Below are 57,671 nucleotides of genomic sequence, written 5' to 3' on the forward strand. Positions count from 1 at the left end.
GGCCATTACCTGCAGCAGGGAAGCGGAATCGCGGGCAATCTGCCAGAAATCGTTGGTTACAATGCGCCGCTTTTCTTTCGGAGCTGTAGCGGCAGGCGGCACAGTAGCAACAGGAGGAACTGCAGCTACTTCAGAAACTACAGCAGCAGTATCAGGTACCACAGCAGCGGGATTGCTTTCTTCTTTCGGTGGCAAGGGAGGTGCTTCTGCCCACACATCGGTGGTATCGGGCAAAACAACTGCTGCACTGTCAGCCATTCCTCCTAACGGAAGCGAAGCCGCCGCTGCCCATGCATCCGTCGTGTCGGGGCTGACAACTGTTATGCTGTCCTCCTCTTCCCGCCAGGAAAAGTCAGACAAATCGGCCCAGGCATCAGCAGACACCGTATCGGCGGGTTGCGCAGGAAGCAGCGGGGCCGAATCCGGAGAATAAGCCGCATTACCAGGAGCAGGCACTGTAACTGCTGCCGTGTCCGGAGCGGCATCCTCCAAGGAAGAAGGAGAAGCCTGAGTCCAGGCAGCAGCCGCATTCGAATCGGCAGGTTCAGCGGAAACCCCAGGCATGTTTGGCGTATTGAGACTGCCGGCACCGGAGCTGCTGGTATCCTCTATACAGGAGCATCCTGTAGAGGAAACAATTTCGGTACGAACAAAGGCTGCAATACTGTCGGCAGGTTCCTGTTGCTTGCTTTGCCACTGCGTTTTACTGCTCAGCGTTACTTCGTCGTATAGTTCCTTACCAGCGGTAGTAGTAAAATAAGAACGCAGTACAATTACGCAGGCAGAGTCGGGGGTCCCATTTATTTTTATTTCGTAAGCGCCACTTGCATCACTATCCGGACTTACATCAAATTTAATCAGCACAGGGCCACAAGCAGTCATTCCTGTTTCCTGCCAGTCGGTCCATTGACCAGGTATAAGCGAATATATGCAAACTAATAGCTGAAGTAGTAAAAGTTTCATATAGAAAAAGAGTATTTATAGGCTACATAAGATTAACTGAATTAGCTACTTATAAATACTGGCTTCCATGGGCAGGGTTAGTGGATTTTATATAAATATTATTCCTATATTAGGGTTTCGATATTTATTATAAAATTACAATTTTAATTACCCGGCAAGCAACTCCTTCCGCACAAAAAACACAACAAGAAAGACAACAGAATGCACCACAGCAGACCTGGCTAGAACCGACAGAAAAGGCAAAAACAGCCACTCAAATTCCCCTATAAAAAAATTACCAATTTGCGCCACATCAATCATACAAGACTAAATAAATATTGTACAATAACATCAAGCCAAATCAACCTCCCGTTCCGGGCTAAGGTTGTTATATCAAATCGTAAAAAAGGACCTTCCATTACATGACCTCCAATAGCTAGCTTGACTGCAGTTTGGGGTAGGGGCCCTATTCAAAGCCCAAAAGATCCCCACAGGGATGACAAAGGAGGAAAAGTTTTGTGGCACTGAGTAAATACTATTTGGTATTACTTTCCGTCTGCATAATCCTGCAGGTAGGCAAACCGCTCGGTCAGCTTCCCGTCTTTGGCGATGGTGCCCCTGGCCAGCACCCCCTCCGCATCGCCGTTAAACAGGTGCGGGAACACGTGGTCGATGAGTTGGCGGCCAAAATCGCGGGAAGCGTTGCGCGGCAGCTCGCAGGGCAGGTTATCCACGGCCATTACCGTGATGTTACCGGGTTTGGCAAAAGGCCCCTCCAGCGCTCCTGATTCCGGATTGTAATCGTAGGCAGGATCATCGATGGTGGCAGATCGTTTGGTGCAGGGAATGGAGCCGTTTACATCGCAGGTAATATCGGCGATCGTGTTTATCCGGAAGTCGGGCTGGCGGGTGTCTTCTTCGGTAAATAACTTAGGCGCCTGCGGGTCCCAGTAGGCGCAGGCCAGCAGCAGATCGGTTACTTTGGTAAATTTCCGGAAGGTGGACTGGTACCGCTCGGGGTGCTGGTAAAAGTCCTGCGAATCCCAGACTTCCACATCGGGGCGGGTGTTGTAGTCGCCGGAGTGGAGCTGGGCGTACACGGGCTCCTTGAACTGCTTGTACAGGTAATCGAACACGCTCACTTTCCGGATGCCCATTTTATCCAGCACCTCCATCGCACCGCCTGCTACCCTCCCGCCGCCAGTTACCGCTATTTTTATGGGCGGAAGCTTCACTTTAAAAAACTCCTCCTGCATGTCCTCCATCTCCTGGCACAGGTGCGCCGGCTTCAGGTCGAAGAGCTTCCACTTTTTACCGTACAGCAAAATGCCGTTGTAAGCACCCACAATACCAGCATAACGCCCAAAGGCCACCAGCCGCTTTCCCTTCGCATCGGTTAAAGTCTCGTAATCTATCAGGGTAATGTTTTTGTCGAGGATGGCACGGAGCAGTCTGGCATTCCGGGGCTGCTTTTTAATGGTGTGCGAAAAGAAAAAGTAGGTTTTGTTGGGAATCAGCTGCTCTACCGGCACCTCCTTCACGCCCATCAGGATATCGCAATCCGAGAGGTCGTGCTGCAGCGGGATGCCCAGTTCCACATACTCGGCATCCGAGAAACTGCGGACCGGGCTGGGCTGCACCACCACATGGGCATGCGGGAAGGCCTGCATGGCTTCGACACACTTTTTAGGCGTAAGCGGCACCCGTTTATCTACCGGCACCTTGCCCTCTTTTATTATTCCGATTTTTAAGGACCGTATCTGCATTTATTCTTGAATTGTTCTTTGGATTTGTGTGTTAACTAGTTTGAATGGAGCAGGAGAGACAGGTGCAACTACTATAGCCGGCTTTATGTCTGGCCAGGTGAGCACATGTACAGGATATTTCGCTTTCCGGCTTCCATTTCGTAAGCAATTACTTATTACTTTTGCAGAAGAATTCCTGCACAGGTTTTGCGCCAGGTTTTTTCTTCATAAAACACGATTACACCCAATCAATACTTACTATTATGATTTTCAGAACAAAACCTGCCGATGTTTTTAAGGAGCGCCACAACGGCCCCGATAAAGAGCAAATGCAGGATATGCTTCGCACCATAGGCGCCAACTCGCTGGACCACCTGATCGAACAAACGGTGCCGGCTGCCATCCGCCTGAAAAAGCCGCTTAACCTGCCACCACACGGCCTTTCGGAGAAAGACTTCCTGAACAAGTTCAGCGGCATGGTGAAGCAAAACAAAGTATTCAAGTCGTACATTGGTTTAGGATATAACGATACCCTGATGCCTCCGGTTATCCTGCGGAACATACTGGAGAACCCGGGCTGGTATACGGCTTATACGCCTTACCAGGCCGAGATTGCACAGGGCCGCCTGGAGGCGCTGATCAATTACCAGACGATGGTGATGGAGCTGACCGGCATGGACATTGCCAATGCCTCGTTGCTGGACGAAGGCACTGCGGCTGCCGAGGCCATGACCATGTTCCACTCGCAGCGCAAAGGTACGCGCAAAAATGCCCACCGTTTCTTTGTATCGGAGCTGTGCCTGCCCCAGACCATCGACATCCTGAAAATACGCGCCACTCCGCTGGGAATTACGCTTGAGATCGGTGACCACCGGGAGGCGAACCTGGAGGACGAGACATTATTTGGCGCCATTGTGCAGTACCCGGCAGCCGACGGTGCTGTTTTTGATTATTCTGACTTTATAAGAAAGGCGCACGAGCAGGAAATGATGGTAGCTGTTGCGGCCGATATCCTTTCGCTTACCTTGCTTACCGCTCCGGGCGAGATGGGCGCTGATGCCGTAGTGGGTACTACCCAGCGCTTTGGCGTGCCGATGGGCTATGGTGGTCCGCACGCAGGTTATTTTGCTACCCGCGATGCCTTCAAGCGTGTGATCCCGGGCCGTATTATCGGGGCTTCGATCGACGCGCAGGGCAACAAGGCCTATCGCATGGCCCTGCAAACGCGCGAGCAGCACATCCGTCGCGAAAAAGCAACTTCCAATATCTGTACGGCACAGGTGCTATTGGCAGTAATCGCCGGTATGTATGCTGTGTATCATGGACCACGTAGGCTGAAGTACATTGGCCTGAATACCTATGCGCTTACCCAGCAACTGGAGAAGGGACTGAAAGCATTAGGCTTTGAGCAGCTGAACGAGTACTATTTCGACACCCTGAAAATAGCCGTGGAAATTGCCGACATGCAAACTGCCATCCGTCAGGAAGCAGAAGCGGCAGGCATCAACTTCCGCTACTTCGGCGATAATTTTGTAGGTATTTCCCTGCACCAGAACACGGACCTGCAGGATGTGAAAGCGATTTTGGCCGTATTTGCCAAAGTAGCCGGCAAAGCCAACGACGTGCTGACACTGGACGAGCTGCCTGGCGAAACGGACGTTACCTGGCCCGACAGCCTTATCCGTAAAAGCGCTTACCTGAAGCAGGAGATATTTAACATACACCACTCCGAGTCCGAAATCCTGCGCTACATGAAGCATCTGGAGAACAAGGACCTGTCGCTGACGCACTCCATGATTCCGCTGGGCTCCTGCACCATGAAGCTGAATGCCACTGCCGAGATGATTCCGGTAACCTGGCCCGAAATCAGCAGCCTGCATCCGTTTGCCCCGGCGTATCAAACGCAGGGTTACAAGCAGTTGTTTGATGAGTTGGAAAGCTGGCTTTGCGAGATTACCGGATTCGATGCGATGTCGTTGCAGCCCAACTCGGGTGCCCAGGGCGAGTACGCTGGCCTGATGGTGATTCGTGCTTACCACGAATCGCGTGGCGAGGCGCACCGCAATGTGTCGCTTATTCCGTCGTCGGCACATGGCACCAACCCTGCCTCTGCCGTAATGGCGGGCATGAAAGTGGTGATTGTGAAGTGCGATGAAAAAGGAAATATTGATGTAGCAGACCTGCGCGCCAAAGCGGAGCAGCACAAAGACAACCTCTCCTGCCTCATGGTTACCTATCCGTCTACGCACGGGGTGTACGAAGAGAGCATTATTGAAGTCTGCCAGATTATCCACGACAACGGCGGACGTGTGTATATGGATGGCGCCAACATGAATGCGCAGGTAGGCCTTACTTCGCCTGCCACCATTGGCGCTGATGTTTGTCACCTGAACCTGCACAAGACTTTCTGCATTCCGCATGGTGGTGGCGGTCCGGGCATGGGTCCTATCGGGGTGGTAAAAGACCTGGCGCCGTTCCTGCCGGGCCACGCGGTGGTTAAAATTGGCGGCGACGAAGCCATTCATGCTGTATCTGCTGCGCCCTGGGGTTCTGCCAGCATCCTGCCTATCTCCTATGCCTACATCTCGATGATGGGTGGTGAGGGCCTGACAGAAGCAACGAAAGTGGCTATCCTGAATGCGAACTACATCAAAGCGCGACTGGAGCAGCACTACCCGGTGCTGTACACCGGCACCAACGGCCGCTGCGCCCACGAAATGATCCTGGACTGCCGCGGCTTTAAAAAGGCAGGTATCGAGGTAGAGGATATCGCCAAGCGCCTGATGGACTACGGCTTCCATGCGCCAACCGTGTCGTTCCCGGTAGCAGGCACGCTGATGGTGGAGCCAACGGAGTCGGAAGCACAGGAAGAGCTGGACCGTTTCTGCGAAGCGATGATTGCGATCCGGGAGGAGATACGCGAGGTAGAGGAAGGCAAAGCCGATGCGAAAAACAACGTCCTCAAGCATGCGCCGCACACGGCACAGGTGGCCTTAGCAGACAACTGGGACAGGCCCTACAGCCGCGAAAAAGCCGTTTACCCCTATGCCTACTCGCGTAATTACAAGTTCTGGCCAAGCGTCAGCCGCATCGACAGCGCTTACGGCGACCGTAACCTGATTTGCTCCTGCGCCCCGGTAGAAGCGTATAACGAAGAGAATAAAGAAATGACTACTGTTTAACGCAGTTTGTCTGTAACAACAGAAGCGCCTGGTTCCTCAAAGCCAGGCGCTTTTTTTTTCGGATCCGGACTAAATTCCTTTCCGAAAGGCGGTGGCTGTGGCTGTGGTGGCAGGTGCTGCAGCATAAAACCCTATGCTACAACACCTTTATTGAACAATAAAGACACAAAACATAAAAATATTTATCAGTATTATTGTTTGATATATAGATAACTTCCTTACATTTGCTACAACCTTTGTTATTTACCGTTTTTGGTTATGAAAAAATCGCTAAAGCTGGCAGCCTTAGCGTTTCTATTTACGTTGCCTGCCCTTTCCGTTTCTGCCCAGTCCGCTACTCCCGGAGATCCCACTCCTCGGCCGGCTACTGCTGTGGCTGCTGTACCTGCCGATAACCTGCTTGCGCTTTTATCTGAAGAGGAAGCTTCTGCAGTAAGCACCTCCAACACTGCTGCTGCTGCTGCTGCAGTTACCGACAAAGAGCCTGCAACTGCCAAAAGCATGTCTGAAGAGCTGAGTGCCTGGGTCGAAAACAAACTGGCTGTTGTAAACTCGGTGAAAGGCTTAAAACGCCTGAAATAACAGCTGCTGCTGTACTCTCTGCTGTTTGCCGGTTCTAAATTTAGCCCTGCTGCTTTTTGTAGCCGTATAAGGGGAAATTCAGAACTACATCCGCAGCAACATGAAGTGTACGCCTCCCGCATCTCCTGAAACAGCCCTGTTTACCCTATTTCTTTTTGCCGTGCTGTTGCTGTGCAGGTGCACCGCCCTCACCCCCATCATCCAAAACGACTACAACCGTACGGCCAATTTCGAACACTACCGCACCTACGCCTGGCATCCGGTAGAGGGCGCCGTGGCCAGCATCGCCTACACCCCGGCCTTCAGTTCCATGATCGACCTGCGCGTGAAAGCTGCCATCGAAAGCGAGCTACTGAAGAAAGGACTGACACCCGCTACCACCCGTGCGCCCGATCTGCTTTTAGCTTATGATATTTCTGTAAACCCGACCGCAGAACTTCCGGACACGTCAGCGTTTGTCCCCGGCTTTGGGTTTGGCTATGGGTATTGGTATGGCTACCGGTATAACTACAACTACGAAGGAATACCCACTTTCCGGAATGTGCGGGACTACGCACCCGGCACCCTCATCATCGATTTCATTGATCCTTCTTCGAATGAGCTGGTGTGGCGCGGCTGGACGGAAAGCAACCTCAACGTAACCACGTTGCAGGAGTCGAAGATCAGCAGGGCTGTGGCGCGGATTATTGCCCAGTACCCACCGCGGGGGCCGCTGCGGTAGCAGGAGTTGAGGAGCAGTGACTGTGGTGGCTGGAGCTGCAGCAATCAAAGCCTTTTTTGGTGCCTAAAAGTCGTGGGTAGCAGTGCTTATGGTGCTGAAAAAGCTTTCTGCAGCTGCCACCACAGCCTCTGTTCCTGCCCTGGTGTTTCCTTACCTCTTCTTTAGTTATCTTTTCCCAGGCTGTACTTTAGCGAAATGCCGCCATAGTAGTTGCGCGGCGGAGCGGGCTGGAAATAGCGGGCGCCAAAGGCGTTGAGGTCGTTGCCGAGGCTGTACTTTTGGTCGGTGGCGTTGTCGATGCCGGCAAACAGGTCCAGCGACAGGTGCCGGCCCAGCGGCCGCCTGATGCCTGCACGGGCTCCGGCTACCAGGTAAGCTTCTGAAAAAACGGTGTTCTCGTCAGTCAGCGGGATGCGGTCGGAGTAGTTGGTGGTCAGATTTAAATAGAAGCCGGGGCGGGTCCGGAGGTCGAGGCCGGTGGTGGCAGCATGTGGCGCTACGCCAGTCAGTTTGTTGCCCGAGAGGTCGGTGTTGTTTTGCTGGTACGCTTTGAAGCGGAAGTGGCTGTAGGTGTAGCTCGTCCAGAGCTGCAGAAAGCTCAGGAATTGTTCGGCATTGTCGGTGAAGGTATAGGCCAGTGCGGTTTCCACGCCATTCTGCCGTGTGGAGCCCACGTTGCGGGAAACCGCCACGCTCGATACATCCTGCCGGCTCACGATGGTTTCGCGCAACCGGAAAGCAAAAGCCACTACATCAAAACTGAGGTGGTTATTCAGCAACGTACCGCGTATGCCTGTCTCGTAGCTGATGCCTTTCTCCGCCTCCAGGTCCTGGTTCAGCACGCCATCAGAGGTCAGAAAATCCTCATCGGTGGGCGGCGAGTAGCCGGAACTGACGCTGGCATGCACCGATATTTTTTCGTTCAGCCGTTTGAGTGCAGCAATACGTGGTGATGCTACCGCTTTAAAGTCGCGGACAAACCTGGAATCTGCTCCTGCGGCGGCTAGCTTTAACCGGGTGATGTCGTAGCGGGTATCATTGTAGCTGAGGGCGGCGGTTAAGAACCAACCGGCGGGCAGGGCCACTTCTGCCTGTGTAAACAGCAGCCCTGTTTTGGCCAGCACTTCATCGTCGGTGCGCATGTTGCCCAGTTTGCCGCGGTTGTTGTCGTAGGTGCGGGCCAGCAGCAGGCCCCGCTGGTATTCGCCGCCTGCTGTAACGGTAGCGGTGGCGGCACCTAAACGGGTGGTATAGACAAAGCGGCTGCGAGCGCCGTATTCCTGCATGCCGTTTCGCTCGTAATCGGTGTTGAAGGGGTGGTCCTGGAAACGGAACAGCCCGAAGACAGAAGTAATGTTGCGCCAGTTGTCGCTGAACCGGTACTCGTGCGTGATGCCGGTGTTCACGCCATCGGTGTTCATGGAAGCATTCTGTACCACACTTCCCTGTGCGCCGCCACGCGCCTGCCGCGGGTTTTCGTCGTACTGCGCCTGCGTGAGCGCCCCCGGCAGCTGGTAAAACAGGTCGGAGTAGATCAGGTAAGTAGAAATGGTTTGTTTGGTGGTAGGATAAAACTGTGCCGACAGCAAAAACACATCCCGCTCCATCGCCGACTGCTCCCGGAAGCCATCGTAGGCCTGCCGCGTGTACTGCACCAGCGCATTGGCCTTGGCTCCTCCTGTCGAGAGCGTGGTTGTGTAGCGCCTGAGACCGAAGGAGCCGGCGGTGGCGCCGACCTGCAACTGATGCTCGCCTGCCTTGGCGCGTTTTGGCTCCAGCAGCAGCGTACCGCCTGTACCGGCACCATAAATACTCCCGGTAGGACCTTTCAGAATTTCGATGCGGCCTATGTTTCCGGCATCCAGCAGGTTGAGTGCCGTGGTACCGTTTGCCTCTGTTAAAGGAACGTCGCCAAAATATACCTTCACATTCCGGACACCGTACGGGGCCCGCAGGCTGCTGCCCCTGATGGAGATGCGGTAACTGGCAGGCGCCCGCTCTTCCATGCGCACGCCCGGCACGGTATTTACCGCCCGCACCAGCGAACTCTCGTCGAAGCGCTGTATTACCTCCGGCTCTATCACACTGAGCGCGCCTGCTGTTTCGAGCAAAGGCCGGTTTGTTTCGTAACCGGTTACCTCAACCTCCGATAAATTGGTAGCGGTCGGCTGTAGCAGCACCAGCAGCTCATCTTCAGAAAGCAAAGGGGCTTTAACTGTCCTGGCGGTATAGCCCGGAAGCTCGAAATGAAGTGACACGAATTTATCATGCAGCGACGTGACTGCCTCATACGCCGGTACCTGGAAATTCCCCTGCGAATCGCTTACATTTTGACTGCCTGTACCCACCACGGTTACTGTTACGCCTCCCAGGGGTTGCCGGCTCCGGGCATCGAGCACCTGTCCGTTCAGTGCTTGCTGTGCCAGCAGGGTACAAGGTAGCAGGAAGGTCAGCAGAAAAAGCAGCGGAATTTTATAGGTTTTCATGAATTGGCAGTGAATCTAAACGGATGTGCAGGTAAGTTCAGGACAATGATACTAAAAAAATGTGCTTTCCTGTGTAAATTTCTTTTGGGTGATGCGCAGCGGGTGTGGTGGCTGCTGTAGCAAACTTTTGCAGCACGTAAAACCGGCATCAGAAGCAAAAATAGCCCCACAGAAACTGCGGAGCTATCCTGAGCTATGAGGTGAAACTATCTTGAGTTTCTTGCTGACGTTACACAATTTGCTGTAGCAGGAAAAGTCCCCCTTTGAAGCTAATCTTGTAGGGAAAAAAAGGTACTATTAATCGATTTCTGCCGCAAGTTTGAGCGCAGCGGTAACTTGTGGTACTAAATAGGGCCAGTTTGTAACTGGCGTGTGCACAAAAGCACAAATATTCAGCCACGCCAGTTACAAACTGGCACCATAAATAACCACAAGTTACCGCTGCGCTCAAACTTGCGGTATATAAAGATAAAAAAGCCAATAGGCATTTAAAATAGTACAAAATTTTCCCTACAAGATTAGCTTTGAAGGGGGTAAGGGGGATGATGAATGTGCTGTGAATAAATTCAGTTCCTCCAGCAAGTACAACAATAGTTTGTTCGCAAATGTAAATCATCCCCCTACCCCCTTCAAAGGGGGACAAAAATTTCTTGCATAGCATCCGTTACTTAATCATAAACTCGGTGCGCCTGTTTAGCTGATGCTCTTCTTCTGAACATTCCACGCCGTCGGCGCAGTGGTTGATGAGGCGGGTTTTGCCGTAGCCTTTGGCGGTGAGCCTGCTCCTGCTAATCCCCCGCGACACAAGGTAATCGACAGCGGCCTGCGCCCTGCGTTCAGAGAGCTGCTGGTTGTATTGCTGGCTTTCGCGGCTGTCGGTGTGGGAGCTCAGTTCTATTTTGATGCCGGGGTTGGTCTTCAGCACCTTCACCAGCTTATCCAGCTCCCGGGCAGCATCCGGGCGGATGTCCCATTTATCGAGGTCGTAGTAAATATTTTCCAGCACGATGGCGCGGTTGATTTCGCTCTTGTAAAACAGCAACGTGACCTGCACCGTATCCGGCGCTGTTTTCGGCACCTGCACTTGCTCCGATTGCGATAAGTAGCCGGTTTTGGAACCCAGGAAGGTGTAGGTGTAGCCTTTGCGGGCGTCCAGAAAGTATTTACCTGCCGCATTTGTCGTTACTACCGTAGAGTCGGTAACAGATTCCTGCTTTACCGCCACCCGAACATTCGGCAGTGGTACCCGCTCAGTCCGCTTTTGCTTGTTCTGAATACGTTCTACAGTCGAGATAGCCAGTACCATTGGTTCGTTCAGGATGGTGAAGCGGTAGATATCGTCGGTGCCGTTTGCTGCATCACGGTTCGAGGACAGCAGCCCTGTTACGCCCACACTGTCGAACATAATACCAAAATCGTTTTTAGAGGAGTTGACAGGATAGCCCATGTTCCGGACACCGCTCCAGGCGGCGTGCTGGCCTTCGGCCCTGAAAATATCTAGTCCGCCCATGCCGGTGTGGCCTTCGGAGGAGAAGAACAGGCGGCCGTCGGCATCTACATACGGAAAGCTTTCGCGCCAGGGCGTGTTGATGGTGCTGCCAGCATTTACCGGTTGTCCCCAGCTGCCATCGGCTTGCCGCACCGAGTAGTAAATATCTGTTCCGCCGCTGCCTCCGGGCATATCCGATACAAAGTACAGCAGCTGTCCATCAGGCGACAATGCAGGATGGGCCACGGAATATTCTTCTACCTTGTTATAGGCAAAAGGCTGCACTTCGCTCCAGGCATCGCCTGCTTTGCGCGCCACATAAATCTCCAGCCGGTTTACATACTCCTCCGCTTCCGATTTGCCGCTCACCCAGCTGGTGGGGTCTGGATTTTCAGCGCCATCTTTCCTGACAAGCTTTGTCTTGGTGAAGTAAAGTTCATTTCCATCTGCCGGAGCTGATGCTGTTGCATTATGGTAGGTGGTGTTTACTGCTGCCGGTAAGGCAACAGGTGCACCCCAGTTTCCTTCCGCATCTTTCTGCGCCGTGTACAGCTTCAGGTACGGGCGACCGGTCCAGCCAAACGTTTCTTCTTCTGTGTTGGCAGCGCCGCCTCTGTCCGATGAAAAGATGATGTCGTTTCCGTAGGGCACCGGACTGAAATCAGAAGCGCCTTCGGCGTTTAACCCCTGCACACGTGTTACTTCGGCTAGGGGTAACTTGTTCATCCATTTCCTGGCCTGGTCTGTGGCCTGCATCAGTTCCTGGGCGCGGTCGGCCTGCTGCGGCATCTCTTCTGTCCAGCGCATGTACTGCTCCTTGGCATGTTCGTAGTTGCCGTTGCTGCGAAGTGCTTCTGCATAATAATACAGGTTCATAGGATCGCGGCCTGGCATGGCAACTACCTTGGCATACCAGTTCTCGGCTTCCTGACTGCGTTGCGTAAGACGGTAGGCATCGGCGATGCGCTGGGCCGTGGGCAGGTCGGGGGTGCGTTTGGCGGCGGCCAGTTCGTATTGGGCAAGCGCCAGGGCAAAATCGTTGTGCTCGAAGTATTTGTTGCCTTTCCGCAAGGCCGACTGCGCCTGTCCCTGAGGTGCAGAGGCAATGGTGGCTGCAGCAAAAAGGAAAAAAGGTAGTAAATATCTATAGTTCATGTGGCTAAGGGCTAAAGATTAAAAATATTGCGGCGTGAGCATACGGGTATCCTGCTTGCGGAAGAAGTAATATCCCACAGAAACCTCGTGCGTGTGCAGTCCCCGCAGGTCGTTCAGCATCTTATCGTAGGAGTAGCCCAGCCGGAACGCTTTGTTGACCTGGATCTCAGCGATCAGGGCCAGGGCTGTGCGTTTCATCCGGGCAGGATCTTCGGGTATTTGCTCAAAAATGCCCAGGCTGGTGCGGTAGGAGGTTCCCAGCCACAGCATCTCTTTCAGCAGCACAAAAGCGTTCAAATCCACGTTGGCGGGTGCATTGAAATCTTCTTTTACCAGGATGCTTGGCTTGAATTTGAAGTTACTGCCCATGTCAAACACATAACCGGTGGTGAAGTAGTACTGCTTTTCAGGCTCCAGTTGCTGCATGTCGTCGAACTGCAACAGGTCCGACACGGAGAGGCCGGCGTAGAAGCGGTCGGTGTGGTAATAGAGCCCCAGTTTCAGGTCGGGCCTTATCCATACCTGGTTTCCGGAAGGAATGGACGGGTCGTCGGTGATGCCCAGCTCCAGCCCATCGAGCTTGTGCTGCACAATACCAGCGGCCAATCCCAGGCTCAGCACACCTTTCTCGCTTACAGCCAGCTTTGCAGCCACATTGCCATAAGCCGACAACACCGACTGCTCTCCCAGTTTATCCCGCGTCAGGCTGAGCCCAAGCCCGAGCCTGTCGGAGGCGGTCAGCCCGTCGGCGTTCAAAGATTGTGTGGTGGGCGCTCCTTCCATGCCCGTCCACTGGGAGCGGTGGAAAGCATTCAGGTTAAGCACTTTTTTGCTGCCTGTGTAGGCCGGGTTGATGGCCATGCTGTTAAAAATGTACTGCGAGTAATGCGGCACCTGCTGCGCCTGGGCCGTGAGGCAGAGCAGCAGGAACAGCAATGTATAGCGTATTTTCATATTCATTTCTTTTCTGATAATGTTGTTTGTGCTTAGCGGTAGATGCTCACATAGCCGGTGAAGTCTTTACTGGAGCCATCGCACTGCCGCACCCTTGCCTTATAAAAGTAAGTTCCCTGCTCCAGCCCGGTTCCTGCCCAGTCGTTCTGGTAGTTGCTTTTCCGGAACACCTCTGTTCCCAGGCGGTTAAAGATGATGATGTCGTTGTCGGTATAGCGGGAGAGGTTTGTGATGCGCCAGGTATCGTTGGTGCCGTCGCCGTTCGGGCTGAAGGCTTTCGGGAAATTCAGGTCGCCTTCTGCAAGAGAAACATCGATGGTGGCAGCGGCTGCAGGCCCGTCGCAGAAGCCATTGTTTGCCGCTACTGTTACCTGGCCCGTTGCACCGGGCGTTGTCTGCTGCACGCGTACGCTCGTAGTGCCCTGGCCCGAGGTAATGGAGAAGCCAGCCGGAACCGTCCAGGTATAAGAGGCAGCCCCCGCAACGGCACTAATGCTGTAGGAAAGCCCTTCGCAGAAGCTGCTGTTATCGGTAATGCCGCCTGCTACGGTCAGACCTGTTCTTGTGATAATAGTAGCAGTCGCACTGGCTGAACCACAGGAATTGGAAGCCACCACCCGTAGCTGTACATTGCCAGTTGTATTTCCTGTCGAGACGGTTATTGTAGGTGTACCCGCTCCGCTTGTGATGGTCCAGCCAGCAGGTGGGGTCCAGGTATAGGTGGTGGCGCCTGCTACGGGGCTGATGCTGTACTGAATGCCTGTGGTAGCGGCACACACTTCTGCCGGACCCGAAACAGCACCTATTGTTCCCAGTGCCGTTGCTGTTGTTACAGCCAAGCTACTTTCATCGCTGGTGCCACAGGAGTTAGCTGCTTTTACCTTTACTTCACCGGCTCCGCTGCCTACGGTTACTGTCAGGCTGGGCGTTGTGGTGGTGGCGGTGATCGTATTGTTTCCGGCATTCCACCCGGCGGGCAGCGTCCAGTTATAGCTCGTTGCATTGGCTACGGGGGCTACGCTGTAGGTAACCTGTGTGCCAGCACAGGCGCCAGTGCTGGCGGTAATCGTTCCAGGTCTGGCAGGAGCGGCAGGGTTTACCGTAACTGCCCGTGTGGCTGTCCCGCCCGCACAATTATTCACGTTCTGAGCTCTGACCGTAATGTTGCCCCCGGCTGTTCCGGGTGTTACCTGTATTTCAGGTGTTGTGGTCGTGATGGTGGTGCCGCTTGCCCCTGCCAACTGCCAGCCTGCTGGCACCGTCCAGACATATGCCGTAGCCCCCGTTACCGCTGTTACGGAATAAGTTTGTTCCACTCCGGGACACACAGCCGCTGCCCCGGTGATGGCGCCCGGCGTGGCAGGAGTTGGCGTTACGGCTACCGCAAAGGGAGCTGACGAAGCTGTGCCACAGGCATTGGCAGAAGTTACGGTTAAGGTTCCGCCCGTACTGCCTGCTCTTACTGTTGCGGTATTGCCATTGCTGCTGACCACTGTCAGGCCCCCCGTCCCGCTCCAGGTATAGGTTACATTGGTTCCTCCTCCGGTGGCGGTGTAGGTGGTTTCGGTATTGGCGCAAACGGCCGCGCTTCCGGTAATGACAGGGGCAACCGGTGCCGTAAGTACATTTACTACTTTAGTGGTAGTATAGGAATTGCCGCAGGCATCCGTAACAGTAGCCCGTATCTCCCCTCCCGATGCTCCTGCTGTCAGCGCTGCTACCACCGTATTCCCTGTCAGGGCAACGGGCGTCCACCCGTTGGGCAGCGTGAAGGTATAAGTTGCCCCTGCCACAGCCGTTACAGAATAGGTCAGGTTGGTGGTTGGCAGGCAAATGTCCGTTTGACCGGTGATGGCCAGGGTAGGTGCCACGCAAGCTGCATTGATAGGTTCGCTGCTGGCCTGGTTGTTGGCAGTAATGGCATCAGGCGTAGCCGATTCTACTGTTACCCGGTTTACGATATTGTTCCCGGCACTCGCAACCCGGAACACAATGTCCATGGTGACTGCTTCCCCGTTCTGCAGGGCTCCTATCTGCCACTCCTTTGCGGTTTGGTTGTAGCTGCCTTTGCCCGGCGTGGCGCTTACAAACTGCAGCTGGGCCGGAAAATTTTCTGTTACCTTCACTGTAGCTGCCGGATCAGGTCCGTTGTTGCGCACCGTTACCCGGTAAGTTACTTCGGAGCCAATCGTATAAGAGGCTGCCGGATTTAAAATAGTTTTTTGCACGCTCAGGTCGGCCTGCTCCACACCTGGCAGTATAATGTTGCTGGTGTTTAAGCTCACACTGCTGTTCAGGGAAATGGCCCGGCCTGCCAGCGTTACGCCTGCATTCAGCGTAATGCTCTCCCGGGCCATGATGTTGCCCGCAAACACATTGGCTGCACCAATGGTGGCACTTCCTTCTACAATCCAGTACACGTTGTCCGGGTTCAGGTTTTGCAGATCGATGCGGGTAAGGGGAAGGGCTGCCGTGGTGGCGGCAGTGGTAAAGGTGCCGTCCTCAATTATAAAAATGAACGGATCAGAACTGCCGGCCCCATTTAATACCAGGGCTCCCGAGAGGCTGGCGTTGCCGTTTATTTTGTACACGCCTGGCGTCAGCACTTCGCCGTTTCCGATCTGGTTCGGAAGCACACGGGTGACAGGCCGGAGCTTATGACTTTCGTATACTTCGCGGGCACTGGCCTTGGCATCGGCAGCAGCAGTATTCCCCAGTTCCCTGGTTCCGGTTACTACTAACAAAGAAGCGGCATCAATAATCTGGTTGCCCGGCGATACTCCCAGGTTGCCCTGCACGATGGAGGCGCCTGTGTTATTTACCTGTGTCCCGGCCAGCACACCGTAGCTTCCTGCCAGTCCTAGAGCAGGATTTAACTGCGCATAACCCGGAACCGTAGCCGCTAACAGGAAGCACCATAACAGCGATAAAAGTTTATTCATGAAAAAAATTCTAAGTAAAGATTGTTAAAACATTATATTTTAATGGAGCAATATATTGAACAATCCGTTTACTTAAAATTTTTGAATAGGTTTTAAAACAGGAAGTTACTATACACAAAGCGGTATATTTTGCAGGCCTGAACCCGTTTTCTGTTTATCAGAACATGCCACCTCGCTTACACCAGGCCAGGCAGCAAGAGGTATTTTATAACTTATTCAAGAACAAAAACTAATCATACAAGCTTTTCCTGATCTTCATCAGATAAAAAAGGTATAAAAAAGTCTGCTGCACCTGCCACCACAGCCACTGCTCCTCTTGCCCGGCTGATGTAAGGCTGACAGCTGCTCCTGCCCCTGCTCAAGTTGCTGAAAACAAAAAAGTCCCCCGCTAATGCGCTTAGCGGGGGACTTTTTTTGTTGCTGAACAACTATCAGTTACACGTGCACGTGCCGTTCGGCATGGTAAGAAGAGCGCACCAGCGGCCCGGACTCTACGTATTTAATGCCGCGCTTCAGACCTTCTTCGCGGTAGTGGTCAAACAGGTCGGGGTGAATGAATTCTATTACCTCGTGGTGCATTTTGGTTGGCTGCAGGTACTGCCCGAGCGTGAGGATATCCAGGCCGTTGGCGGCCAGGTCGTCCATGGCCCTGTATACCTGCTCCTTTGTTTCGCCAAGGCCCAGCATGATGCCGGTTTTGGTACGCTTGCCGTATTCTTTGGTGCGGCGGGTCTGCTCCAGGCTGCGCTCGTATTTGGCTTGCGGCCTTACGCGGCGGTACAGTTCCTTTACCGTTTCCATGTTATGCGACACCACTTCCTGCCCCGGCGAGATCATCGTGATCAGGGCATCCCAGCTGCCTTTTACATCCGGGATAAGGGTTTCGATGGTGGTGGTAGGCGACATCTGCTTCACCATCTTCACGGTTTCGTGCCAGATGGCAGCGCCACGGTCTTTTAACTCGTCACGGTTTACGGAGGTGATAACGGCATGTTTTACGCCCATCAGCTTAATGGCTTCGGCCACACGGCGGGGCTCATCTTCATCGTACTCATTGGGCCGGCCGGTGGCTACGGCACAGAAAGAGCAGCTGCGGGTGCACACATTTCCAAGAATCATGAACGTGGCTGTACCGGCGCCCCAGCACTCGCCCATGTTGGGGCAGTTGCCGCTTTCGCAGATGGTGTGCAGCTTATATTCGTCTACTATATTTCTGACTTTTGCGTATTCTTTCCCTACCGGCAGCTTTACGCGCAGCCAGTTGGGCTTGCGTGGTTTACCTAAAGCGTTTAGTCCTGCTGGTTCAGCATTGGACGGTATAACCGGAAGCATCATTAATTCATCCATGGTGCAAAGATAGGAAGTTATGAGTTAAGACATTAGCCGATGGCTAAGTTTTATGCAGGGCAACGCCTGTGCCACCTGCACATAACAAACCTGCCAAGAAAATTGTTCGGAATAGCGCTTTATTTCCGGCGACCGTAATAAAGGTTTAAATACACCGATGTAAAGGTGTTGGAATTCCTGGCTTCCGGTATAATGATGGGTTTCTTAAAAAACTGCTCGACTAAAAACCCGACCTCGATGCCGGTAATACTTTCGTGGTAGCGGCCGTACTCAAAGCTTAGCCCCGCTTTAAAGTGCACGCCCATATTTACATTTGTCTCGTTCAGGCCTGTAAACACGCCACTGCTGCCATAAATATTTTCCAGGAGCAGCGTATTCGGGTCGTAGCGCACAGTCCGGATATCGTCGAAGCCCTGGTTACCGACAGAATAACGCACGTAGTAAGGCACCATCAGGCCAAAAGATGGCCCGGCTGCACCAACTGCGTTTACCTGCACCCCTGATTCGGCCGCTTTTTTAAACAGCACGTATTCACCACCATACTGCGGGCGCACGACAAACATGTAATTCTGCTTGCCCCGGACAAACGTTTCGCCGCTTCTTACACTGTATATCTGCCGCTCCTTCGGGTGTTTTACTTCCACCAGCTCCACTGCCCAGAACTGGTACAGCCGGTCGCGCTTATAATAAGAGGAGCGCAAAAACACACCGCCAATCAACCCCGCGTTCGAGTTAAAGTTAATTCCGTAACTCAGCTCGTTATCAAAGCTCTCGTCGGAGCGCGTCTGTGCTGTTGCCGGTACAGTGGCACACAAGGCCATGACTAAAACAAATATGAGGTATCTTACCACCTTCTTTAATTTATTATTCTCCTAAATCTATCTAAATTTACGGTGTTATCCAACTATAGTTAGACAAGCATGGCAACCATCCACAATATTTATCAGGGGCAATTACGAACCTCCGCACAACACCTGGCTTCCGGCAACATTGTTATTACCGATGCCCCCGTAGACAATCAAGGAAAAGGAGAGGCATTTTCGCCTACCGACCTTGTTTGCGCTGCACTGGGCAGCTGCATGATGACGATCATGGGCATTGTAGCCAACCGCAACAACATAAACATTGAGGGGATGAAAATTGATATCACGAAGATTATGTCTGCCGAGCCACGACGAATCGGCGAGATCGTGCTTCATTTTAAAATGCCCGCCACCGGCTTCTCCGATAAAGAGAAAGCTATGTTAGAGAATGCTGCCCGCACCTGCCCGGTTGCATTAAGCCTGCACCCGGATGTGAAGCAGACCATTATGTTCGAGTATTAGCCCTAAAAAATAACGGCGCAGCTACCTTATTTGTATAGCTGCGCCGTTACTTTTTTTTACGCTGTTACTTTTTTCTTCAGGGCATCTACATTAATGCCTAAATGAGAGGCGTTGTAGGTACAAACCCCGTCTTCTACCAAAAGCACCTGCGGCGACTCGTGCCGTACCTGGAGCACCTCTGCCACCTCGTTTGAAACAGGCCTGTAGCGCAACAGGTCCAGGAAATAGGTTTTTACATGCTCTATGCCGGCACTGCCCCACTGCCGCTCGAACCTGCTTTTTGCTGTTGCACTGATAGAACAGCTCGTGCTGTGCTTAAAAATAACCACTGGTGTGCTTTTCGACTCTTCTATTACCTGGTCTAACTGCTCTGCACTGGTAAGTGGATGCCAATTCATATGCTACCTTTTTAATGTCTATTTTTATTTTTAGTTTTTGCAAACTTACGCTTATTTCGCTTAGTACGTAAAACCGCGCCACTACGTCCTGTTTCTTTGTAGTAGTTACGATCGCCGTTTACTTTTACCCGCTTGCGGGCAGCCTCTCCTTTTTTGAAATTACGGTTCTTCAGATCCAGGTGTGTCTGGTCGTAAGCCGACTCTACCTCCCTGGCCTCCAGCAATGCATACTTCAGGTCCTGCTTATGATAGGCCTCGGACCCGAACTCGGTCTGCGCCATGGCCGGCACCCCTCCTAAGAGCAACAGCATAAACAAACTACCCCGTACCAGCACCGTACGGCGACCTGAAGCGTCATTACATTTCATAACAAATACTTGTTAAAGTGAAATGTAATTTAGGCAGTCAATTCAGATTATAAAAGTCCGAAGAACTTTTTTTTCTTTACCAAGCCTTTTTTGTTTGTCGGCACCTTGGTGGCCTCAAAACTGGCACCGTTCGGACCGATAACCTGCGATGTACTTTTGCTCCTCTTTGGGCATAACAGGCCTTTGCGCTGGCAGCCGCCACTGGCCAGTAAACTAAAGCAGAGGAGAACGAGAAAGAAGTGTTTGCGTTGCAGCATCATATAATGGTTTACAGCTTGTAACATCAAAAGTTTAAAATCGCCTCCACTTTCTCGCGCAGGCGGGCTTTTGGCAGGAACTCCTGCTCCAGGGGCGGCGAGAACGGCACAGCGGTATCGAGGCTGGCTACCCGCACCACCGGTCCATCCAGCAGCTCGAAGCAGTTTTCTGCAATCCAGGCAGCTATCTCCCCTCCTATTCCGCCGGTAAGGGTATCTTCGTGCAGAATAACTACCCGGCCTGTCCGGGCGACGCTTTCTTTTACGGCATCTTTGTCCCAGGGCAGCAGCGAGCGCAGGTCCAGGATATCGAAGCTCGCCTCCGGCATATCCTGTTGCAGCTGCTTTGCCCAGTGCACGCCCATGCCATAGGTAATAATGGAAACATCGGCCCCTATGGCCACCACATTGGCTTTCCCGATGGGCAGCGTGTAGTAGTCGTCAGGAATTTCCTGGGTGATGGAGCGGTAGAGCAGCTTGTGCTCGAAATACATCACCGGGTTGGGGTCTTCGAGGGCCGCGTTCAGCAGGCCTTTGGCATCGTAGGGCGAGGAAGGATAAACCACCTTGAGCCCGGGCGTATGAAAGAACCAGGCCTCGTTGCTCTGCGAGTGGAAGGGTCCGGCAGCAGTTCCGGCACCCGTCGGCATGCGCACCACCACATCGGCGTGCTGCCCCCAGCGGTAGTGGCTCTTGGCCAGGTTGTTGATGATCTGGCTAAAACCGCTGCTTACAAAATCGGCGAACTGCATTTCGACCATGCTCTTTTTGCCGCGTACCGACATGCCCAGGCCAATGCCCAGGATAGCCGATTCGCACAGCGGCGTGTTGCGCACCCGCTCTTTGCCAAACTTCTCCACAAAGCCCTCGGTTACTTTAAACACGCCGCCATATTCGGCAATATCCTGCCCCATCAGCACCAGTTCCTGGTAACGCTCCATGCTCTGGCGCAAGGCATCTGAAATGGCATCTACAAAACGGCGTTCTGATTTTGCGCCTGTTTCCGGTAAAATTACCCGCTTTTCAAAAGGCTGGTACATGTCGGCCAGTTCCTCCTGCGGGTTGGCAACGGGCATGGGTGTGGCATTAGCGGTTTCCAGCGCCTGCTCAATTTCCAGGCTGATTTCTTCGCGGATGGCGGCCAGCGATTTCTGCGTGAGCACCATCTCGTCGAGCAGGTATTTCTCGAAATTCTCTACCGGGTCTTTTTTCGACCATTTTTCGAACAGCTCCTGCGGCACATACCTGGTACCTGAAGCTTCTTCGTGGCCGCGCATCCGGAATGTGATGGCCTCGATGAGCATAGGCCGCGGGTTCTTCCGGATACTGGAAGCTGTCTGCCGGATGGTGTCGTACACCTCTAATATATTGTTGCCGTCTATCTGCAGGGCATCGATGCCATAGGCCGGGCCTTTGTCGATAAAATGCTGAAACTTGAATTGCTCGCTGTTGGGTGTGGACAAGCCGTAGCCGTTGTTCTCGACCAGGAAAATTACCGGCAGCCCCCACACCGCCGCTACATTCAGCGCCTCATGAAAATCACCTTCCGAAGCGCCACCGTCGCCACTAAATACCAGCGTCACTTTCTCCTTCTGCTCCAGCAGGTCGGCCAGGGCAATGCCATCGGCTACGGCCAGTTGCGGCCCCAGGTGCGAAATCATGCCTACGATGTGATGTTCTTTGGAACCGAAATGAAACGAGCGGTCGCGGCCTTTGGTGAAGCCGGTTTTCTTTCCCTGGAACTGGGCAAACAGCCTGTCGAGCGGCACCTGGCGGCTGGTGAACACGCCCAGGTTGCGGTGCAGCGGCAGAATATACTCGTCCGGTTCCAGCGCCATGGCAGCACCTACCGAGATGGCTTCCTGCCCGATGCCCGAAAACCATTTGCTAATCCGCCCCTGCCGCAATAGCACGAGCATTCGCTCCTCTATCATGCGGGGTTTTAAGATTGCTCTGAATAAGGCCAGCAGTTCGTCGTCGGTATATTCTTTCCGGTTATAGTTCATGGGTGCAGCTACAATAACAATACTTGAGCAGGTAAAATTAACTGATTTTTTTTATCCTGTCGCGGTGCTTTTGTTATTCGTTGGGCTGAATGGCTAAATTGTTACTTTGCCTGGCAGCAGTGGCTGTGGTGACAGCTGCAGCAGTTTTCTGCACCTGCCACCATTCCCTCTCCTGTTCCTGTAAAATCCATATCTTTGTTTATTATTGAAGTAATTATGATATTCCGCCTTTACCCATACCAGAACCCGCCGGAACAGCGTTTGGCTTTAGCCTTTGTTACAGTTGGTTCGTATGCTAAAGGCACAGTCAATAAAAAAGAAATTTTAGGTTGATCTCCGGATGATAACATTTAAAGAATTTACCCTCGACAACGGACTACAGGTAATTGTGCACGAAGACCACAGCACCCCGATGGCCGTCCTGAACGTGCTCTACAACGTAGGTTCGCGCGACGAAGACGAAAACCACACCGGCTTTGCACACCTGTTCGAGCACCTGATGTTCAGCGGCTCCAAAAACATTCCGGTGTACGATGAGCCGCTGCAGCGCGTAGGCGGCGAGAACAATGCCTTTACCAGCCCCGACATTACGAACTATTACCTCTCGGTGCCGGCCCAGAACATCGAAACCGGTTTCTGGCTGGAGTCGGACCGGATGCTGGAACTGGCCTTCAGTGAGCATGGGCTGGAAGTGCAGCGCAAGGTGGTGGTAGAGGAATTCAAGCAGAATTACCTGAACCAGCCCTACGGCGATGTGTGGCTGAAACTGCGCCCGCTGGTGTACAAGGAGCACCCCTACCGCTGGGCCACCATCGGCAAAGAGATTGCGCACATCGAGGACGCCGTGATGGACGACGTGAAGTCGTTTTTCAAAAAACACTATTCGCCTTCCAACGCCATCCTGGTAGTGGCGGGCAACATCACGTTTGAGCACGCCAGAGAGCTGGCTGAAAAATGGTTTGGCCCTATTCCCGCCGGCACCAAATACGAGCGGCAGCTGCCTGCAGAACCGCAGCAGGCCAGTCCGCGTGTGCTCGAAACCAGCGCTGACGTACCGCTAAGCGCCATTTACAAAGCCTACCACATGCCCGGCCGCTCACACAAAGACTACCATGCCATCGACCTGATCAGCGACATCCTGGGCAACGGCAAATCGTCGAGGCTCTACAACAGGCTGGTGAAAGAACAGAAACTCTTCAACACGATCTCCGCGTCGGTTTCCGGCTCCATTGAACCCGGCATGCTGCTGATCCAGGGCAAGCTGAACGAAGGTGTAGCGCTGGAAGACGCCAATGCAGCCATCGAGGCCGTTACAGCCGAGCTGACGGAGTACATGGTGGAGGAGCACGAACTGAACAAGGTAAAAAACCAGGCCGAAACCGTGATCGTGTTTTCTGAAATAGAACTGCTGAACCGCGCCATGAACCTGGCTTACAGCAAACTGCTGGGCGACGCCAACTTTATTAACCTGGAAGGGCAAAAAGTGCAGGCCGTTACGCCGCAGGACATCCTGCGATGCGCCAAGCAAGTACTGGACCCGAACAACTGCTCCACCTTGCTTTATAAAGCAGAGAAAAAGCCTGTAAAAGAAGTGGAGGGGGTAGCATAGGTTTTTTTCTCCTGCACATGCATCATCCCGGATTTTAGTTGACACGGGATAATAAATACAGAACCTCCAGTTTTAGTGGTAGTGGTATCACCAAAACAGGAGGTTCTGTATGTCTGGACAAAATAGTAAGGCAGGGGGCAGGCAGCAGTGTTTTCCTATGGTCCGTTTTCCCTCTTCGTCCCGCTTCTTTCCAGGGTTCCTTCCTCCCCAACCCCGGCCAATCAGTCTTACTTTACCTGGCAATGGGCATAACTCCTACAGCTCAAATAAAAGAGGGCGCCCCGGGAGGTATTTTTTTTCAGCGTATAAGCAAATGAGTAAATATAACTATATCCTGTTATTAACGACTTCACCGCTCTACCCCATCTACTTAACCTGTTCTTAACAAAAATTTAAAAATCACATTAAAATTAACTAACATTTGTTTTGCAACTACAAAAATTATGTTGATATTTCGATTCGTTTCAGCGCATCACAGACAAGGGATTGAGAAGCATTCCTATTTGTCTTTTTTTAGCGGCAGATGCACAAACGATTGCACAACATTTGCGTCGCAACTTTGATTAACGGGTTACATGTGCTATATTTTTTTTTGTTTCCCTTATGCTGCATATCTCGTTTAGATATAAATTTTAGATTTAAGTATAAAAATATTTATTATTTGTATGAGTTACACGTTTTACACACTTCTAAAAAGCTTTGAATCATGTATCTACAGTCAAACTTTAACCCAAAACCTCCTCATTCATCGCCTCCACCTGATGTAACATAAGGTGTGCATACGTTTGCAAAAGTTATCGCAAACAGGCACCGTCTACTCTTAACAATCTTCATCATCCGTCTTTTTCCTGCTAACATGCAAGGTAAAATATCTTATTCTTAACTATATTATTAACAACAAGATGCAAAGGATGGGACAACAAAAATTGTGGTGCAGCTTTGTGTACCGCACAGGAAATGCTGTGCCCTGGATCGCATACTACCACATGCACATCATTTGTAAATAAACCAAGAAAGCAACAAGCTACCAGCTATGTAACACACAAGCGCAAGTTAGCTTCCTTTATTTAAAAATAGCCCAATGGCTTTTGGTTAAACACCAGGTGCCGAATTTTAATAATGTTAAATTTTTAAACCCATTAGCATGAAAAAAAGAACACACTATGCTAAGTATGTTTTTTGGTCCTTACCACTATTAGGGCTTTTACCAAACAATATACATGCTGAAAGCAAACTTAATGTGATGCTGTCGGAACCTGCAGGTACAACCATGAGCGGTTCTGAAGCCTTAGCTGATTTTCTGGCAGCCCATGAGCGGAATACCGACAGAAAGGCTGTAAAAGCAGCTGACATCACGGTGAAGGGTAAGATAACCGATGAGAAGGGAGAAGGTTTGCCGGGTGTTACAATCCAGGTAAAAGGAACTTCTACCGGAACAGTGACAGCTGTAGATGGCAGCTTCGCGTTGTCAGCACCGGCAAACAGCACGCTGGTTGTTTCTTACGTTGGGTATGCTACACAGGAAATAAGCGTTAATAACAGATCTGTTATTAATATAAAACTGGCAGTGGATGCAAAAGCACTGGAAGAACTGGTGGTAGTCGGTTACGGTACAATGAAAAAGAGCGATGTAGCCGGCGCTATTACCTCTGTTAAAACTGAAGAGCTAACTGCTATACCTACGACCAACGCGCTCCGTTCCTTACAGGGAAAAGTATCCGGCCTGGATATTACGCAGAGCAATGGCCAGCCTGGCGCCAACGTAAACATTGTGTTGCGTGGCAACCGCTCGCTCAAAGCAGAAAATCAGCCGCTCGTGTTAGTAGACGGTATACAATATGGTTCTTTTGTAGATATTAACCCAACCGATATCGAGTCGGTGGAGATATTGAAAGACGTTGCTTCTACAGCTATTTATGGTACCCGGGGTGCAAATGGCGTTATTATTATTACAACTAAAAAAGGACGTGCGGGCAAAACAAACGTGACGTTCAATTCCTACATTTCCAATTATGAGCGCGGCAAATATCCCCGCATGATGAATGGCGATGAGTATGCCCAATTAAAACGAGAAGCCTACCGCACAACCAACGGAGGTGTCTACCGCAAAGACGAAGACATCTTTCAGGTTACCGAACTGGAGTACCTGAAGGAGAAACAGTTTGAAGACTGGCAAAGCTACATTTTCCGAAACGGCTTACTGCAGAACTACGAGCTGAACATAAACGGAGGTAACGAAAAGACGCAGTTTTCGCTGTCAGGTGGCTTCCAGAAAGACCAGGGCTTACTGCTGAACGACATCTTCCAGCGAATAAACGGAAAGATTAGCGTCGACCATAAGCTGTCTGACAGGATCAGAACAGGTGTAACCGCTATCTATACCTTTAAGGATCAGGACAAGCGCGACAACCCGCTGAACATGGCGAACAAAATTTTACCAATCGCCAAGGCATTCGACGACGAAGGCAAGATCATCCTGTTCCCGGCTCCAGGCTACAGCGCGCAGTTTAACCCGCTTGCCGACGAGCAGCCTGGCGTATTTGAGAACAGCCTGGTAGACAAGCGCCTGTTCTCTTCGGCTTACCTGGATGTAAGCCTGCACAAGGACCTGCTGTTTAAATCAACCATAGGCCTTGATATAAGGGACTACCGGAACGGCTACTTCAGGGCTCACAACACCGTTGCCAACGTAGGACGCAACTCTTCTTCTGGGGTTACTATCAACAACACGTTTAACTATACCTGGGAAAACACCCTGAACTACAACAAAACCGTTGGCGACCACGCTATCCAGGGATTGTTAGGGAACAGTTTACTTGGGACTAACTTCGAAGAATTCAGAGCTTCCGGGCAGAACCAGGCTTCACCTATCACGACCTTCTATGACCTGAATTCCAATACTGCTTCCAAGATAATTGGAAGCGGGCTGCGCGAAACTAATATTGCTTCTTTCTTCGGAAGGGTAAATTATAAATTCAAAGACAGGTATATCCTGCAAGCCTCCCTTCGCGCTGACGGCTCCTCTGTACTGGCTGACGGAGAGAAATGGGGCTATTTCCCTTCAGTGTCTGCAGCATGGCGCCTGGTGGAAGAACCTTTTATGAAGGGCATTTCAGGACTGGATGATCTGAAACTGCGTGTGAGCTGGGGACGCTCTGGCAACGCAGCCATCGATCCGTACGCTACACTGGGCAGCCTTTCGCTCTCTGGCTATGCCTTCGGCAACACTGCTGCCTATGGTTACTGGCCGAGCATGCCGCGCAACCCGAACCTTACCTGGGAGACCACCTCTACCTGGAACGCCGGTATCGATTTTGGCATCTTCAATAACAGGATATCGGGTAACATAGATGTTTACCGTTCCCTCACAAGCAACCTGTTACTGCCTAGCTTATTGCCTACCTCTACCGGCTACTCTGAGTTGTTAGAAAACGTGGGTAAAACAGAAAACAAGGGGGTTGAACTTACCTTAACCTCGCACAACATCGTTACGCCGGCCTTCACTTGGTCTACCAACTGGACTTACTCCCTGAACCGGGAGAAAATTGTAGCGCTTAACAACGGCGTTACCCGTAACGAAGCCAACAGCTGGTTTGTAGGTTCGCCAACACGCGTGTTCTACGACTACGAGAAAATAGGTATCTGGCAACTGGACGAAGCGGATGCAGCTGCAGCATTTGGTGGCTTTAAACCAGGCGACATCAAAGTAGCGGACATCAACGGTAACGGCAAATTTGATGCAGACGACCGCACGACCTTCTCCAGAGTACCAAAATATTCTTTCGGTATCAACAACAGTTTCGAGTATAAAAACTTCGACCTGAGCGTGTTTGTGTACGGCCGTATCGGGCAATTTATCGACTACGAATACAACACAGCTTACAAACCGAATGCCCTGGAAAACTCAAGTGTGGTTGATTACTGGACACCGGAGAACCCTACCAATGCATTCCCACGTCCGAACAGCTCTTACTCCACGAACAATTACCTCTTCCAGTCCACAGTAGGATATGTAGATGGCTCTTTCCTGAAAGTGAGAGATGTATCGCTGGGCTATAACCTGCCGCAGACGCTCACCGAAAAAGTTGGCCTGAGCAAACTGAGAGTGTATGGCACCCTGCAAAACTACTTTGTGTTCAGCGGCATTAAAGACTATGACCCGGAGCGGGGTGGCGACTTAAGCTTCCCGCTGCCTAAGCAGATGATTTTTGGGGTTAACATTGGTTTATAGTAGCCTTGCGTGCATACCGGTTATTAGTAAGTACTTTAAAATTGAAATCAAATGAAAAATAAAATAATTGCTTTATTTCTGGTGGCCTCCTCCCTGGGAGTATCATCCTGTAACGATTATCTGGAAGAAGTAAATAAAAGCGGTTTAACACAAGGGCCTTTTTACGATACCGAACTGGGTATTACCAGTGCCGTAAATGCATGCTACTCCGGCACCAGGTTGTGGTACGGCAAAGAAGCTCCGTTTGGCATGACAGAAACCGGCACCGACCTGTTCCTGCGGGGTGGCGACAACAAAGCCAACCAGTTAGCCGATTATACCGTCGACCTGAACGGCGCCCAGACCAACCTCAAAGATTACTGGGCACATTTGTACAAATCGCTCAACGTTTGCAACACGGCCATTTCTTTGTTACCAAGTCCTTTGCTAACGCCTGCCCTCAACAAGCAGTACGAAGGCGAAGTAAAATTCCTGCGGGCATTGTACCTGTCGCTTATCGTAGAAACTTGGGGCGATGTGGTTCTGAATACTACACCTACAGTGGGAGTGGTAACAACGGCAAAACGTTCCTCGGTAGCTGACTTTTATAATGTTATTTTTTCGGACCTGGATATAGCAATCGCCAACCTGGCCCCTAAGAAATCCACAGACGGTCGTATTACACAGGATGCAGCCAAAGCCCTGAAAGCACGTTTGTGCCTGACAAGAGCCAGCCAGACCAACGATGCCGCTCTTTATGCAGAGGCAGCAACGTTAGCAAAAGACATTATCAACAGTGGCAGGTACGCGCTCTTCAGTGATTATGCAGCCCTTTGGGACATGAAGAACAGCGAAGGCGGCAGCAATTCGGAAGCAGTTTATTACATAAACTACACCAACGACGAAACCCTGAATGGCGATTTCACAGTTGGTACCAACAAAGGCAACAACGGCCACTTGTACTACATTATGGTGTACGATAAGCAGCCTGGCATGACACGTTCCGTTGCATATGGTCGCCCTTATCAGCGCTACATGCCTTCTGTGCGCCTGCTCGATTTGTATAACGAAGCAAACGACCAGCGTTACCACGGCAGCTTCCAGACAGTGTGGTACGCAAACACTCCTAACCTGAAGGATGGCGATGTGAACGGCTATCCGCAGATGAGTGCTGGCGATACCTCTATGCTGTTCCTGAAAACGCCTGCCACGGAAAAACAAAAAAGTGTTGCAGCCGGAAAATACAAGATCTTTGACCGCACCACCATGTATAAAGCTGATGGCTCACCTTTGCTGCGGTCGCAGTTTATACAGCTGAAGAAGTTCATGGACCCTACCCGCCTGACAGCCAACCAGGAATGGAGCGCCCGTGATGCCTTTGTAATCCGGCTTGCTGAACTTTACCTGATTGCAGCTGAAGCGCTGATGCAGTCGAATCCGACAGAAGCACTGGGATACATTAATACCCTGCGCACCAAACGTGCCATACCGGGCAAAGAAGCCGAGATGCAGATCGAAGCGTCACAACTGAACCTTGATTTTATTATGGAAGAGCGTGCCCGTGAACTGGCTGGCGAACAAATTCGCTGGTTCGACCTGAAACGCACCGGTAAACTGGTAGACTATGTTCAGAAATACAACCCGGATGCTAAAGAAAATATTAAAGCACACCACAACATTCGTCCTATTCCGCAGGTACAGCTGGACGCAGTTACCAATAAGGCAGAATTTAAACAAAACCCCAACTATAATTAGGTTATTGTTTCTGCAGGTTAAGGTTAGCGAATCCCGACCCTAATCTACAATCTTAACAGCACCTCCTGTTTGGTGGCAGCACAGCCACCAAAAGCAGGAGGTGCTGTTTTTTTCCACAAAAAACAGCACCAGATTTTAACAGTTGCAACCGATTGAATATATTGAACTTACTGTACCGCCGACCTGCGCTTAAAATAGATGGTACAACATCAGCAGCCAGGAAACCGTTTACTGTGCCAATAGCCAAAAAGACAAAAAACATACAGCTATACCCAAAAAGCAGCACTTTATGAAGTACATCACCCTACAAGGCGCCGAAATTCCTGCCCTCGGACTCGGCACTTTCCAGTTAGAGGGCACTACGGCACAAACTATTGTAGAAGCAGCCCTGGCAGAAGGGTACCGCCACATCGACACCGCCCAGATTTACCGGAACGAGGAAGCAGTTGGCGCAGGTATCAAGGCAGCAGGAGTACCACGGGAAGATATCTTCCTGACCACCAAAGTGTGGTACGACCGGCTCACGCAGAAAGACTTCCTGCCATCGGTGGAGGTAAGCCTGCGAAAACTGCAAACAGACTATGTAGACCTGCTGCTCATCCACTGGCCCAACCCAGAGGTGCCGCTGGAAGAAACGGTAGAACAACTCCTGGAGGCAAGAGAAAAAGGCTATACCCGGCACATCGGCGTCAGTAACTTCCCGGTCAGGTTGGTAGAGCAGACAATAGCCCTGGGCGCCGACATTATCACCAACCAGGTAGAATACCACCCGCTCCTCGACCAGATCAAGCTCTACAACTACCTGCGGGAGCACGGCATCACCCTTACTGCCTACAGCCCCATAGCACAGGGCAAGCTTCTGGGTAACGAAATCCTGCATAGCATTGGCCGGAAATACGGCAAGAACGAAGTGCAGGTAGCGCTGCGCTGGCTGTTGCAGCAGGATGGCGTGCTGGCGATTCCGCGCTCTTCCAAAGTACATAACATGAAAGCCAACTTCCAGGTATTCGATTTTGAACTGACACAGGACGAAGTAAAACAGATAGACCAGCTACGCAGGCTTAACCAGCGGGAGGTGCAGCCGCACTGGGCGCCGGAGTGGGACTAGATTAGTTTGGGAGTTTGGGAGGTAGAAAGGTAGAAAGGTAGAAAGGTAGAAAGGTAGAGAAGTAGAGAAGTAGAAATTTTGTAGGGGTTGAAGATTTTCAACCCTAAATTAACATCAGAAATACATTCTGCTCCTGCCACCATTGCCACTCCTCCTGTTAATCTCTTAATTTTTTAATCTTGTTCAGACAAAAATCAGATCAATCAATTTAATCAGTGTAAATCAGCGGTCAAGACAAATAAAAAATCCTGTTCATCACCTTCATCATTACCATCAACGGTCAGAATTTAAGTAGTTTTGTATTTTACTTTTTTCATGACAGCTGCTCACCCGGCTGCACTACGCAAAACAACAAATTCCATGAAACTGAAGATACGAACAGGCTTCGGCTACGATGTACACCAACTGCAGGAAGGCCTCGATTTCTGGCTGGGCGGTATTAAAATTCCGCATACGCACGGCGCCCTAGGCCACTCCGACGCCGATGTGCTGATACACGTGATCTGCGATGCCCTTCTGGGCGCCGCCAACATGCGCGACATCGGCTTCCACTTCTCCGACAAAGACCCGAAGTACAAAGGCATCGACAGCAAAATCCTGCTCAAGGAGGTAATGGCGCTGCTGGCCCGCGAAGGCTACGAAGTCGGCAACATCGATTCGACCATCTGCCTGCAGGAACCAAAGGTAAACCCGCATATCCCGGCCATGAAAATCTGCCTGGCCGAAGTAATGGGAATTCCGGAAAGCGATATCTCCATCAAAGCTACCACTACCGAACACCTGGGCTTTGTAGGCAAAAAAGAGGGTGTTGCCGCCTTTGCCACCGTACTTATCGTAAAACAGTAACGTTCCATTAATCTAAACTACCTACATCTACATTCATGAAGTACAATTCATTTGCCGCCTGTGCACTGGCAGTAGTCCTGTTTGCCGGCTGCGCTAAACCACAGGCTTCTACCAAAGCTCCGGTTACCGACGCTGCCAGGCTCCGGGAAGCGGCACCAACCTATGCCGCCTCGGTAACAGCCGCCGATCTTTCCAAACACCTGCACATCCTTGCCTCCGACGAATACGAAGGCCGCGACACAGGTAAGAAAGGGCAGAAAATGGCTGCCGAATATATCTCCCGCGAGTTCCGCGAAGACGGGCTCGTGGGTCCGGTGCAGGGAGGCAGCAATCCGTATTACCAGCAATTCGAACTGGAAGAAAGCCAGTGGGGCGAGGGATATATTACTGTCAATAACCAGAAGTTCCTGATGATGCAGGACTTTTTTGTGATGGGCAGTCCTCCTTACCAGGCAGAGCAAACGGTTGAAGTTGTTTTTGCAGGCTACGGCATCGACGCACCCAACTACTCCGACTATGCCGGCCTGGATGTAAAAGGCAAAATGGTAGTGGCACTGGCTGGCGAGCCTAAAAGCAGCAGCGGCAGGTACCTCATCAGCAGCACCGATAAACAATCGGACTGGGGCCGGGACTACCGCAAAAAGCGCGAAGCTGCTACCAAACACGGTGCCCAAAGCCTGTTGCTGGTTACCGGCACCACTGCCGACGAATTTGTAAGTTTAACCCAACGCTACAAAGCTTACTCCACCCACCCTGCTGTGAGTATCAAAAGCAGCGACACTCAGGCTACGGCTGCCGCTATGTTCATTTCGCCGGTAGTAGGCGCCGCCCTGCTGAATACGACACCCGACAAAATGCTGGCATACGCCAGTGCGGTAGCCAAAGCAGGCAAACCGGCACCTTCCACGTTCACGGCGGTGAAAGATGTTACCATCAAGACCGAACGTAAAAGCAACCCGCTTCCAACCGAAAACGTGCTGGGCTTTGTAGAAGGCTCTGATAAGAAAGACGAAGTAGTGGTGGTAACAGCTCATTACGACCATGTGGGGGTGGACCCGACACTGGAAGGCGACCAGATTTTTAACGGCGCCAACGACGATGGTTCCGGCACAGTAGCTGTCATTGAGCTGGCGGAGGCATTTGCGCAGGCGAAGAAAGACGGCTTTGGCCCGCGCCGCAGCATCCTGTTCATGACCGTTACCGGCGAAGAAAAAGGCCTGCTGGGCTCTGAGTATTATTCCCAGAACCCGGTGTTCCCGCTGGCCAACACGGTTGCCGACGTCAATATCGACATGATTGGCCGCATGGACTACAAGTACGAGAAGACCAACAACAGCAACTATATCTATGTCATCGGGTCTGATAAACTGTCGTCGGAGCTGCACCGGATAAACGAGGAGGCAAACCAGAAGTACGTGAACCTCACGCTCGATTATACCTACAACGACGAAAACGACCCGAACCGCTTCTACTACCGCTCCGACCACTACAACTTTGCCAAACACGGCATTCCGATTATCTTTTACTTTAACGGCGTGCACGACGACTACCATAAGCCATCAGACTCGGTAGATAAAATTATTTTTGAAAGTGCCGAGAAAGCAGCGCGACTGGCCTTTTATACGGTTTGGGAACTTGCCAACCGCGACAAACGCATTGTGGTAGACAGCAACAAGAAGTAAGTTAGCTGGGAAACAGGCCGGTACAGCCCTGAAGCAATTTTGTAAAAAAAGCTACGTTTATATTATTCTGATAAAAACACCTTACTTTTGTAGTAAGGTGTTTTCTTTTTTAAAGCACGTCCTGGTATAGCTTTACACAGGAAAAAGGCAGGGTAGCATTATATGAGTAGTAAATTAAAACAGTTTCTGCTGGATGCTGAGGCGAAAGCATTTGACAGAGACCATCGTAAAACCATCGGGTTTAACATTGGCAAATATAACACGGCTGTGCAACGCGGCCTTAACCAGTATACCGACCACGAACTGGCCCGCGAACGGGCTTCTTTTATAAAAACCACTGTCATCAATAACTTAGACAAGTATTTGATGGAGTTCGAATCGAACTTTACGGCCCGTGGCGGTAAGGTAATCTGGGCACGCGATGCCGATGAAGCGCTGCGGGAGATTGGCCACATCATGAAGCGCAAACGTGCCCGTTCGGTGGTAAAAGCCAAGTCGATGACGACTGAGGAGCTCCACATGAACGATTACCTGGAGAAGAACGGGATTGAAGTAGTGGAAACCGACCTGGGCGAGTACATTGTACAGCTGGCAGAGCAGCGGCCTTACCACATTGTAACGCCGGCCATGCACATGTCTAAAAAAGACATTGCCGACCTTTTTGTGGAAAAGCTGAAGATAGCCCCGACCGAAGACGCCGAGGAACTGGTACTGACGGCCCGCAAGCTCCTGCGCGCCAAATACACCGCAGCCGAAGTAGGCGTTACAGGCGGCAACTTCCTGATTGCCGATGTGGGTGGCGTAGCCGTTACCGAAAACGAAGGCAATGCCCGCCTCTCCACCACTTTCCCCAAAACGCACATCGCCATTGTGGGCATCGAAAAGCTGATTCCATCCATCATGGACCTGGACCTCTTCTGGCCACTGCTCAGTACGAGCGGAACGGGGCAGAACGTAACCGTGTACAACAGCATCTTTACCGGTCCGCGCCAGCCCAAGGAGAAAGACGGTCCCGAAGAGATGTACGTGATCCTGCTCGACAACGGGCGCACCGAGCTGCTGGCCCTGCCCGAGAAACGGGAGGCGCTCAACTGCATCCGCTGCGGCGCCTGCCTCAACATCTGCCCGGTATACAAAAACATTGGCGGCCACACCTACGAGAGCACTTACTCCGGCCCGATAGGCTCTGTGATCACACCGCATTACAACGGCATGCCGGAAAACAAGCACCTGAGCTACGCCAGCTCCCTTTGCGGCGCCTGCACCTCGGTGTGCCCGGTCAAAATAAATATCCACAACCTGCTGCTGCTTAACCGCAAGCAAAGCGTGGAACAGGGCCTGGCCGACAAGCAGGAGAAAACAGCTTTCAAGCTGTGGGTAAGAGCCATGAAAAGCCGCACGCTGCTGAACCTGGCACCGGCCGGCATTAAAAACCTGGTCCTGAAACAGGTGCTAAAAGACACCTGGAGCAAACGCCGCGAACCGCTGAAGGTACCGCCAAAGTCGTTTAACCAGCTCTGGAAAGAAAGACAGAAGAAATAATCTAAAAGCAAAACCGCCTGCCGAGAAATATTCGACAGGCGGTTTTGCTTTACAGGCGCAGCATAAATCACGAACACTCATTTGTTTTAAAACAAATAACCAACACAAAGGCAGCTGGTTACAAAAGTATATTTTAAAAAACTATGGGCTTCCAAAACAAATATCTTAACAAGCTAATCTATCACATCCTCAAGCAGTTACATATTTCTATTTTCACAACATTTTCACTATATACTTAACATTAAAATAATTTTTAATTATTTTTTGTAAAAAATTTGCAACCCTCAACAAGGTTTCGTACGTTTGTATCATCAGAACGACACAATGTAGGGTGTTGAAACTGGCAGACAAGCCCTCCTCTCTCGGGGGTGGAGATTTCGGGATAAAGCAGCTACTTGAGCTTACCAGTAAAAAGATATTTGCCTAACTACTCCGTGGAGGTTCGACTCCTCCCCCTACAGCAACAAAGCCTCCTGCCACACCGGCAGGAGGCTTTTACTTTTTCATGCGTATATTCAGGAAAGAATATTTCTATTCAACCAATTTTCCTGATATGCTCCTATGACAGCAGCAACTAAGCAGGCAGTAGAAAACCTATACACCGTTTTCAGCAAGTATCCATTAAATCCGAACATGGATGCCAGTCCGCTCTACCCAGAAAAAGAAGTCGCCAAATGGAATGCAGCAGTCTCTTCCAAACCCTTGCGCGAATTTACCGGAGACGAGCTGGCATTTTTTGCCTTCAAAGTCTGCTACACCTGGGGCGGCACCGATGACTATAAACACTTCTTGCCAAGGTTCCTTGAATTGATTGCCCAATACAAGGAAGCATTAATCGAGAGCTGGGTTGTGTTTGACAAACTAAACTACTGTCACTGGCGAGATTGGCCCAAACAGGAATATGATGCCATTCTGCTTTATCTGGAGTCACTTTGGCTGCAGTTGCTTCAGGAGCATGACGAAAAAATTGATTGGGTATTTGAAAGCCATTTTACTTCTATCGCAAAAGTATACCCCTCTTTCGAATGGTTACTATCAAAGTGGGAGGAAGCTAACACCGGCACCTCTATTATTCAATTTTGCAATTTTATAGATGACAACTTTTATGAACTCACCAGGAGAAAAAGAATACCAGAATTTGATGAAACCCCACAGCTTTTAACAGAATTTTTACAGTGGGCGAAAGTAAAAATGCGTCCAAAACTTTTAGCTGCATTTGAAACCTCAAATGATGAAACACTACTTCAAAAACTGGTAAGTACGCAGGAAACATTGGATAACATTTAAAGAATGGAAACAGACTCGCGTCATACCTCACTACCTCCTCTGAAAACCCGCATCGCCCCTACCCCCAGCGGTTACCTGCACCTGGGCAATGCGCTGTCGTTTGCCATTACCTGGGCGCTGGCCCGGCAGCAGCAGGGAACGGTGGTGCTGCGCATCGACGACCTGGACAACACCCGCTTCCGGCAGGAGTACCTGCAGGACATCTTCGACACGCTGCACTTCATGGGCCTGGACTACGACGAAGGTCCCCGCGATGCCACCGACTTCACCCAAAACTTTTCGCAGCACCTCCGGCTGCCGCTTTACAACCAGATGCTGGAGGAGCTGGCAGCGCAGCACCTGCTCTATGCCTGCCCCTGCTCGCGCAGCCAGATAGCCGCCGTATCGCCGGAGGGAAACTACCCCCTCACCTGCCGCGACAAGCAGTTCCCGCTCGACCTGCCCGATGCCACCTGGCGCATCCGCATCCCGGCCGGCACCGAAATTTCGTTCCACGACCTGCTGCTCGGCAACTGCACGGTGCCCCTGGCAGCGGAAATGCCTGATTTTGTGGTGCGGCGGAAGGATGGCATTCCGGCTTACCAGGTAGCCTCCGTGTGCGACGACCTGCTCATGGGTATCAACACGGTGGTGCGGGGCGAGGACCTGCTGCTTTCCACGGCAGCACAACTTTTCCTGGCGCAACAAACGGACGCAACCGGTTTTCTGAACGTCCGGTTTGTGCACCACCCCATTGTGCGGGAAGAATCCGGAAGCAAACTCTCTAAATCCCACGCCTCCCTCTCCATCCATGCCATGCGCAGCCAGGGGTTCACGCCAAAAGCTCTCTGGCAGCAGCTGGCCCGCACCCTGCACTGGCAGGAAACGGAAATAACAGACGCAGCCAGTTTCCTGGAGCGGTTCCGGCTAAAAGATGTTGCCCGGATGCAAAGCAAATAAGAATAAAAAGGAGCAGCGGGAATGGTGGCAGGTACAGCAGCATGAAAAAATACCGGACAAGTATTTCAGCTATGATGTAAGGCAGGTGGAGGCACAGCTAGAGCCAGCACTGCTTACTGCCGTTTCAATTCAGCTTTTGCAGGCACATAACCTGCCGAAGCTGGTTTAGCCTCCCAGAGCAACAGCTTTTTAGCTGCCAGGTAGGTAATGGTAGCAGTAGCTGTTTTACCACTGTAGCAGCTGGTGTACTTTACCGTAGCCACATTACCGTTAATGGTACCGGTTACGGCACAGGCATCGTGTTCGTCCATGCCACAATCAATCCGGTTGCCGGAGTTGGCAATCGCACAGTAGCTTCCGGTTAGCTGGTTTTCTTTCTGCTTTAATGCTAAGGAAAAAGTAGCTGCATCGCTGTTTTTCAGTCATTCCCAGTTCCCTGAAAAATCAGGTTTCGCCTGCGGGTTCAGAAAGGCAGCACATGTAAAAATAGTCAGCAGCAATAGTAGCGGCAGTAGCAGCTTTTTCATTGGCGGGATAGGAGTGTCTTTTTATTTGCCACGTGTGCAATCACTCCGAATAAAACTAATTGCTCAATTTGATAAAAACAAGTTTTGTATTAAGCCGTTTTTTCATCTAAATTTGCGAAGCTAGCATAATTTAACAGGCCACATAGTTCAACGGATAGAATAGGAGTTTCCTAAACTCTAGATCCAGGTTCGATTCCTGGTGCGGCCACCGGTAAAGCCCCTGAACAGTTTGTTGAGGGGCTTTTTTTTGCACAGCGGACATCAGTCGTGCCTTCTTTCCTTAAACCTGACCTGGCCAAGGAGGCACAGAGGCTATGGTGGCAGCTGCAGAGCCTCTGTAATTCTACTTAAAAACTACTACGTATTAGTTCAAAACGCAGGGGCAACTACGGGTTCTGCAAAAATAAGTTACATCAAGGATTTAATTTTGCACACTTTTTGTTACTTTACAAATAAACAGATCCTACATGATCATACCGAGTCCTTTAATTACCCTGGATTATAATCCTGCGAAAGATGTCCTTATTGTTGAGTGGCCTGATATACAGGAATTTAGCATTACAGAAGTTAAACACAGCCTGCAGGATATTATCAACACAGTTAAATTTTACGACGTAAAAAATCTATTGGTCGATTCCCGAAAGGCTGTAATCGGTGTAAGCAAAGAAGAGTACACAACCATCGCTTCGGGTTTTATCAAGGAACTATCAGGTACCCGGATCCAGAAAGTTGCCCGTCTCGAAAGTAACAATAAAGTTAAAGAAGCACAGGTAAAAGAAATATCGCCACTGATTACAGCTATCGCTTTTCAGAACTTTTCAGACTTTAATGAAGCGCTTAGGTGGCTGGATTCCTGAAATTAATTCTGGCATACAAGACATTATAACCATTGTGTGAGGCTGCCCCAAAGGCATCCTCTTTTTTATTTCCTTTCCTGCGCAAAAGCCCTGTTCTGTCAGCACACCCGTGGGTAGGAACGCTACTGCTGCACAACATAAAAATGCTGCCACCTGCACCAAACATGAAACATTAATCCGCTACCAGGCATATACACCTTTAACAATAAACCTGTGTTAGTATGAGTGGACGTTTCCTGTGTAGTATTTTTCTTCCCATAATCCTTTTCATGTCCTGCCGCGACAACTCCACCACAGGGAATGGCGCATCTGATAACCCCACCATGCAGGAAGCGGACCTCCCGCCCGATGTACTCGAAATGACCAAACCCCTGATAAAAGGCAGATTATACAAGGAAGCAAGTTTAGAACAAGGGACCGTTATCAATTTCGATACGTCACAGCAGATCCTGGTACTCGACACGACGGATGCCCTTTTTGTAAAGGCCAGGATCGTAAAAGATACTTCCGCTTATACAGGCTATGTTCTGAAAGCCATTTTACCGGAGTAGACAGCAGCTAAAAAGGCTCTGCAGCTCCCACCACACCCTCTGCTCCTACTCATTTAAACAAGAAAAAAAAGAGGCTGCCCTTGTAAGACAGCCTCCTGTACCATTAAAGCCTGGTGGGTTATTACCACATCATCGGCGCTTTGTCGCTTTGCTTGAATAGCGGAATACCAATGATCAGTTCGTGGCTGCTGCCAAACTTGAACACATTGGCTTCGCCCACACTGTGGTCGTAGCTGTAGCTGATGTTCAGCCTGCTGGTCGGGCTGATGCCCAGCATCCCCGAAACGGAACGGTTCGGGCTGTAGCCCACGCCTCCCCAGAACATGGAGCGGTATCTTACTTTACCGGTAAGCAGGTACGTCGGGTCGAGTTTATCCTGGAGCTGCACCAGCGCACCCGGCGCTACTTCCCAATCGTCGGTCACCTGGAAGGTATAGCCGGCAGTTGCCACATGGCGCACAACGCTTTCATCCTCTTCCCCAAAGTTATCGCTAATCCTGGCGCGGATCAGCTGCAAGGGGGAATAACCGATATAGAAGTTACTCGAATGCAGCATGACGCCCGGGTTAACATCCAGGTAAGAAACGGCACCGTCGGAGGCAAGCAGGTCCTGGTACACCCGGTCGTTTTCGCCTCTCACCCGAAGCTCGCCCAGATCAGCGGAGATCCTGTTTATGCCGGCTTTAAAGCCCAGCGACAGGTAGGTATCTCCGCTTACCGGTATGTGCACCGCAGACGAAACAGCGGCCTGCAAGTCGCGGTAACCGGCTACCCGTTCCTGTACCACAAAACCGCTCAGGCCAACTTTCGTCTGCCCCGTGGTCTCATCATTCTGGAAAGAGTGGTTCACCCCCAGGAAATATCCTTTTGGCGAATCGTCCATGCCGGCCCACTGGTAGCGGGTACCAATTTTCACATCAGTAAAGTTCTCTACACCAGATGCTGCCGGGTTGTACAGGATAGGCAACCGGGCGTACTGTGTCAGCGGATTACTCGTCTGGCTGTAAGCCGAGAACCCCAACCCGCACAGCGAGAGAACAAATGCTTTTTTAACTATATTTTTAAATAAATCTCTCATAAACCTTTAGTAAATAACTTTGATAGAACCACTTAGTCTGCTTCCGCCGTCACGTTCGATACTGAAGAAGTAGGCACCTTCCGGTACAAGTTTTCCCTGGTAGTGCCCATCCCACTCGGTCTGCGCATTGCTGGTCTCAAATACAGTCTGGCCGGTCTGGTCGAATACCCTGATTCTTACAGTACCTGTCATTCCCATGTGTGATACGCCCCAACGTCTGTTCTGCTCGTCGTTGCCGTATGGCAGGAGCGCATTCGGAACCTCGTTTACGGTGAAGGCTCTTTGTTGCACTGTAACCGTAACGGTGTTGCTGGTTACGGTACCGCAGCCATTTACAGAGGTTGCTACCCTGCGGTAAGCAATGGTCTTGTCGGCTGGATCGGCTGGGGTAAAGCTACGGCCGGTTGCAAGTGGTATAGCCGTGAAAGCACCGCCATCCACAGACCTTTCCCACTGGTAAGAAACCACGTTGCCGCCCGTTGCATCGGTTGCAGAAGACAGCATGGTTGGCATGGTACCGTAGTCAACGGTTTGGTTTCCGGCAATTTCGCCTGGCATCAGATCACCATATACCGTAACCAGGGTCGGCTCCGAATAGATGGTAGTGCCGCAGGTAGCATTGTGCATGGCTCTGCGGTACCAGGTAGATTGCGTGTGTGCCGCAGTTGGTGTGTAAGAGGTACCGGTTTCGCCGGATACATCCTGCCAGTTGGTTCCGTCTACAGAAGACTGCCACGAATAAGTAAAGTTGTTATCGCCGCCCGTTGGCAAGGCAGCGCTGGTAATAGCACCAGGTACCGTGTTGTAGCAGATACCAGGTCCTGCCTGAATTTCGCCGGCAGTAAATGGCTCGTAAACATTAAGGGCTACCTGTGTGGTGGTGTCGGTAGATAAGCAGGTTCCGCTGAGCACGGCACGGTAAAGGTTGCTGTTCATGTCGGTGGTTGCGCCCACCACCGTTAAGGTACTTGTAGTAGCACCGCTGTAAGCGTCACCGTCGGTTATATCAACAAAACCTTCGCCGGTATCTACCTGCCACTGGTAGGTTACGCCTGCACCAATCGCGCCAACTGTAAAGTTAACGTTAGAACCAATGCAGCTTTCTGGTGCGTTAGCAGGCTCCACGGCAACCGTCGGGTTCCGGTTTACGGTAAGCGCTGTTCTGCTGGATACCAAAGCCGGTGCACAGGCGCCGCTCACCAATACCTGGTAGATATTGCCATCCATTTCCGGCGTAGCTCCTGTGATAACCAGGGTAGCATCGGTTGCGCCACTGTACAGCTCGTTGTTGGCGAGGTTGGTAAAGGTAGTACCTCCATCGGCACTTACCTGCCACTGGTACACAACATCCGAACCTGTAGCCTCCACCGAAAAGCTGGTTGGCAGGTCCTGGCAGATTTCTGTCGTAGCCACCGGCTGTGTTGTAATTTCCGGCGGATAGCAGAAATTGGAAGGTATCACGACCAGCGTTGCAGCGTCTGTAGCAGCTGCGCCCAGTTCGCCGCCTGCTGCCATCCTGTATTTATAGTTCGTAAAGGTAGCGTCGGCAAAACCAATGGTTAGCGTAGGAGTGGTTGTTCCGGAGTAAATGGTACCGTCGGTCAACGTTTCGAACAGTCCGTCTCCTTTATCCACCTGCCACTGGTAGGTCAGGTTATTTCCTACCGCTTTGCCTGTAAAGGTGAGGGCATCGCCTTCGTTTACTTCTTTATCGGCAGGCGAGGCTGCAATGAAAGGTCCTGCATCAAAGGATCGCACATAGATCCTTCCGCCGTCGCCGGTGTTGCGGTAGCTGTAGTACAGGGTGCCGCTTTTCGGGTCCATGGTAGCGCCGGAGTGGCTGGTGCTCCTGCCCAGGCTCAGTTCGCCTCCTATAACTGACCAGGTACCATTGTGGTACTGCATAAACACTGCTCTGCTACCATCTGCATAGCCAGCATCGTTAAAGCTTACGACAGGCCTGTTGTCGGCACCAAAACCAAGGAAGGATGTACCGGTAGAGTTGGTGATGTTGCCGCCAGAAAAGGCTGCATTGCCTACCAGCTCCCAATCGGTGCCGTTGAAGCGCATCACCGCAGCTTTGTCACTTCCCACAGCGCCTTTGCCATCGTGGATGAGCACGTGCGGCACATCGTTGTTGTCCAGGGCCAGGTAAATGTTGCCTACCTCGCCTTCATGACCACCTGCGTTAAAGCCTTCTGTTCCCAGTGCTTCCCATACGCCTGTTGCTTCGTTGTATTTCTTCACAGAGCCACGCCAGCCTTTGCCGGTGTCGCGGTAGCCTACGTACAGGTTGTTGTCTTTGTCGAAGGCAGTGGTTGGGTGCTCGGCGTTGGTGCCAAGGAAGTTTGGCAGGTACTCCCAGGCCCCGTCCACGAAACGCACTACCCGGCCTTTGCTGGAGCCTATGTCGCGGTGCGCCACGTACGGAACATTGTTGTTGTCGAAGTTGATGAAGGCCCACCGGATGCCGCCTTCTGTGAAGCCCGGCGTACCCACTACTTCCCAGGCTGTGCCGTTGAACTTCTGCACAGTCAGCCTGTCACCGTTGTCTTTGTCCTGGTAGGCCACGTAAGGCACATCGTTGTGGTCCAGCCGGATGTAAGGGAAGTTGGCGGTGTTGTTGTTAGAGGTAGAGTTGAGAGCCGCTCCAACATTTTCCCAGGCGCCGTTTACCAGTCTTCTTACAAGGTAGCCGCCTTCGTTGTAGAGTACGTAAGGAGTACCCTGGCTGTCCACATCCATGGAACTCCAGATGGCACTGCCATCGGAGGCAGGTTCACCGCCTGCTGTTTGCCACTGAGACGGGTCAGGCATTACCGTGATGGTAGTACTTTCTGAATGAAGACTACCACACTCACTCGTCAGCGTTACTCTGTACCTGAAGCGGTTCATCGGAACTGTTGCCCCTGCAATGGTCAGACTGGCAGTTGTAGCACCACTGTAAGTTTCATCGTCAGTAATATTTTCAAAGCCGTTGCCGCTGTCTACCTGCCACTGATATGCCAGGTTAGAACCTTCAGCGGTAACATTTAAAGTAGCCTCGCCCCCTTGGTTCGTATCAGCGGTTGCTGGCTGAGCAGTAATTAGTGGCCCACAGATATATTGCCGCACATAGATTTTCCCACCATCACCGGTGTTTCTGTAGCTATAGTATAAGGTCCTGGTGGCTGGGTCCATGGTAGCACCGGAATGGCTGGTGCTTCTGCCCAGGCTCAGTTCACCCCCGATATTAGTCCAGGTACCATCTACTAATTGCATAAACACCGCTCTGCTACCATCAACATACCCGGCATCGTTAAAGCCTACAAAAGGCCTGTTCTCGATATCAAAACCGAGGAAAGAAGTACCGGTTGAGTTGGTGATGTTGCCGCCAGAGAAGGCTGCATTGCCTACTAACTCCCAATCCGTGCCGTTGAAGCGCATCACGGCCGCTTTGTCACTTCCCACAGCGCCTTTGCCATCGTGGATGAGCACATGCGGCACATCGTTGTTGTCCAGGGCCAGGTAAATGTTGCCTACCTCGCCTTCATGACCACCGGCGTTAAAGCCTTCCGTACCCAGTGCTTCCCATACACCTGTTGCTTCGTTGTATTTCTTCACAGAACCACGCCAGCCTTTGCCGGTGTCGCGGTAGCCTACGTACAGGTTGTTGCCTTTGTCGAAGGCAGTGGTTGGGTGCTCGGCGTTGGTACCAAGGAAGTTTGGCAGGTACTCCCAGGCCCCATCCACGAAACGCACTACCCGACCTTTGCTGGAGCCAATGTCGCGGTGCGCTACGTACGGAACATTGTTGTTGTCGAAGTTAATGAAGGCCCACCGGATGCCGCCTTCCGTGAAGCCCGGCGTACCTACTACTTCCCAGGCTGTGCCATTGAACTTCTGCACAGTCAGCCTGTCACCGTTGTCTTTGTCCTGGTAGGCCACGTAAGGCACGTCGTTGTGGTCCAGCCGGATGTAAGGAAAGTTGGCAGTGTTGTTGTTAGAGGTAGAGTTGAGAGCCGCTCCAACATTTTCCCAGGCGCCGTCTACCAGTCTTCTTACAAGGTAGCCGCCTTCGTTGTAGAGTACGTAAGGAATACCCTGGCTGTCCACATCCATGGAACTCCAGATGGCGCTGCCGTCGGAGGCAGGTTCACCGCCTGCTGTTTGCCATTGGGCCTGCGCCACACTGCTGTATAAACAGCAGACGAGAAGACAGGCTAAGAATTTAGTAATTAATGCTCGCATAGGCAATTTGTAAAATTTAATTTATTGGATATAAAAAAACACATTTCCTTTGGTGGTAACAGCAACATAGCAGACCCCCACGCAGCAGCGGCGGGCACCGAAAGATGACAGTGCAAAACAGGGCAACCACAATGCCTTTTTTCTTTCATTTCAGGCCGAAAAATATGGGTATCTCTACTACTGGTTAAATGCTTTTTCAGCAAAAAAACAAGCTCGTTCATCCGGTGTTTTACCATTAAAACAAACGAATGATTGTTAAATTAACAACTTATCAAAAACTTTCCTATCCTGCACTATCCTGCAACGCCAGAACTACAGTGTAGCGCCTTCACAGCACCATCAGCAAAATACAATTTCACAAAATAAACAGCTTTGGTCCCGTTTTACCTTTACCCCTCACACCAAGTGAGAGCAGCAGAGGCTGTGGTGGCAGGTGCAGTGCCTTTTTTGGCAGGAATGAGCGACATCTCGTGACAGGCAGGAAGCGAACCAGGTAAGAGGAGGAGAAACAGATGAGTCGGCAAAAAACAAAAAAGTGAGCCGAAGATAAAAATTTACCTTCGGCTCACTTTTCAGTTGATTCACTTTAGTATTTACAGATTCTGCTTATTTTCAGAACCAAGCGTTTTACTGCATTTACCGGCTTTCCTACACGCGAAAATACAGCTCGCTAAAAACTACTGCTTCAGAAGCTTCAGCGTCTGGCTGCCTGCTTCCGTTTGCAGTTGTATAAAGTACAGCCCGGCACGCAGTGCAGCACCAGCCTCGCCTTCGCCAACACCCTGACCACGGTCCATTACCTGGCCTGCATTGTTGTAGATAACATAGCTGAACTTACCGGCTGCCGTAAAGCGGAAAGATGAAGAAGAGGGGTTAGGATATACACTAACACCAGATTTATTTGCTAAGTCTTTAGCAGCACTTGTTGTTGTTGGGGTATATTGCCACACAAACAATCCTCTGTTGCCATCACTGGCACCACGGGCTGAAATAAAGAAATTACCGTTTGCTTTATTCATAGCAAAGCCTGTATGGGAGGCGTTAAAGGTAGTACTTACTCTGTCACCTCCCACATATTCCCATGCTGTACCGGCTGCATTTGGCGTGTAGACAGCACTTCTGCCAGCTACTTCCATAAAACCAACATAAAGCTTATTATCACTACCGACTTCTAAATTCATCCAATCGATTGTTGGTGCTCCAAAGCCTGTGGCTGGTCCAACATTTTCCCAGGTTGTACCATTCAAACGAAATACCCTGGCAACTGCTGAGGCAGCTTCAGTTCCTGACCTGATTAGGAGATAAGGCATGTTATTTGGACCGATAGCTATGTCTGTATTTCTGGCATGGATACCTGCCAGACTTTCTGCTCCTACTGGCTGCCATTCAGTTCCTACAAGTCTTTGAACGGCAGGTGCACCACCCATGCTATAAGATAAGTACAGGTTGTTATTATTATCGAAAGCTATAGCGGTATATTCCACAGCGCCTGTTGATATGCCGGTCTCAGGGCCGACAGGTGACCAGGCAGTGCCTGTGCCGGAGTAGCGCATTACCACTGCTTTGCTTTCGTTGGCATGGTCTCGGAAAGCCAGGTGCAGTACGCCGCTGTTGTCGAAGGCAAGGGAGGCATAGCGCCCTTCCGCAGCAGAGTTATAAATAATTTCCCAGGTACTGCCGTTGAGCCTGGCCACCCTCATTCTGTTTGCTACACCGTCTACGGTTCCTTTATCCTTAAAAGCCACATAAGGCACTCCTTGTGGAGAAAAAGCTATGGAGGTCCACTCTACGCCTCCCGTTGAAAAACCTGCGTTTCCTACTTGTTGCCATTCTGTGCCAGTCCATCTTTTTACCTGCGTCTTATCTGTAGTAGTAGAACTACCGGTGGTACCATCCACATTGCCACTGAACACTACGTAAGGTGTGCCATCTGGAGCTACCCCTACAGAAGTGTAGGTAGCCTGCGTCCCACCTGTTCCTGTTAACTGCGCCCATTGCGCCTGTGCATTTATGCCAAATAAGCAACATACCACCAGGCAAGCAATCCATTTTGTAAAAGTTACTCTCATAAAATTTCCCTGTTTTTAAAGTTGTTGATGATTAAAATAAAACTGTACTGTAAAAAAATTGCACAAAACCCCAACACCAGGCGCATCAGGCAGCAGACTAAATTGCATACCTCGCCCCGGGCATCCGGCACTTAAAAACCAAAAAACTAACTACTGATTGTTACTAAAGAAAAGTCAGATATTCCTATCCAAATTTTTTACCAAAATATAAGCTCAGCACAATAAAAGTATCCTGCTCTATCCTGCCTTTTGCTTTTTAGTTTAAAGATTTTTTTGAGTTAAAAATATGCAGCAACCTCAACAGCACCATATTGTACCGTTCTAGGAATTAAACCCTTAGACTACCCGTTTGAAAGCGCACACCTGCATGCCTTTTTAGTATCGCTGCACCTTCAGTTTTAACAATCCACCACATCGGGCTCCCTGTGTTATACAATTTTTAAACTACCCCCTGCTTTGCCTGGAAGAGCTGTGGCTGTAGTGGCTGGTGCAGAAGAACTTTTTCCGTAAAAAAGGAGCGAGGAGGTGGGGAATAACTGGTGTTACAGCAATACTTTATCAAGCTGGTGCAGCAGGAAAGTTCTCTGCTACAGCTACCACAGTTTCTGCTCCGGAATTACAGGAAGCAGGGCGGGCCGTTAAACAGCAAACAAAAAAGCATCCGGAAACCAAGCCTTTATCACCTCTGGCCGAAGCAGGTAAAGGAGCAGAAATTTCCGGATGCTTTTTGCAGCTTAGCAGCTGTGGAGCTGCGAGCTGTTAGTTGTTGTTGCGCTGGCGCTGACCCTGGCCTGCCTGGCCACCCTGACCGCCCTGGCCAAACTGACGCATACGCTCCTCGCGCTGTGCCAGCAACTGGTCATACAGTGGCTTTTGCTCCTCTGTCAGAATAGCTTTGATTTCCTCATCTGTCTTTTTCTGAATTTCCAGGCGTTTCGCCATTCTTTCTTCGCGGCTTAAATCCTGGTTCTGGCCACGCAGCGCCTGCATCGACTCGAACGAACGCTTGTTAATAGCCTCAAGCTTTGTCACCTGCTCGTCGGTTAATTTCAGCTGCTCTTTGTAGGTCTTCAGCGTTTGCGCCTGACGCTCTTCCATGGACATACGCTGGCCGCCCTGGCCACCTTGACCACCTTGTGCAGCAGCACCAAACGATAACATGATTCCGAAGCACAGCATCAGAATACGGGAAAGGGTGTTTACTCTTTTCATGATTTCTTTCTTTTAAATTTTTCGGTTGGACGACACATGCTGCGCCATGGTTTAAGCTCTTTGAAAAAATATTTTTCACAAAAAAACGGCGACCCTTTTCAGAGTCGCCGCCTGTATTTGTATAGGTCCGTTTACTTCACCACTACCCGCCGGACGGTGCTTTTGTTGTCGGTTTCGATCTTTACATAATATAAGCCTTTGGCAAATTTCGTAAGATCTACAACAGTAGAAACCCGGGCATCCGACTGTGTCAGCGTTTCCCGGTAAATCTCATTCCCGATCACATTCATTACCCGTAGTTCTGCTTTTTTTGCAAAGGTATCCGAAAGCGTTACTGTAAACACACCATAATTCGGATTGGGATAAATAGATATCCCTTCCTCGTCCTGTTCAACAGTAAGCGCCTTTTCCTTATCGTCAGCAGCCGAAACAGTTGCCTTGTTTCGTGCCTGCCCCAACGCCACAAAGAACGACAAGCAGAAGAAAAAAGAAAGTATAAATTGTTTCATAGAGGATTATTTCTTATTTCGTTATATTAGAAAACTCTTTATTTTAATAAGAACGCTTTAAAGCTAAAATAGTTCATGCATTTTGCCCTATAAATTTAATCATTTTACTAAAAAACCGGTGCTTTTATTGAACAAAATGTAGACTACTTTTTTTGTGAAAATTTGAATGACATCATTATAGTTGGCGGCGGCCTGGCCGGGTTGGTCAGCAGCATCGGATTGGCAGGCCAGGGGCTGCAGGTTACGCTGCTCGAAAAGAAAGTGTATCCCTTTCACCGGGTGTGCGGCGAGTATGTTTCCAACGAGGTGCTGCCTTACCTGCAGGCCATTGGAGCCGACCCTGCTCCTTTACAACCTGCTGCCATTTCGCGGTTTGCCGTATCGTCTCCGGCAGGCAACCTGCTGGAGGCGCCGCTCGACCTGGGTGGCTTTGGCCTGAGCCGCTATGCTTTTGACCATTACATCTACCAGGTGGCACAGCACAAGGGGGTGTCGTTTAAGCTCCAGGCCAATGTGCAGCAGGTATCCTTCGCCAACGACACGTTCCGGGTACAGACTGCCGGGGGCCACACCCTGCAGGCACCCGTGGTACTGGGGGCCTACGGCAAACGCGCCAACCTGGACCGGCAACTGAACAGGTCCTTTTTCACGGCACGCTCTCCTTATATTGGCGTAAAGTACCACCTCCGGCTCAACCACCCCAAAGACCTGATCGCACTGCACAACTTTAAAGACGGCTATGCCGGCATATCGGCAGTAGAAGATGACCGCTACTGCTTCTGCTACCTGACCACCCGCCAAAACCTGAAACAGCATGGCTCCATTCCGGCCATGGAACGCGCTGTGCTGTACAAAAATCCGCATCTGAAAAAGGTATTCGAGGAGGCGGAATTCCTGTATGAACAGCCGGAGGTAATAAATGAGATCTCGTTTGCCACCAAAACCTGTATCGAGAACCACATGCTCATGTGCGGAGATGCTGCCGGTATGATAGCCCCCCTTTGCGGAAACGGCATGGCCATGGCTATACACGCCGGTAAAATAGCCACAGAACAGGTACTGCATTATTTCCGGAACGGCCGCAACCGACAGGAACTGGAGCAGGCCTATACCCTCGCCTGGAAACAGCAGTTTGAAACCAGACTGCGGCTGGGGCGCACGGTACAGCAGCTGTTTGGCGGTGTTGTGCTGTCGGAGCTAACAATAGGCGCGCTCAAACATACACCATTCCTGGTACAGCTGCTCATGCGCCACACCCACGGCAAACCATTTTAGAAAAAGAAGCACCAGTAGCAGCAGCTTCGCATATCTAATGCCGTACAGCTTCCGTACTTAGCTTTGTCTGTTAATCTGTGCACCAACTAGCAGCAATGGTGACAACAAAAACATGACAATCCTGTTTACAGGCAACCAGGCAGGAACCTTTATCAAACAACAACACCCATACCCCGCGGTACATGAGAAGCTACATCAGCGCCATTGGCACGGCTAATCCGCCACATGCAATACCCCAGATGCAGGTAGCAGATTTTATGGCTACCGCTCTTCAGTTCGACGAGCAGCAAACCCGTAAACTAAAGGCCCTTTACCGGGTTTCCGGCATCGGCAAGCGCTACAGTGTGCTGGAAGATTACACCCGCACCAACGGCGACTTCACTTTTTACCCAAACACGCCCTCGCTGGAGCCTTTCCCAACGGTGCAGCAGCGGATGAACGAATACCAGAAGCATGCCGTGGCTTTGTCGGAGGCTGCCGTGCACGATTGTCTTGCGGCTGTGCCGGCTGTGCCGCTCGCAGCCATCACACACCTGATCACGGTAAGCTGCACGGGCATGTATGCACCCGGCCTGGACATCGAACTGGTGGAACGGCTGACCCTGCTGCCGCATGTGCAGCGCACGGCCGTCAATTTTATGGGTTGCTACGCGGCCTTCAACGCCATCAAACTGGCCGACGCCATCTGTAAGGCTGACGCAACGGCGAAGGTGTTGCTGGTCTGTACCGAGATCTGCACCATCCATTTCCAGAAATACACCCAACAGGACCACCTGGTATCGAATGCTTTATTTGGCGATGGTGCGGCAGCCGTGCTGATGCAGGGACAGCCGGGGCAGGGCCTGAGCCTGGAGCTGCAGTCGTTCCACTGTGACCTGGCGCCTGCCGGAAAACCGGAAATGGCCTGGCACATTGGCAACACCGGCTTCGAGATGACCTTGTCGTCTTATGTCCCCGACCTGATCAAGTCAGGCATCCGGCAGCTGACCAACAGGCTGCTGAACGGTTTAAAAACCAGTATTTCGGATATTAAATTCTTTGCCATACACCCGGGTGGCCGCCGCATCCTGGAGGTAATAGAGCAGGAACTCGGCCTGAGCCGCGACGACAACCGCTTTGCTTACCAGGTGCTGCAGGAATACGGCAACATGTCGTCGGCAACGGTGCTGTTTGTACTCAAGGCGCTCATGGACTCGCTTACCACACAGGACCACAACCAGCCGGTGCTCAGTTTTGCCTTTGGCCCCGGACTTACACTCGAATCGATGTTATCAAAAGTACATTATGCTGAAGCAACGGTCTGAAGAGCTGGAACTGATGGATGATCTTTCGCTTTCGGGCGAGGACTTACGGCGGAACCTGGAAGAGCTGGAAATCATCAACCACTGGCTCGGTGGGCACAAGGTCGTGCTCGACGCTCTGAACGATTTAGTTGCTAACCGGCAGTCTGCCGCTGGTCCGTTACATATCGCCGACATAGGCTGCGGCGGTGGCGATATGCTGCGCACCATCGCCCGGTGGGCCAAACGTAAAGGAGTAGCCGTAAAACTAACCGGCATCGACGCAAACGATTTTATGGTGCAGTATGCGCGGCAGCATTGCACTGCCTATCCCGAAATCAGTATTGCGCAGCACGATGTTTTTTCGGAAGTCTTCCGGCACGAGCAGTACGACGTAGTAATTTGCAGCCTTTTCTGCCACCATTTTACAGATGCGCAGCTGGTGCAGTTGTTCCGGCAGCTGCAGGCCCAGACCCGACTAGCCGTCATCATCAACGACCTGCACCGGCACTGGCTGGCTTACTATTCAATCAAATGGATAACCAGCCTTTTCTCACGCTCTTACCTGGTAAAGAACGATGCACCGCTTTCGGTATGGCGGGCTTTTAAACGGCAGGAACTGAAAGAGCTGGTACAACAGGCAGGCATCAGCAGGTACAGGCTGAGGTGGATGTGGGCTTTCCGGTGGCAACTGTTGCTCTATGCCAGCTAACTATTCTCCCCGACCGGAAGTATAAACTGACGGAACCATAAACGAACAGGTAACAGCAAAAAGCCCTGCAATTTCAACCATAAAGCAACTGACACAATGAAAAAGAGCACCCTCAATTTCTGGCTTCTGTTTTTGGTATCGGTCATCCTGTCGGCTATCGCGATTTCATTTTTTGCCAAAGCCCTGAAGCTCGTTCTTTATGTCATCCTGGTGCTCGCGCTGTCTCCCATCGTCTACATCCTGCTAAAACTGATTTTCCCGGGCAGAAAGAAATCCGACGACGATAAGCTGAAAAAGCGGTATTGAGGAGTTAGAGAGTTAGAAAGTTTAGGAGTTAGAAAGGTAGAGAGGTAGAATTTGTAGGGGTTGAAGATTTTCAACCCATTCACGAATCACAGACAAACCTAATCCTGTTAATCCACTAATCTGGTTAATCATGGTTCAGACAAAAAAACTTCTTTTGCTCCTGCCACCATTGCCTCTCATCCTGTTATTCCTTAAATCTCCTTAATCCTGTTCAAACAAAAAAAATCCTGTAAATCCTTTAATCTGCTTAATCCTGATTCAGACAAATAATCACAAAAATCATTTAATCACTACCATCAACGGTTCAAAAGAACAGCTGCTGAGCCAGCCGAAAAGTGTTGGCGTGGGCCTCCACGATGTGCGCCAGCTGCTTTGAATAACCGCCTCCCATACTCACGGCTACCGGTAAACTGTTTTTCCGGCACAGCTCCAGCACCAGCCGGTCGCGCTCTTTACAGCCCTGCAGGCTCATGCCCAGCTTTCCCAGCTTGTCGCTGTACAGCACATCCACCCCCGACTGGTAAAACACAAACTCCGGCTCCTGTTCCTGCAGCAGGCGGGGCAGCGTGTTACGTAGCAGCGACAGGTACGTGTTATCATCAGTGCCGTCAGCCAGCGGAATGTCCAGGTCGGAGTGCTCTTTGCGGTGCGGGTAGTTGTTGCCGCCGTGCATGCTGAAGGTAAACACCCGGGGCTCGTTTTTAAAAATCTGGGCCGTGCCATCGCCCTGGTGCACATCCAGATCTACCACCAGTATCTTTTTAACGCCTTTGTACTTGAGCAGGTGGTTGGCGGCAATGGCAATGTCGTTGAGCAGGCAAAAACCTTCGCCCCTGTTGGTGAAGGCGTGGTGGGTGCCGCCGGCAACGTTCATCCCGATGCCGAACTGCTGCGCATACAGGGCTGCCTGCACCGTTCCGTTCATGATCACCACCTCCCGGTGCACCAGCTCCTTCGACTGCGGAAAGCCTGTTCGCCTGACCTCGGAGGGCGTCAGCAGCTGGTGGCTCAGGCGGTACCAGTAATCCGCCTCGTGCGTATCCAGGATAAAAGGCTCCGGCAGTGGTTCCGGTGCAAAAAGGTTATCGTGGGTGATGGTGCCTTCGTACAGCAGCTGCTCGGGCAGCAGCTCGTATTTGGCCATGGGGAAACGGTGCCCCTCGGGCAGGGAATGAACAAAAACAGGCGACCACGCAATCTTAAGCATACACAAAACTAATGGGTTCAGGCAAAATAAACTACCTCCGCTTTTCCGTCTGAATCAGGATTTACCGTCATCTTCTTTTTTAAATAGCAACAACTTCATCCTGGCCCCATCAGCACATTTAAAATTAGCACATTACACTTTGCTGCAGCAGCCACCACAGCCTCTGCTCCTTTGATTTTACACAGGATTGAACCGCAGCATCCTGAAAAGTTAACATTCGACAGGCCAATTTGTTGATAAATGTGGATAACTATGTTGATTAATCACATTTATCCACTTTCAGCTGTTCACTTCCTGTTAACAAACGGTCTATTTCTTAACCAGATGTTCACAGCTTCTTAACAGGTAAATCATGTACTGGAATATTTCCGGGAAAAAAGAAGCTTACACCAAGGCGGCCAAAGGTATCAGAGGCGCTGCTTTCGGGGGTACCGGGGTGTTAAAGCAATATTTTGTAACCTGAATTAACTGCTTAGCAGTATATACGTTCAATAATCAAAAACCCAAACAACAAACAAAAACAGAACGCTATTTAATCATCAAAACTATGAAGAAGATACTTACCACAGTCGCGTTGTTACTGACAGTCGCTTATACAGCCTTTGCACAGGACGAGATTACCGGTCCGAACAAAATGATGCAAAACCACAATTTGTTTAGTGGTACGGAAGTAACCAACTCCGGCATCGGGATAAAAGCAGGCATAAACCACACGCGGCTCCGCGGCCAGGATTCCGATGCGATGGGCACCCTGAGCGGGCATACCAATTTTCATGCGGGCGCGTTTGCCCAGTTCAGTATCACCGATTTTTTCTCTATCATGCCGGAAGTGCTGTATATGCGCCGGGGTTATAAAGTAACCAACAACAACACCGATGCCACCTACCGGTTTAATTCCTTTGATGTGCCGCTGTTGTTTGTCTTTAACCCCGTAAACGTCCTGAATATACACTTCGGACCGCAGGCAGGGTATATTATTGCGGGCAAGAAGGATGGCACCGAGGTAAACATCGATAACTACAACACCTTTAATTATGGTGCGGCAGCAGGCATCGAGGCCCGCGTGAGCAGGTTCAGAATCGGCGCCCGCTACAACATGAACTTCAATGACCTCCGGGAAAGAAACGACCAGGGAGTGGATATAAACGAAAATGCCAAGCTCCATACCATCCAGGGCTACATTGGAGTCGGGTTTTAGCAGATTTGGCTAGTATTAACAGGAAAATGTATGCGCAGGCGCAGGCAACAGTTGCAGTATAGCCTTGTATGTTGCAAGCTGCTATTGCTGTTGCTTGCCTGCGCCTGCGAAACTTCTATTAAAACCGACGATGCCGAAGTGGGCGAAGCACTGGAAAAGCCCGTTGCCATTGCCCCTACCGACGCCTTACAGGTAGATACTGCAAAAAGCGAAGTAACCTGGATAGCCACTAAAATAACGGGCAGGCACAACGGCATATTCCGGCTGCTGAATGGCGAACTGCAACTTCAGGAAAATAAAATTACAGGAGGAACACTCGTTATTGACATGACCTCGCTACAGGCTACCGACAAATCGATCGGGGTGGAAGGCAACCGGAAATTAACCGCTCAACTCAAATCAGCCGACTTTTTTGATGTGGAGCTTTACCCGATGGCGGTTTTCGAAATTATTTCGGTAGCACCCTACGACAGTACCGCAACAGAAAAGCCAGGCAGGCGCGCCTACAGCGACCTGAAACTTAAAAACCCCACCCACACCATTACCGGTAACCTCGAAATAAAAGGCACTGTAAAAAGTATAACTTTCCCGGCCCACATAACCAGTAAGCCGAACGAACTTAAGGCCAGGGCAAACTTCAACATTGACCGCACCAAATGGGGCCTCACCTACCTCTCCGACCAATCGTTAGGCGATAAAACAATTTATTCGGACGTGAACATCGGATTCGACATTATTGCCAAACCATGAGGCTGCAACCGCACATGGCTGTTCTTTACAGTAAACCACACCTGCAGCATATGAGAAAGCTTCTTTGCCTGCTACTTCTACTCTTATTCACCTTTGCAGCCCATGCACAGCAGGAGGCCCTGCAGCAGTTTAACACCAAACAGTCCGAGATCTTAAAATTCGGTATGCTGGGGCTGGGCCTGTGGGCGCTGCTCAACATCCTGACCGGCAGCCTCAGCCTGACCAAAGCCACGCGCAGCAAACGTTATTTCCACCAGATGAACCTGTACTGGAACATCGTTAACATCTGCATTGCCGGTGCCAGCCTGTATTTTATTCTTTCCGATGATGCCACCCGCTCCATGGCCCAAAGCCTTTCGCTGCACCACTGGTTCAAGAAAATTCTGTACCTGAATGTGGGGCTGGATGTAAGTTATATCCTGCTGGGGGCGCTGCTGAAGGAGCACTCCCGCAATTCGCCTAAAACCGAACAGTTTACCGGCTGGGGCAACGCCATCGTCCTGCAAGGCCTCTTCCTGCTCCTGCTCGACCTGGTGCTGACCGCTTTCCTGGAGAAGCTGACGGGTCAGCTGATGCAGCTCGTACCAGCGCTCTAACAAAACAGAGCCGCACCTGCCCTGCTGGCTGATGCGGCTCTGTTTTGTTACTGTAGGGCAGCCTACTTCCGGTTATGAATGCCTTCTGCAAACTCCTCGATCATCTTTTTGTTGAAAGCCGGAATGTCATCGGGTTTGCGGCTGGTTACCAGTCCCTGGTCCACCACCACCTCCTGGTCAACCCAGTCGGCGCCGGCATTTTTGAGGTCGGTCTGGATGCTGGGGTAGCTGGTCATTTTGCGGCCTTTTACTTTACCGGTTTCAACCAGCGTCCAGGGGCCGTGGCAGATGGCGGCAATCGGCTTGCCACTCGACAGAAACGCATCTACAAACGCCACAGCCGTTTTGTTGGTGCGCAGGTGGTCCGGGTTCATCACGCCGCCCGGCAGCAGCAGTCCGTCGTAGTCGTCGGCTTTGGCGCTGTCCAGTTTTTTATCCACGTCAAATTTATCGCCCCACTTGGTGTGGTCCCAGCCTTTTACCTGCCCGTCCTGCGGCGAAACAATATGCGTTTCGGCCCCTTCGGCCTCCAGGGCTTTTTTAGGCTCCGTCAGTTCTACCTGCTCAAAGCCGTTCTCAACTAAAATTGCTATCTTTTTTCCTTTCAGTTTGTCTGCCATAGGTCTCGTTCTTAAGGTTTGAAAATGAAAACTTGTGTACTCTGAAGTAACGCACAGGGGCTGGTTTGGTTATTCGAGCAGGAGCAGAGGGTATGGTGGCAGCAGCAGAAATAAAAAAGCCAAAGCGAAGAACATTATAGCAGGATAAACGTCCGGATAATAGCAGCTTTTCCATAAGAAGCGCTTCAGGTTTCAGATTGCCTTTACCCGGAAAGCCATGAAAAACAGAATGTTCCTCCTGCAGTTGTTACTGCTTAGCCTGATCAGTTTCCGTGGCCTTGCGCAGGTAAGGCTTGGGGTGCAGGCAGGCGGCACGTACAGCGATTTCCGGCATGTGCAGGCAGACCGTGAGAATGAGAAAGCGTTAAGAAAAGCGACTTCGCCCATCCCTGGTTTTAGCATAGGCGTGCTCGCCGGTTACCAGCTGAGCAAAGCGTTCAGCCTCCAGACCGGGTTGAACTGGACCAACAAAGGGGAGCGGTATGAGGACAAGGGAAAAGACATGAATGTGGCCTTCGAATACGACCAGAAAACAAGCGTTCACTTTTTAGAAGTACCTGTACAGGCAGCCTGTCATATCAGGAAGTTCCAGGTTGTTGCCGGTCCTTACATCGGCATCGGAATGCTTGGGCACAGGAAGTCCGAATTTAACGGAACCGTGAACGGTGTTTCCGAAACAAATGAAGAACGGCTCCGGATAAAATTCAGGAACACACTGCCGGCAGACTTTGCCCCCGAAAACGGGATACTTTACCAGCGCCGCCTGGACTACGGCCTGAACGGCGGCATCGGGTACCAGGCTGGTCCGGCTTTACTCCGGGCAACCTACGCCTGGGGCCTGGCCAACTCCCGCACCCGCCTGGAAGGGGATGAAACCTATAAGGATTTCAAAAGTTTTTACAGGGTGATTGGGCTGTCGGTGGTTTATTGGTTTAAAGAATAAAAATAAAACATATTAAAATTATACAAAACAAGCCATTTCAGACGTTCTAACAGTACTTTAAATTTTCTTACACAAAACATCTGAAGCTATGAAAAAGGAACCTTCCCTCCTGCTACTCCTAATGTTCTGCTTTGTTAGTGTTCATTGTTATTCCCAGGTAAAGCTTGGTATACAGGTGGGGGTAAATTCCAGCCGCATTTCTGCTGAAGCAATCAATCATAATGCAGATAGAGATATTTCTAAGCCTAGGCTTGGCTATAGCTTTGGCATAATAGCGGAGAATAAACTCAGCGATGCATTTAGCTTGCAGTCTGGATTAGCCTGGACCAATAAAGGGTATAAATTTGGTGATAAAGGAGAATCTGTGAATGGATCATATGAATTTAGGAATAACATCTCTTTGAATTATTTAGAGGTTCCGATGCATATAGCATATTCAAAAAGAAATTTTCAGGTTCATGCCGGCCCATACGTGGGGATCGGGATACTAGGCAGTGTCAGACACAAAAGCAGTGGTAATAACAATTCAAGCTCTTTTAAAGGAAAGATAAAATTTAGGAATACAGTTAATGAAGCTGATTATTTGGAATATTTGGAAGCAAATGATGGAGAATTTGTTGACTTCAGGAGCCGCTTTGATTATGGACTAAACTTCGGGCTTGGTTACCGGGCTGCGGCCGCATTAATCAGTAGCACTTACTCCTGGGGGATGGCCAATATTATCCCAGCTTCCGGCGATGAGACTGTAACCAGTATAAATCCCTACAAAGGACACAATCGTGTATTAAGCCTCTCTGTTGCTTATTTTTTCAAAGGATAATCAGGTTAGAGCCATACACTCTCATAGCATCTTGAGTAAAACAGCAGCACGAAT

General features: G+C 50.9%; 45 protein-coding genes and 1 tRNA gene (1 of these 46 only partly in view). 26 read left to right on the forward strand and 20 right to left on the reverse strand.

Going from position 1 to position 57,671, the window contains the following annotated elements; genetic code table 11:
- Both DCW36_RS05815 and DCW36_RS05820 read right to left on the reverse strand, forming a co-directional pair.
- Positions 1 to 963, reverse strand: partial view of a hypothetical protein gene (locus DCW36_RS05815; RefSeq protein WP_125185084.1) — the 5' portion only. Its footprint begins 819 nt before the window's first position; the window shows 963 of its 1,782 coding nt (coding positions 1-963); its start codon is at positions 961 to 963; its stop codon lies beyond the left edge, outside the window.
- A gap of 524 nt (positions 964 to 1,487) precedes the next feature.
- Positions 1,488 to 2,702, reverse strand: coding sequence for an NAD(P)-dependent oxidoreductase (locus DCW36_RS05820; protein ID WP_114777731.1), 1,215 nt, complete (start codon positions 2,700 to 2,702; stop codon positions 1,488 to 1,490).
- A gap of 248 nt (positions 2,703 to 2,950) precedes the next feature.
- Here DCW36_RS05820 and gcvP point away from each other — a divergent pair, with 248 nt between their 5' ends.
- The 3 genes from gcvP (at position 2,951) to DCW36_RS05835 (ending at position 7,172) form a co-directional block, all read left to right on the forward strand.
- Positions 2,951 to 5,869, forward strand: coding sequence for an aminomethyl-transferring glycine dehydrogenase (gene gcvP / locus DCW36_RS05825; protein WP_114777410.1), 2,919 nt, complete (start codon positions 2,951 to 2,953; stop codon positions 5,867 to 5,869).
- Between the two features lie 258 nt (positions 5,870 to 6,127).
- Entirely contained in the window at positions 6,128 to 6,451 is a 324-nt protein-coding gene (locus DCW36_RS05830; protein ID WP_125185085.1) for a hypothetical protein, read from the forward strand.
- A gap of 100 nt (positions 6,452 to 6,551) precedes the next feature.
- Complete coding sequence (locus DCW36_RS05835; RefSeq protein ID WP_114777412.1) at positions 6,552 to 7,172, forward strand: DUF4136 domain-containing protein; 621 nt, start codon at positions 6,552 to 6,554, stop codon at positions 7,170 to 7,172.
- Positions 7,173 to 7,333: 161 nt separating this feature from the next.
- On the opposite strand, the gene DCW36_RS05840 is transcribed toward DCW36_RS05835, so the two are convergent.
- The 6 genes from DCW36_RS05840 to DCW36_RS05865 all read right to left on the reverse strand — a co-directional run bounded on the left by DCW36_RS05840 (position 7,334) and on the right by DCW36_RS05865 (position 18,366).
- Positions 7,334 to 9,658 (reverse strand): TonB-dependent receptor family protein, encoded by a 2,325-nt coding sequence (locus tag DCW36_RS05840; RefSeq protein ID WP_114777413.1) that lies wholly within the window; start codon positions 9,656 to 9,658, stop codon positions 7,334 to 7,336.
- A 664-nt stretch (positions 9,659 to 10,322) separates the two neighbouring features.
- Positions 10,323 to 12,302: an OmpA family protein gene (locus DCW36_RS05845; protein WP_114777414.1), complete on the reverse strand. Its 1,980-nt coding sequence runs from the start codon at positions 12,300 to 12,302 to the stop codon at positions 10,323 to 10,325.
- An 18-nt stretch (positions 12,303 to 12,320) separates the two neighbouring features.
- A complete protein-coding gene (locus DCW36_RS05850; protein ID WP_240676072.1) occupies positions 12,321 to 13,262 on the reverse strand; it encodes a PorP/SprF family type IX secretion system membrane protein in 942 nt (313 codons plus the stop codon).
- A gap of 26 nt (positions 13,263 to 13,288) precedes the next feature.
- Positions 13,289 to 16,198 (reverse strand): ice-binding family protein, encoded by a 2,910-nt coding sequence (locus DCW36_RS05855; protein WP_114777415.1) that lies wholly within the window; start codon positions 16,196 to 16,198, stop codon positions 13,289 to 13,291.
- A gap of 435 nt (positions 16,199 to 16,633) precedes the next feature.
- On the reverse strand, positions 16,634 to 17,545 hold the full coding sequence (lipA, locus tag DCW36_RS05860; RefSeq protein WP_394344793.1) for a lipoyl synthase: 912 nt from the start codon (positions 17,543 to 17,545) through the stop codon (positions 16,634 to 16,636).
- A gap of 119 nt (positions 17,546 to 17,664) precedes the next feature.
- The gene (locus tag DCW36_RS05865) at positions 17,665 to 18,366 is read right to left on the reverse strand and encodes a hypothetical protein (protein ID WP_114777416.1); all 702 of its coding nucleotides are present in this window, start codon (positions 18,364 to 18,366) and stop codon (positions 17,665 to 17,667) included.
- 99 nt (positions 18,367 to 18,465) lie between these two features.
- Here DCW36_RS05865 and DCW36_RS05870 point away from each other — a divergent pair, with 99 nt between their 5' ends.
- Complete coding sequence (locus DCW36_RS05870; RefSeq protein ID WP_114777417.1) at positions 18,466 to 18,870, forward strand: OsmC family protein; 405 nt, start codon at positions 18,466 to 18,468, stop codon at positions 18,868 to 18,870.
- Positions 18,871 to 18,926: 56 nt separating this feature from the next.
- Here the strand turns inward: DCW36_RS05870 and ytxJ are convergent, their stop codons facing one another.
- From ytxJ to DCW36_RS05890, 4 genes are read right to left on the reverse strand one after another with little or no spacing between them, the layout of a single operon-like run.
- Complete coding sequence (gene ytxJ / locus DCW36_RS05875; protein WP_114777418.1) at positions 18,927 to 19,268, reverse strand: bacillithiol system redox-active protein YtxJ; 342 nt, start codon at positions 19,266 to 19,268, stop codon at positions 18,927 to 18,929.
- 11 nt (positions 19,269 to 19,279) lie between these two features.
- Complete coding sequence (locus tag DCW36_RS05880; protein ID WP_125185086.1) at positions 19,280 to 19,636, reverse strand: hypothetical protein; 357 nt, start codon at positions 19,634 to 19,636, stop codon at positions 19,280 to 19,282.
- 47 nt (positions 19,637 to 19,683) lie between these two features.
- Entirely contained in the window at positions 19,684 to 19,896 is a 213-nt protein-coding gene (locus tag DCW36_RS05885; protein WP_240676073.1) for a hypothetical protein, read from the reverse strand.
- Positions 19,897 to 19,919: 23 nt separating this feature from the next.
- Positions 19,920 to 21,899 carry an alpha-ketoacid dehydrogenase subunit alpha/beta gene (locus DCW36_RS05890; protein ID WP_114777420.1) on the reverse strand — a complete coding sequence of 660 codons (1,980 nt, stop codon included), beginning with the start codon at positions 21,897 to 21,899 and terminating at the stop codon, positions 19,920 to 19,922.
- A gap of 340 nt (positions 21,900 to 22,239) precedes the next feature.
- Here DCW36_RS05890 and DCW36_RS05895 point away from each other — a divergent pair, with 340 nt between their 5' ends.
- The 9 genes from DCW36_RS05895 to DCW36_RS05935 all read left to right on the forward strand — a co-directional run bounded on the left by DCW36_RS05895 (position 22,240) and on the right by DCW36_RS05935 (position 36,877).
- A complete protein-coding gene (locus tag DCW36_RS05895; RefSeq protein ID WP_114777421.1) occupies positions 22,240 to 23,508 on the forward strand; it encodes a M16 family metallopeptidase in 1,269 nt (422 codons plus the stop codon).
- A gap of 1,144 nt (positions 23,509 to 24,652) precedes the next feature.
- Positions 24,653 to 27,739 (forward strand): SusC/RagA family TonB-linked outer membrane protein, encoded by a 3,087-nt coding sequence (locus tag DCW36_RS05900; RefSeq protein ID WP_114777422.1) that lies wholly within the window; start codon positions 24,653 to 24,655, stop codon positions 27,737 to 27,739.
- A 51-nt stretch (positions 27,740 to 27,790) separates the two neighbouring features.
- A complete protein-coding gene (locus DCW36_RS05905; RefSeq protein WP_114777423.1) occupies positions 27,791 to 29,473 on the forward strand; it encodes a RagB/SusD family nutrient uptake outer membrane protein in 1,683 nt (560 codons plus the stop codon).
- A gap of 289 nt (positions 29,474 to 29,762) precedes the next feature.
- A complete protein-coding gene (locus DCW36_RS05910; RefSeq protein WP_114777424.1) occupies positions 29,763 to 30,581 on the forward strand; it encodes an aldo/keto reductase in 819 nt (272 codons plus the stop codon).
- Positions 30,582 to 30,941: 360 nt separating this feature from the next.
- The gene (gene ispF, locus DCW36_RS05915) at positions 30,942 to 31,427 is read left to right on the forward strand and encodes a 2-C-methyl-D-erythritol 2,4-cyclodiphosphate synthase (RefSeq protein ID WP_114777425.1); all 486 of its coding nucleotides are present in this window, start codon (positions 30,942 to 30,944) and stop codon (positions 31,425 to 31,427) included.
- 35 nt (positions 31,428 to 31,462) lie between these two features.
- Positions 31,463 to 33,109, forward strand: a complete 1,647-nt coding sequence (locus DCW36_RS05920; RefSeq protein WP_114777426.1) for a M28 family peptidase — start codon at positions 31,463 to 31,465, stop codon at positions 33,107 to 33,109.
- Between the two features lie 162 nt (positions 33,110 to 33,271).
- Positions 33,272 to 34,651 carry a LutB/LldF family L-lactate oxidation iron-sulfur protein gene (locus DCW36_RS05925; protein WP_114777427.1) on the forward strand — a complete coding sequence of 460 codons (1,380 nt, stop codon included), beginning with the start codon at positions 33,272 to 33,274 and terminating at the stop codon, positions 34,649 to 34,651.
- Positions 34,652 to 35,212: 561 nt separating this feature from the next.
- Positions 35,213 to 35,938, forward strand: coding sequence for a hypothetical protein (locus DCW36_RS05930; protein WP_114777428.1), 726 nt, complete (start codon positions 35,213 to 35,215; stop codon positions 35,936 to 35,938).
- A 3-nt stretch (positions 35,939 to 35,941) separates the two neighbouring features.
- Positions 35,942 to 36,877: a glutamate--tRNA ligase family protein gene (locus DCW36_RS05935; RefSeq protein WP_114777429.1), complete on the forward strand. Its 936-nt coding sequence runs from the start codon at positions 35,942 to 35,944 to the stop codon at positions 36,875 to 36,877.
- Between the two features lie 113 nt (positions 36,878 to 36,990).
- On the opposite strand, the gene DCW36_RS05940 is transcribed toward DCW36_RS05935, so the two are convergent.
- A complete protein-coding gene (locus tag DCW36_RS05940; protein ID WP_114777430.1) occupies positions 36,991 to 37,188 on the reverse strand; it encodes a hypothetical protein in 198 nt (65 codons plus the stop codon).
- A 352-nt stretch (positions 37,189 to 37,540) separates the two neighbouring features.
- Here DCW36_RS05940 and DCW36_RS05945 point away from each other — a divergent pair.
- The 3 genes from DCW36_RS05945 to DCW36_RS05955 all read left to right on the forward strand — a co-directional run bounded on the left by DCW36_RS05945 (position 37,541) and on the right by DCW36_RS05955 (position 38,812).
- Positions 37,541 to 37,612: transfer RNA gene (locus DCW36_RS05945), tRNA-Arg, on the forward strand.
- Positions 37,613 to 37,871: 259 nt separating this feature from the next.
- A complete protein-coding gene (locus DCW36_RS05950) occupies positions 37,872 to 38,261 on the forward strand; it encodes a hypothetical protein (protein WP_114777431.1) in 390 nt (129 codons plus the stop codon).
- A 221-nt stretch (positions 38,262 to 38,482) separates the two neighbouring features.
- A complete protein-coding gene (locus tag DCW36_RS05955; RefSeq protein ID WP_114777432.1) occupies positions 38,483 to 38,812 on the forward strand; it encodes a hypothetical protein in 330 nt (109 codons plus the stop codon).
- Between the two features lie 121 nt (positions 38,813 to 38,933).
- On the opposite strand, the gene DCW36_RS05960 is transcribed toward DCW36_RS05955, so the two are convergent.
- From DCW36_RS05960 to DCW36_RS05970, 3 genes are all read right to left on the reverse strand, one after another.
- Positions 38,934 to 39,890 carry a PorP/SprF family type IX secretion system membrane protein gene (locus tag DCW36_RS05960; protein ID WP_114777433.1) on the reverse strand — a complete coding sequence of 319 codons (957 nt, stop codon included), beginning with the start codon at positions 39,888 to 39,890 and terminating at the stop codon, positions 38,934 to 38,936.
- Positions 39,891 to 39,896: 6 nt separating this feature from the next.
- On the reverse strand, positions 39,897 to 44,120 hold the full coding sequence (locus DCW36_RS05965; protein ID WP_114777434.1) for a T9SS type B sorting domain-containing protein: 4,224 nt from the start codon (positions 44,118 to 44,120) through the stop codon (positions 39,897 to 39,899).
- 677 nt (positions 44,121 to 44,797) lie between these two features.
- Positions 44,798 to 46,189 carry a T9SS type A sorting domain-containing protein gene (locus tag DCW36_RS05970; RefSeq protein WP_114777435.1) on the reverse strand — a complete coding sequence of 464 codons (1,392 nt, stop codon included), beginning with the start codon at positions 46,187 to 46,189 and terminating at the stop codon, positions 44,798 to 44,800.
- A gap of 487 nt (positions 46,190 to 46,676) precedes the next feature.
- On the opposite strand from DCW36_RS05970, the gene DCW36_RS22490 reads away from it, so the two are divergent.
- Positions 46,677 to 46,952, forward strand: coding sequence for a hypothetical protein (locus DCW36_RS22490; RefSeq protein ID WP_125185088.1), 276 nt, complete (start codon positions 46,677 to 46,679; stop codon positions 46,950 to 46,952).
- On the opposite strand, the gene DCW36_RS05975 is transcribed toward DCW36_RS22490, so the two are convergent.
- Together DCW36_RS05975 and DCW36_RS05980 are read right to left on the reverse strand one after the other, a co-directional pair.
- Entirely contained in the window at positions 46,949 to 47,401 is a 453-nt protein-coding gene (locus tag DCW36_RS05975; protein ID WP_125185089.1) for a hypothetical protein, read from the reverse strand. The genes DCW36_RS22490 and DCW36_RS05975 overlap by 4 nt on opposite strands.
- Positions 47,402 to 47,532: 131 nt before the next feature.
- Positions 47,533 to 47,910: a T9SS type A sorting domain-containing protein gene (locus DCW36_RS05980; protein ID WP_114777437.1), complete on the reverse strand. Its 378-nt coding sequence runs from the start codon at positions 47,908 to 47,910 to the stop codon at positions 47,533 to 47,535.
- A gap of 162 nt (positions 47,911 to 48,072) precedes the next feature.
- Between DCW36_RS05980 and DCW36_RS05985 the strand changes: the two genes are divergently transcribed.
- The 4 genes from DCW36_RS05985 to DCW36_RS06000 all read left to right on the forward strand — a co-directional run bounded on the left by DCW36_RS05985 (position 48,073) and on the right by DCW36_RS06000 (position 51,483).
- Positions 48,073 to 49,185: an NAD(P)/FAD-dependent oxidoreductase gene (locus tag DCW36_RS05985; RefSeq protein ID WP_114777438.1), complete on the forward strand. Its 1,113-nt coding sequence runs from the start codon at positions 48,073 to 48,075 to the stop codon at positions 49,183 to 49,185.
- Positions 49,186 to 49,367: 182 nt separating this feature from the next.
- Positions 49,368 to 50,489: a type III polyketide synthase gene (locus DCW36_RS05990; protein WP_114777439.1), complete on the forward strand. Its 1,122-nt coding sequence runs from the start codon at positions 49,368 to 49,370 to the stop codon at positions 50,487 to 50,489.
- The gene (locus DCW36_RS05995; protein WP_114777440.1) at positions 50,470 to 51,177 is read left to right on the forward strand and encodes a methyltransferase domain-containing protein; all 708 of its coding nucleotides are present in this window, start codon (positions 50,470 to 50,472) and stop codon (positions 51,175 to 51,177) included. Before DCW36_RS05990 ends, DCW36_RS05995 begins: the two co-directional genes overlap by 20 nt.
- A 96-nt stretch (positions 51,178 to 51,273) precedes the next feature.
- Positions 51,274 to 51,483: a hypothetical protein gene (locus DCW36_RS06000; protein WP_114777441.1), complete on the forward strand. Its 210-nt coding sequence runs from the start codon at positions 51,274 to 51,276 to the stop codon at positions 51,481 to 51,483.
- A gap of 304 nt (positions 51,484 to 51,787) precedes the next feature.
- On the opposite strand, the gene DCW36_RS06005 is transcribed toward DCW36_RS06000, so the two are convergent.
- Positions 51,788 to 52,690, reverse strand: a complete 903-nt coding sequence (locus tag DCW36_RS06005; protein WP_114777442.1) for a histone deacetylase family protein — start codon at positions 52,688 to 52,690, stop codon at positions 51,788 to 51,790.
- 547 nt (positions 52,691 to 53,237) lie between these two features.
- On the opposite strand from DCW36_RS06005, the gene DCW36_RS06010 reads away from it, so the two are divergent.
- The 3 genes from DCW36_RS06010 to DCW36_RS06020 are packed head-to-tail and all read left to right on the forward strand — an operon-like array spanning position 53,238 to position 55,234.
- Positions 53,238 to 53,888: a porin family protein gene (locus DCW36_RS06010; RefSeq protein WP_114777443.1), complete on the forward strand. Its 651-nt coding sequence runs from the start codon at positions 53,238 to 53,240 to the stop codon at positions 53,886 to 53,888.
- A gap of 30 nt (positions 53,889 to 53,918) precedes the next feature.
- The gene (locus tag DCW36_RS06015) at positions 53,919 to 54,638 is read left to right on the forward strand and encodes a YceI family protein (protein WP_114777444.1); all 720 of its coding nucleotides are present in this window, start codon (positions 53,919 to 53,921) and stop codon (positions 54,636 to 54,638) included.
- A 50-nt stretch (positions 54,639 to 54,688) separates the two neighbouring features.
- The gene (locus DCW36_RS06020) at positions 54,689 to 55,234 is read left to right on the forward strand and encodes a DUF6992 family protein (protein ID WP_114777445.1); all 546 of its coding nucleotides are present in this window, start codon (positions 54,689 to 54,691) and stop codon (positions 55,232 to 55,234) included.
- Positions 55,235 to 55,296: 62 nt separating this feature from the next.
- On the opposite strand, the gene DCW36_RS06025 is transcribed toward DCW36_RS06020, so the two are convergent.
- Positions 55,297 to 55,854 (reverse strand): type 1 glutamine amidotransferase domain-containing protein, encoded by a 558-nt coding sequence (locus tag DCW36_RS06025; protein ID WP_114777446.1) that lies wholly within the window; start codon positions 55,852 to 55,854, stop codon positions 55,297 to 55,299.
- Between the two features lie 217 nt (positions 55,855 to 56,071).
- Between DCW36_RS06025 and DCW36_RS06030 the strand changes: the two genes are divergently transcribed.
- On the forward strand, positions 56,072 to 56,797 hold the full coding sequence (locus DCW36_RS06030; RefSeq protein ID WP_114777447.1) for a porin family protein: 726 nt from the start codon (positions 56,072 to 56,074) through the stop codon (positions 56,795 to 56,797).
- A gap of 88 nt (positions 56,798 to 56,885) precedes the next feature.
- On the forward strand, positions 56,886 to 57,617 hold the full coding sequence (locus tag DCW36_RS06035; RefSeq protein WP_114777448.1) for a porin family protein: 732 nt from the start codon (positions 56,886 to 56,888) through the stop codon (positions 57,615 to 57,617).
- Positions 57,618 to 57,671: the final 54 nt, after the last annotated feature.

This window comes from Botryobacter ruber, assembly GCF_003347595.2.
In the GTDB taxonomy this organism is placed as follows: domain Bacteria; phylum Bacteroidota; class Bacteroidia; order Cytophagales; family Hymenobacteraceae; genus Pontibacter; species Pontibacter ruber_A.

Excerpts from the sequence above, each read along its gene's own strand:
- gcvP (WP_114777410.1), top strand. The coding sequence starts at position 2,951 with ATGATTTTCAGAACAAAACCTGCCGATGTTTTTAAGGAGCGCCACAAC.
- DCW36_RS05830 (WP_125185085.1), top strand. The coding sequence starts at position 6,128 with ATGAAAAAATCGCTAAAGCTGGCAGCCTTAGCGTTTCTATTTACGTTG.
- DCW36_RS05835 (WP_114777412.1), top strand. The coding sequence starts at position 6,552 with ATGAAGTGTACGCCTCCCGCATCTCCTGAAACAGCCCTGTTTACCCTA.
- DCW36_RS05840 (WP_114777413.1), bottom strand. The coding sequence starts at position 9,658 with ATGAAAACCTATAAAATTCCGCTGCTTTTTCTGCTGACCTTCCTGCTA.
- DCW36_RS05845 (WP_114777414.1), bottom strand. The coding sequence starts at position 12,302 with ATGAACTATAGATATTTACTACCTTTTTTCCTTTTTGCTGCAGCCACC.
- DCW36_RS05850 (WP_240676072.1), bottom strand. The coding sequence starts at position 13,262 with ATGAATATGAAAATACGCTATACATTGCTGTTCCTGCTGCTCTGCCTC.
- DCW36_RS05855 (WP_114777415.1), bottom strand. The coding sequence starts at position 16,198 with ATGAATAAACTTTTATCGCTGTTATGGTGCTTCCTGTTAGCGGCTACG.
- lipA (WP_394344793.1), bottom strand. The coding sequence starts at position 17,545 with ATGGATGAATTAATGATGCTTCCGGTTATACCGTCCAATGCTGAACCA.
- DCW36_RS05865 (WP_114777416.1), bottom strand. The coding sequence starts at position 18,366 with ATGGCCTTGTGTGCCACTGTACCGGCAACAGCACAGACGCGCTCCGAC.
- DCW36_RS05870 (WP_114777417.1), top strand. The coding sequence starts at position 18,466 with ATGGCAACCATCCACAATATTTATCAGGGGCAATTACGAACCTCCGCA.
- ytxJ (WP_114777418.1), bottom strand. The coding sequence starts at position 19,268 with ATGAATTGGCATCCACTTACCAGTGCAGAGCAGTTAGACCAGGTAATA.
- DCW36_RS05880 (WP_125185086.1), bottom strand. The coding sequence starts at position 19,636 with ATGAAATGTAATGACGCTTCAGGTCGCCGTACGGTGCTGGTACGGGGT.
- DCW36_RS05885 (WP_240676073.1), bottom strand. The coding sequence starts at position 19,896 with ATGATGCTGCAACGCAAACACTTCTTTCTCGTTCTCCTCTGCTTTAGT.
- DCW36_RS05890 (WP_114777420.1), bottom strand. The coding sequence starts at position 21,899 with ATGAACTATAACCGGAAAGAATATACCGACGACGAACTGCTGGCCTTA.
- DCW36_RS05895 (WP_114777421.1), top strand. The coding sequence starts at position 22,240 with ATGATAACATTTAAAGAATTTACCCTCGACAACGGACTACAGGTAATT.
- DCW36_RS05900 (WP_114777422.1), top strand. The coding sequence starts at position 24,653 with ATGAAAAAAAGAACACACTATGCTAAGTATGTTTTTTGGTCCTTACCA.
- DCW36_RS05905 (WP_114777423.1), top strand. The coding sequence starts at position 27,791 with ATGAAAAATAAAATAATTGCTTTATTTCTGGTGGCCTCCTCCCTGGGA.
- DCW36_RS05910 (WP_114777424.1), top strand. The coding sequence starts at position 29,763 with ATGAAGTACATCACCCTACAAGGCGCCGAAATTCCTGCCCTCGGACTC.
- ispF (WP_114777425.1), top strand. The coding sequence starts at position 30,942 with ATGAAACTGAAGATACGAACAGGCTTCGGCTACGATGTACACCAACTG.
- DCW36_RS05920 (WP_114777426.1), top strand. The coding sequence starts at position 31,463 with ATGAAGTACAATTCATTTGCCGCCTGTGCACTGGCAGTAGTCCTGTTT.
- DCW36_RS05925 (WP_114777427.1), top strand. The coding sequence starts at position 33,272 with ATGAGTAGTAAATTAAAACAGTTTCTGCTGGATGCTGAGGCGAAAGCA.
- DCW36_RS05930 (WP_114777428.1), top strand. The coding sequence starts at position 35,213 with ATGACAGCAGCAACTAAGCAGGCAGTAGAAAACCTATACACCGTTTTC.
- DCW36_RS05935 (WP_114777429.1), top strand. The coding sequence starts at position 35,942 with ATGGAAACAGACTCGCGTCATACCTCACTACCTCCTCTGAAAACCCGC.
- DCW36_RS05940 (WP_114777430.1), bottom strand. The coding sequence starts at position 37,188 with ATGGACGAACACGATGCCTGTGCCGTAACCGGTACCATTAACGGTAAT.
- DCW36_RS05950 (WP_114777431.1), top strand. The coding sequence starts at position 37,872 with ATGATCATACCGAGTCCTTTAATTACCCTGGATTATAATCCTGCGAAA.
- DCW36_RS05955 (WP_114777432.1), top strand. The coding sequence starts at position 38,483 with ATGAGTGGACGTTTCCTGTGTAGTATTTTTCTTCCCATAATCCTTTTC.
- DCW36_RS05960 (WP_114777433.1), bottom strand. The coding sequence starts at position 39,890 with ATGAGAGATTTATTTAAAAATATAGTTAAAAAAGCATTTGTTCTCTCG.
- DCW36_RS05965 (WP_114777434.1), bottom strand. The coding sequence starts at position 44,120 with ATGCGAGCATTAATTACTAAATTCTTAGCCTGTCTTCTCGTCTGCTGT.
- DCW36_RS05970 (WP_114777435.1), bottom strand. The coding sequence starts at position 46,189 with ATGAGAGTAACTTTTACAAAATGGATTGCTTGCCTGGTGGTATGTTGC.
- DCW36_RS05975 (WP_125185089.1), bottom strand. The coding sequence starts at position 47,401 with ATGAAAAGAGTAAACACCCTTTCCCGTATTCTGATGCTGTGCTTCGGA.
- DCW36_RS05980 (WP_114777437.1), bottom strand. The coding sequence starts at position 47,910 with ATGAAACAATTTATACTTTCTTTTTTCTTCTGCTTGTCGTTCTTTGTG.
- DCW36_RS05990 (WP_114777439.1), top strand. The coding sequence starts at position 49,368 with ATGAGAAGCTACATCAGCGCCATTGGCACGGCTAATCCGCCACATGCA.
- DCW36_RS05995 (WP_114777440.1), top strand. The coding sequence starts at position 50,470 with ATGCTGAAGCAACGGTCTGAAGAGCTGGAACTGATGGATGATCTTTCG.
- DCW36_RS06000 (WP_114777441.1), top strand. The coding sequence starts at position 51,274 with ATGAAAAAGAGCACCCTCAATTTCTGGCTTCTGTTTTTGGTATCGGTC.
- DCW36_RS06005 (WP_114777442.1), bottom strand. The coding sequence starts at position 52,690 with ATGCTTAAGATTGCGTGGTCGCCTGTTTTTGTTCATTCCCTGCCCGAG.
- DCW36_RS06010 (WP_114777443.1), top strand. The coding sequence starts at position 53,238 with ATGAAGAAGATACTTACCACAGTCGCGTTGTTACTGACAGTCGCTTAT.
- DCW36_RS06015 (WP_114777444.1), top strand. The coding sequence starts at position 53,919 with ATGCGCAGGCGCAGGCAACAGTTGCAGTATAGCCTTGTATGTTGCAAG.
- DCW36_RS06020 (WP_114777445.1), top strand. The coding sequence starts at position 54,689 with ATGAGAAAGCTTCTTTGCCTGCTACTTCTACTCTTATTCACCTTTGCA.
- DCW36_RS06025 (WP_114777446.1), bottom strand. The coding sequence starts at position 55,854 with ATGGCAGACAAACTGAAAGGAAAAAAGATAGCAATTTTAGTTGAGAAC.
- DCW36_RS06030 (WP_114777447.1), top strand. The coding sequence starts at position 56,072 with ATGAAAAACAGAATGTTCCTCCTGCAGTTGTTACTGCTTAGCCTGATC.
- DCW36_RS06035 (WP_114777448.1), top strand. The coding sequence starts at position 56,886 with ATGAAAAAGGAACCTTCCCTCCTGCTACTCCTAATGTTCTGCTTTGTT.